Source organism: Streptomyces sp. NPDC057950 (assembly GCF_042887295.1).
Taxonomy (GTDB): domain Bacteria; phylum Actinomycetota; class Actinomycetes; order Streptomycetales; family Streptomycetaceae; genus Streptomyces; species Streptomyces kaempferi.
In genome coordinates this window covers 856,099-909,737 of sequence record NZ_JBHVPP010000001.1, presented here as the reverse complement: position 1 = coordinate 909,737, position 53,639 = coordinate 856,099, and the positions used below count along the sequence as shown (strand labels likewise).

Annotated in this window: 61 protein-coding genes (2 of these 61 only partly in view); 26 read left to right on the top strand and 35 right to left on the bottom strand. The window is 72.4% G+C overall.

Features of this window, described 5'->3' with window-relative positions:
* From ACFVTC_RS04040 to ACFVTC_RS04030, 3 genes are all read right to left on the bottom strand, one after another.
* Positions 1 to 30, bottom strand: partial view of a ribonuclease H gene (locus ACFVTC_RS04040; protein WP_390123633.1) — the start only. 696 nt of this gene lie to the left of the window's left edge; only the first 30 of its 726 coding nucleotides appear in the window; its start codon is at positions 28 to 30; the stop codon falls past the left edge of the window.
* A gap of 19 nt (positions 31 to 49) precedes the next feature.
* Complete coding sequence (locus ACFVTC_RS04035; RefSeq protein WP_390123632.1) at positions 50 to 1,066, bottom strand: helix-turn-helix domain-containing protein; 1,017 nt, start codon at positions 1,064 to 1,066, stop codon at positions 50 to 52.
* A gap of 445 nt (positions 1,067 to 1,511) precedes the next feature.
* The gene (locus tag ACFVTC_RS04030) at positions 1,512 to 2,399 is read right to left on the bottom strand and encodes a glycoside hydrolase family 19 protein (protein ID WP_390123630.1); all 888 of its coding nucleotides are present in this window, start codon (positions 2,397 to 2,399) and stop codon (positions 1,512 to 1,514) included.
* A gap of 477 nt (positions 2,400 to 2,876) precedes the next feature.
* On the opposite strand from ACFVTC_RS04030, the gene ACFVTC_RS04025 reads away from it, so the two are divergent.
* Positions 2,877 to 3,896 carry a hypothetical protein gene (locus ACFVTC_RS04025; protein WP_390123628.1) on the top strand — a complete coding sequence of 340 codons (1,020 nt, stop codon included), beginning with the start codon at positions 2,877 to 2,879 and terminating at the stop codon, positions 3,894 to 3,896.
* A gap of 102 nt (positions 3,897 to 3,998) precedes the next feature.
* Here ACFVTC_RS04025 and ACFVTC_RS04020 read toward each other — a convergent pair whose 3' ends face one another.
* A complete protein-coding gene (locus ACFVTC_RS04020) occupies positions 3,999 to 4,718 on the bottom strand; it encodes an SDR family oxidoreductase (protein ID WP_390123626.1) in 720 nt (239 codons plus the stop codon).
* 147 nt (positions 4,719 to 4,865) lie between these two features.
* On the opposite strand from ACFVTC_RS04020, the gene ACFVTC_RS04015 reads away from it, so the two are divergent.
* The gene (locus ACFVTC_RS04015; RefSeq protein ID WP_390123624.1) at positions 4,866 to 5,690 is read left to right on the top strand and encodes a LysR family transcriptional regulator; all 825 of its coding nucleotides are present in this window, start codon (positions 4,866 to 4,868) and stop codon (positions 5,688 to 5,690) included.
* Between the two features lie 44 nt (positions 5,691 to 5,734).
* Here ACFVTC_RS04015 and ACFVTC_RS04010 read toward each other — a convergent pair whose 3' ends face one another.
* Both ACFVTC_RS04010 and ACFVTC_RS04005 read right to left on the bottom strand, forming a co-directional pair.
* Positions 5,735 to 6,184, bottom strand: coding sequence for a hypothetical protein (locus ACFVTC_RS04010; RefSeq protein ID WP_390123622.1), 450 nt, complete (start codon positions 6,182 to 6,184; stop codon positions 5,735 to 5,737).
* Positions 6,185 to 6,308: 124 nt separating this feature from the next.
* The gene (locus ACFVTC_RS04005; protein ID WP_390123620.1) at positions 6,309 to 7,106 is read right to left on the bottom strand and encodes a VOC family protein; all 798 of its coding nucleotides are present in this window, start codon (positions 7,104 to 7,106) and stop codon (positions 6,309 to 6,311) included.
* Positions 7,107 to 7,272: 166 nt separating this feature from the next.
* Here ACFVTC_RS04005 and ACFVTC_RS04000 point away from each other — a divergent pair, with 166 nt between their 5' ends.
* Positions 7,273 to 8,289, top strand: a complete 1,017-nt coding sequence (locus ACFVTC_RS04000) for a zinc-binding alcohol dehydrogenase family protein (RefSeq protein ID WP_390123777.1) — start codon at positions 7,273 to 7,275, stop codon at positions 8,287 to 8,289.
* 83 nt (positions 8,290 to 8,372) lie between these two features.
* On the opposite strand, the gene ACFVTC_RS03995 is transcribed toward ACFVTC_RS04000, so the two are convergent.
* Positions 8,373 to 8,768, bottom strand: coding sequence for a nitroreductase/quinone reductase family protein (locus ACFVTC_RS03995; RefSeq protein WP_390123618.1), 396 nt, complete (start codon positions 8,766 to 8,768; stop codon positions 8,373 to 8,375).
* Positions 8,769 to 8,928: 160 nt separating this feature from the next.
* Entirely contained in the window at positions 8,929 to 9,411 is a 483-nt protein-coding gene (locus tag ACFVTC_RS03990; protein WP_390123617.1) for a VOC family protein, read from the bottom strand.
* Positions 9,412 to 9,674: 263 nt separating this feature from the next.
* Between ACFVTC_RS03990 and ACFVTC_RS03985 the strand changes: the two genes are divergently transcribed.
* The 3 genes from ACFVTC_RS03985 (at position 9,675) to ACFVTC_RS03975 (ending at position 12,228) form a co-directional block, all read left to right on the top strand.
* Positions 9,675 to 10,901 carry an epoxide hydrolase family protein gene (locus ACFVTC_RS03985; protein WP_390123615.1) on the top strand — a complete coding sequence of 409 codons (1,227 nt, stop codon included), beginning with the start codon at positions 9,675 to 9,677 and terminating at the stop codon, positions 10,899 to 10,901.
* Positions 10,902 to 10,970: 69 nt separating this feature from the next.
* Complete coding sequence (locus ACFVTC_RS03980; protein WP_390123613.1) at positions 10,971 to 11,624, top strand: ATP-dependent Clp protease proteolytic subunit; 654 nt, start codon at positions 10,971 to 10,973, stop codon at positions 11,622 to 11,624.
* Position 11,625: 1 nt separating this feature from the next.
* The gene (locus ACFVTC_RS03975; RefSeq protein WP_390123611.1) at positions 11,626 to 12,228 is read left to right on the top strand and encodes a ClpP family protease; all 603 of its coding nucleotides are present in this window, start codon (positions 11,626 to 11,628) and stop codon (positions 12,226 to 12,228) included.
* 29 nt (positions 12,229 to 12,257) lie between these two features.
* Here ACFVTC_RS03975 and ACFVTC_RS03970 read toward each other — a convergent pair whose 3' ends face one another.
* Positions 12,258 to 12,743, bottom strand: a complete 486-nt coding sequence (locus ACFVTC_RS03970) for a helix-turn-helix domain-containing protein (protein ID WP_390123609.1) — start codon at positions 12,741 to 12,743, stop codon at positions 12,258 to 12,260.
* 262 nt (positions 12,744 to 13,005) lie between these two features.
* On the opposite strand from ACFVTC_RS03970, the gene ACFVTC_RS03965 reads away from it, so the two are divergent.
* Positions 13,006 to 13,785: a class I SAM-dependent methyltransferase gene (locus ACFVTC_RS03965; protein WP_390123607.1), complete on the top strand. Its 780-nt coding sequence runs from the start codon at positions 13,006 to 13,008 to the stop codon at positions 13,783 to 13,785.
* Positions 13,786 to 14,237: 452 nt separating this feature from the next.
* The gene (locus ACFVTC_RS03960) at positions 14,238 to 14,465 is read left to right on the top strand and encodes a DUF5133 domain-containing protein (RefSeq protein ID WP_390123606.1); all 228 of its coding nucleotides are present in this window, start codon (positions 14,238 to 14,240) and stop codon (positions 14,463 to 14,465) included.
* Between the two features lie 119 nt (positions 14,466 to 14,584).
* On the opposite strand, the gene ACFVTC_RS03955 is transcribed toward ACFVTC_RS03960, so the two are convergent.
* From ACFVTC_RS03955 to ACFVTC_RS03935, 5 genes are all read right to left on the bottom strand, one after another.
* A complete protein-coding gene (locus ACFVTC_RS03955; protein WP_390123604.1) occupies positions 14,585 to 16,030 on the bottom strand; it encodes a diacylglycerol/lipid kinase family protein in 1,446 nt (481 codons plus the stop codon).
* A 113-nt stretch (positions 16,031 to 16,143) separates the two neighbouring features.
* Complete coding sequence (locus ACFVTC_RS03950) at positions 16,144 to 16,587, bottom strand: response regulator (RefSeq protein WP_390123602.1); 444 nt, start codon at positions 16,585 to 16,587, stop codon at positions 16,144 to 16,146.
* Complete coding sequence (locus ACFVTC_RS03945) at positions 16,584 to 18,230, bottom strand: CHASE3 domain-containing protein (protein WP_390123600.1); 1,647 nt, start codon at positions 18,228 to 18,230, stop codon at positions 16,584 to 16,586. Before ACFVTC_RS03945 ends, ACFVTC_RS03950 begins: the two co-directional genes overlap by 4 nt.
* Positions 18,227 to 19,498: a PP2C family protein-serine/threonine phosphatase gene (locus tag ACFVTC_RS03940; protein ID WP_390123598.1), complete on the bottom strand. Its 1,272-nt coding sequence runs from the start codon at positions 19,496 to 19,498 to the stop codon at positions 18,227 to 18,229. Before ACFVTC_RS03940 ends, ACFVTC_RS03945 begins: the two co-directional genes overlap by 4 nt.
* A gap of 122 nt (positions 19,499 to 19,620) precedes the next feature.
* Positions 19,621 to 20,073, bottom strand: a complete 453-nt coding sequence (locus ACFVTC_RS03935; RefSeq protein ID WP_390123596.1) for an ATP-binding protein — start codon at positions 20,071 to 20,073, stop codon at positions 19,621 to 19,623.
* A gap of 606 nt (positions 20,074 to 20,679) precedes the next feature.
* On the opposite strand from ACFVTC_RS03935, the gene ACFVTC_RS03930 reads away from it, so the two are divergent.
* Entirely contained in the window at positions 20,680 to 21,108 is a 429-nt protein-coding gene (locus tag ACFVTC_RS03930; RefSeq protein ID WP_390123595.1) for a MarR family winged helix-turn-helix transcriptional regulator, read from the top strand.
* Positions 21,109 to 21,115: 7 nt separating this feature from the next.
* On the opposite strand, the gene ACFVTC_RS03925 is transcribed toward ACFVTC_RS03930, so the two are convergent.
* Complete coding sequence (locus ACFVTC_RS03925; protein ID WP_390123593.1) at positions 21,116 to 21,478, bottom strand: STAS domain-containing protein; 363 nt, start codon at positions 21,476 to 21,478, stop codon at positions 21,116 to 21,118.
* Between the two features lie 239 nt (positions 21,479 to 21,717).
* A complete protein-coding gene (locus ACFVTC_RS03920; RefSeq protein ID WP_390123591.1) occupies positions 21,718 to 22,230 on the bottom strand; it encodes a MarR family winged helix-turn-helix transcriptional regulator in 513 nt (170 codons plus the stop codon).
* Positions 22,231 to 22,369: 139 nt separating this feature from the next.
* Here ACFVTC_RS03920 and ACFVTC_RS03915 point away from each other — a divergent pair, with 139 nt between their 5' ends.
* The 4 genes from ACFVTC_RS03915 to ACFVTC_RS03900 all read left to right on the top strand — a co-directional run bounded on the left by ACFVTC_RS03915 (position 22,370) and on the right by ACFVTC_RS03900 (position 24,852).
* On the top strand, positions 22,370 to 23,563 hold the full coding sequence (locus tag ACFVTC_RS03915) for a PP2C family protein-serine/threonine phosphatase (protein ID WP_390123589.1): 1,194 nt from the start codon (positions 22,370 to 22,372) through the stop codon (positions 23,561 to 23,563).
* A gap of 142 nt (positions 23,564 to 23,705) precedes the next feature.
* Complete coding sequence (locus ACFVTC_RS03910) at positions 23,706 to 23,852, top strand: hypothetical protein (protein WP_356286728.1); 147 nt, start codon at positions 23,706 to 23,708, stop codon at positions 23,850 to 23,852.
* Positions 23,849 to 24,427: a PRC-barrel domain-containing protein gene (locus ACFVTC_RS03905; protein WP_390123587.1), complete on the top strand. Its 579-nt coding sequence runs from the start codon at positions 23,849 to 23,851 to the stop codon at positions 24,425 to 24,427. Before ACFVTC_RS03910 ends, ACFVTC_RS03905 begins: the two co-directional genes overlap by 4 nt.
* On the top strand, positions 24,424 to 24,852 hold the full coding sequence (locus ACFVTC_RS03900; protein WP_390123585.1) for a PRC-barrel domain-containing protein: 429 nt from the start codon (positions 24,424 to 24,426) through the stop codon (positions 24,850 to 24,852). Before ACFVTC_RS03905 ends, ACFVTC_RS03900 begins: the two co-directional genes overlap by 4 nt.
* Before the next feature lie 321 nt (positions 24,853 to 25,173).
* Here the strand turns inward: ACFVTC_RS03900 and ACFVTC_RS03895 are convergent, their stop codons facing one another.
* Positions 25,174 to 25,584 carry a hypothetical protein gene (locus tag ACFVTC_RS03895; RefSeq protein ID WP_168526199.1) on the bottom strand — a complete coding sequence of 137 codons (411 nt, stop codon included), beginning with the start codon at positions 25,582 to 25,584 and terminating at the stop codon, positions 25,174 to 25,176.
* A 395-nt stretch (positions 25,585 to 25,979) separates the two neighbouring features.
* Here ACFVTC_RS03895 and ACFVTC_RS03890 point away from each other — a divergent pair, with 395 nt between their 5' ends.
* The gene (locus ACFVTC_RS03890) at positions 25,980 to 26,357 is read left to right on the top strand and encodes a nuclear transport factor 2 family protein (protein WP_390123583.1); all 378 of its coding nucleotides are present in this window, start codon (positions 25,980 to 25,982) and stop codon (positions 26,355 to 26,357) included.
* A 109-nt stretch (positions 26,358 to 26,466) separates the two neighbouring features.
* On the opposite strand, the gene ACFVTC_RS03885 is transcribed toward ACFVTC_RS03890, so the two are convergent.
* Positions 26,467 to 26,862, bottom strand: coding sequence for a helix-turn-helix transcriptional regulator (locus ACFVTC_RS03885; RefSeq protein ID WP_390123581.1), 396 nt, complete (start codon positions 26,860 to 26,862; stop codon positions 26,467 to 26,469).
* On the opposite strand from ACFVTC_RS03885, the gene ACFVTC_RS03880 reads away from it, so the two are divergent.
* Positions 26,848 to 27,180 (top strand): hypothetical protein, encoded by a 333-nt coding sequence (locus ACFVTC_RS03880; protein WP_390123579.1) that lies wholly within the window; start codon positions 26,848 to 26,850, stop codon positions 27,178 to 27,180. The two genes, ACFVTC_RS03885 and ACFVTC_RS03880, sit on opposite strands and share 15 nt — an antisense overlap.
* On the top strand, positions 27,180 to 27,362 hold the full coding sequence (locus ACFVTC_RS03875) for a hypothetical protein (RefSeq protein ID WP_390123577.1): 183 nt from the start codon (positions 27,180 to 27,182) through the stop codon (positions 27,360 to 27,362). The genes ACFVTC_RS03880 and ACFVTC_RS03875 overlap by 1 nt, the downstream gene beginning before the upstream one ends.
* A gap of 48 nt (positions 27,363 to 27,410) precedes the next feature.
* On the opposite strand, the gene mgrA is transcribed toward ACFVTC_RS03875, so the two are convergent.
* A complete protein-coding gene (gene mgrA / locus ACFVTC_RS03870; RefSeq protein WP_390123576.1) occupies positions 27,411 to 28,400 on the bottom strand; it encodes an L-glyceraldehyde 3-phosphate reductase in 990 nt (329 codons plus the stop codon).
* 127 nt (positions 28,401 to 28,527) lie between these two features.
* On the opposite strand from mgrA, the gene ACFVTC_RS03865 reads away from it, so the two are divergent.
* The 3 genes from ACFVTC_RS03865 (at position 28,528) to ACFVTC_RS03855 (ending at position 31,198) form a co-directional block, all read left to right on the top strand.
* Positions 28,528 to 29,421 (top strand): LysR family transcriptional regulator, encoded by an 894-nt coding sequence (locus tag ACFVTC_RS03865; RefSeq protein ID WP_390123574.1) that lies wholly within the window; start codon positions 28,528 to 28,530, stop codon positions 29,419 to 29,421.
* Positions 29,422 to 29,648: 227 nt separating this feature from the next.
* Positions 29,649 to 30,488 (top strand): DUF1206 domain-containing protein, encoded by an 840-nt coding sequence (locus tag ACFVTC_RS03860; protein WP_390123572.1) that lies wholly within the window; start codon positions 29,649 to 29,651, stop codon positions 30,486 to 30,488.
* Positions 30,489 to 30,682: 194 nt separating this feature from the next.
* Entirely contained in the window at positions 30,683 to 31,198 is a 516-nt protein-coding gene (locus ACFVTC_RS03855) for a DinB family protein (RefSeq protein WP_390123570.1), read from the top strand.
* On the opposite strand, the gene ACFVTC_RS03850 is transcribed toward ACFVTC_RS03855, so the two are convergent.
* Together ACFVTC_RS03850 and ACFVTC_RS03845 are read right to left on the bottom strand one after the other, a co-directional pair.
* The gene (locus ACFVTC_RS03850) at positions 31,180 to 32,250 is read right to left on the bottom strand and encodes an adenosine deaminase (protein WP_390123568.1); all 1,071 of its coding nucleotides are present in this window, start codon (positions 32,248 to 32,250) and stop codon (positions 31,180 to 31,182) included. The genes ACFVTC_RS03855 and ACFVTC_RS03850 overlap by 19 nt on opposite strands.
* Positions 32,251 to 32,309: 59 nt before the next feature.
* Positions 32,310 to 32,702, bottom strand: coding sequence for a VOC family protein (locus ACFVTC_RS03845; RefSeq protein WP_390123566.1), 393 nt, complete (start codon positions 32,700 to 32,702; stop codon positions 32,310 to 32,312).
* 313 nt (positions 32,703 to 33,015) lie between these two features.
* On the opposite strand from ACFVTC_RS03845, the gene ACFVTC_RS03840 reads away from it, so the two are divergent.
* From ACFVTC_RS03840 to ACFVTC_RS03830, 3 genes are all read left to right on the top strand, one after another.
* Positions 33,016 to 33,762, top strand: a complete 747-nt coding sequence (locus tag ACFVTC_RS03840) for a phosphatase PAP2 family protein (protein ID WP_390123564.1) — start codon at positions 33,016 to 33,018, stop codon at positions 33,760 to 33,762.
* Entirely contained in the window at positions 33,716 to 34,768 is a 1,053-nt protein-coding gene (locus ACFVTC_RS03835) for a bile acid:sodium symporter (protein WP_390123562.1), read from the top strand. Before ACFVTC_RS03840 ends, ACFVTC_RS03835 begins: the two co-directional genes overlap by 47 nt.
* Before the next feature lie 73 nt (positions 34,769 to 34,841).
* Positions 34,842 to 35,552, top strand: coding sequence for a dienelactone hydrolase family protein (locus ACFVTC_RS03830; RefSeq protein ID WP_390123560.1), 711 nt, complete (start codon positions 34,842 to 34,844; stop codon positions 35,550 to 35,552).
* A 108-nt stretch (positions 35,553 to 35,660) separates the two neighbouring features.
* On the opposite strand, the gene ACFVTC_RS03825 is transcribed toward ACFVTC_RS03830, so the two are convergent.
* The 8 genes from ACFVTC_RS03825 to ACFVTC_RS03790 all read right to left on the bottom strand — a co-directional run bounded on the left by ACFVTC_RS03825 (position 35,661) and on the right by ACFVTC_RS03790 (position 43,024).
* Positions 35,661 to 36,584, bottom strand: coding sequence for an aldo/keto reductase (locus tag ACFVTC_RS03825; protein WP_390123558.1), 924 nt, complete (start codon positions 36,582 to 36,584; stop codon positions 35,661 to 35,663).
* Positions 36,585 to 36,726: 142 nt separating this feature from the next.
* Positions 36,727 to 37,125: a DUF4440 domain-containing protein gene (locus ACFVTC_RS03820; protein WP_390123556.1), complete on the bottom strand. Its 399-nt coding sequence runs from the start codon at positions 37,123 to 37,125 to the stop codon at positions 36,727 to 36,729.
* 123 nt (positions 37,126 to 37,248) lie between these two features.
* Entirely contained in the window at positions 37,249 to 38,571 is a 1,323-nt protein-coding gene (locus tag ACFVTC_RS03815; protein ID WP_390123554.1) for an aldehyde dehydrogenase family protein, read from the bottom strand.
* A gap of 257 nt (positions 38,572 to 38,828) precedes the next feature.
* Positions 38,829 to 39,968 (bottom strand): Gfo/Idh/MocA family protein, encoded by a 1,140-nt coding sequence (locus tag ACFVTC_RS03810; protein ID WP_390123552.1) that lies wholly within the window; start codon positions 39,966 to 39,968, stop codon positions 38,829 to 38,831.
* Between the two features lie 150 nt (positions 39,969 to 40,118).
* A complete protein-coding gene (locus ACFVTC_RS03805) occupies positions 40,119 to 40,700 on the bottom strand; it encodes a TetR/AcrR family transcriptional regulator (RefSeq protein ID WP_390123550.1) in 582 nt (193 codons plus the stop codon).
* 69 nt (positions 40,701 to 40,769) lie between these two features.
* Complete coding sequence (locus ACFVTC_RS03800; protein ID WP_390123548.1) at positions 40,770 to 41,384, bottom strand: TetR/AcrR family transcriptional regulator; 615 nt, start codon at positions 41,382 to 41,384, stop codon at positions 40,770 to 40,772.
* Positions 41,385 to 41,486: 102 nt separating this feature from the next.
* Complete coding sequence (locus tag ACFVTC_RS03795) at positions 41,487 to 42,677, bottom strand: RNA polymerase sigma factor (protein WP_390123546.1); 1,191 nt, start codon at positions 42,675 to 42,677, stop codon at positions 41,487 to 41,489.
* Positions 42,677 to 43,024: a YciI family protein gene (locus ACFVTC_RS03790; protein WP_168526230.1), complete on the bottom strand. Its 348-nt coding sequence runs from the start codon at positions 43,022 to 43,024 to the stop codon at positions 42,677 to 42,679. Before ACFVTC_RS03790 ends, ACFVTC_RS03795 begins: the two co-directional genes overlap by 1 nt.
* Before the next feature lie 111 nt (positions 43,025 to 43,135).
* On the opposite strand from ACFVTC_RS03790, the gene ACFVTC_RS03785 reads away from it, so the two are divergent.
* Positions 43,136 to 44,212 (top strand): acyl-CoA dehydrogenase family protein, encoded by a 1,077-nt coding sequence (locus ACFVTC_RS03785; protein ID WP_390123544.1) that lies wholly within the window; start codon positions 43,136 to 43,138, stop codon positions 44,210 to 44,212.
* Positions 44,213 to 44,635: 423 nt separating this feature from the next.
* On the opposite strand, the gene ACFVTC_RS03780 is transcribed toward ACFVTC_RS03785, so the two are convergent.
* The 5 genes from ACFVTC_RS03780 to ACFVTC_RS03760 form a co-directional block, all read right to left on the bottom strand.
* Positions 44,636 to 45,778, bottom strand: coding sequence for an LLM class flavin-dependent oxidoreductase (locus ACFVTC_RS03780; protein WP_390123542.1), 1,143 nt, complete (start codon positions 45,776 to 45,778; stop codon positions 44,636 to 44,638).
* 14 nt (positions 45,779 to 45,792) lie between these two features.
* Positions 45,793 to 46,965 carry an SfnB family sulfur acquisition oxidoreductase gene (locus ACFVTC_RS03775; RefSeq protein ID WP_390123540.1) on the bottom strand — a complete coding sequence of 391 codons (1,173 nt, stop codon included), beginning with the start codon at positions 46,963 to 46,965 and terminating at the stop codon, positions 45,793 to 45,795.
* A 70-nt stretch (positions 46,966 to 47,035) separates the two neighbouring features.
* Entirely contained in the window at positions 47,036 to 47,590 is a 555-nt protein-coding gene (gene ssuE, locus ACFVTC_RS03770; RefSeq protein ID WP_390123538.1) for an NADPH-dependent FMN reductase, read from the bottom strand.
* A 35-nt stretch (positions 47,591 to 47,625) separates the two neighbouring features.
* Positions 47,626 to 48,750: a dimethylsulfone monooxygenase SfnG gene (gene sfnG, locus ACFVTC_RS03765; protein ID WP_390123536.1), complete on the bottom strand. Its 1,125-nt coding sequence runs from the start codon at positions 48,748 to 48,750 to the stop codon at positions 47,626 to 47,628.
* Positions 48,751 to 48,924: 174 nt separating this feature from the next.
* Positions 48,925 to 49,008 carry a putative leader peptide gene (locus tag ACFVTC_RS03760; protein WP_351720866.1) on the bottom strand — a complete coding sequence of 28 codons (84 nt, stop codon included), beginning with the start codon at positions 49,006 to 49,008 and terminating at the stop codon, positions 48,925 to 48,927.
* A gap of 137 nt (positions 49,009 to 49,145) precedes the next feature.
* Here ACFVTC_RS03760 and ACFVTC_RS03755 point away from each other — a divergent pair, with 137 nt between their 5' ends.
* Positions 49,146 to 50,072 (top strand): LysR family transcriptional regulator, encoded by a 927-nt coding sequence (locus tag ACFVTC_RS03755; RefSeq protein ID WP_390123535.1) that lies wholly within the window; start codon positions 49,146 to 49,148, stop codon positions 50,070 to 50,072.
* A 123-nt stretch (positions 50,073 to 50,195) separates the two neighbouring features.
* Entirely contained in the window at positions 50,196 to 52,178 is a 1,983-nt protein-coding gene (locus tag ACFVTC_RS03750; RefSeq protein ID WP_390123533.1) for a hypothetical protein, read from the top strand.
* A 59-nt stretch (positions 52,179 to 52,237) separates the two neighbouring features.
* Here the strand turns inward: ACFVTC_RS03750 and ACFVTC_RS03745 are convergent, their stop codons facing one another.
* On the bottom strand, positions 52,238 to 52,405 hold the full coding sequence (locus tag ACFVTC_RS03745) for a hypothetical protein (protein ID WP_168526240.1): 168 nt from the start codon (positions 52,403 to 52,405) through the stop codon (positions 52,238 to 52,240).
* 378 nt (positions 52,406 to 52,783) lie between these two features.
* On the opposite strand from ACFVTC_RS03745, the gene ACFVTC_RS03740 reads away from it, so the two are divergent.
* A protein-coding gene (locus tag ACFVTC_RS03740; protein WP_390123531.1) for an SDR family oxidoreductase crosses the window boundary here: on the top strand, positions 52,784 to 53,639 show its 5' portion. 680 nt of this gene lie beyond the right edge of the window; 856 of the gene's 1,536 nt are visible here — the first part of the coding sequence; it begins with the start codon at positions 52,784 to 52,786; the stop codon falls past the right edge of the window.

Here is a 53,639-nt window from a genome sequence, read left to right as displayed (position 1 = left end):
CACAACGCGTTCAAGCATGGCCCCGATCATGCCACGGCCCGGGGACCGCTCACCGCACGGGGCGCGGCTCCCGGGCCCGGACCCGCGGGCTGGTGCCGAGTACCCGCAGGCCCAGCAGGGTGGCCGTGTGCAGGACGTACTTGCCGTCACGGTGGCTGGCCACGAGGCCCCCGTCGCGCAGTACGCCGATCTGGTAGCTGGCGCTGGGCAGCGCGATGCCCACGGCTTCGGCCACCTCGGAGGTGGTGCGGGCGCTCTGTCCGGCGACCTCGGTCAGGACGGCGGCGCGGGTGCGGCCCAGCAGGCGTTCGACCCCGCCGTCCGTGCCGTCCGCGACGGCGAGGGGTGTCTTCGCCACCGGGTAGACGAGTACGGGATCGAGACCGGGGTCCGCCAGGGCCGTGGGCCGGCGCCAGCAGAAGTAGGAGGGGACGAGAAGCAGTCCGCGGCCGTCCAGATACAGGTCGCGCTCGACGGGGTAGTTCACCTCGAGCACCGGCGCGTTCCAGCGCGCCATGGGGCGCAGACCCTCGAGCAGCGCCTGGGTGCCGCCGTCGAGCAGGGCCCGCGAGCGCACCCCGACATCGTTGCCCACGGCCGAGCGGATGTGCGGCCAGTGCGGTTCCAGCAGGCCGCGGAAGTAGACGGTCAGGGCGTTCGCGAGCGACTTGAGCGCGTCGCCGCCCGGACGGCCCAGTGAGCCGGCCCAGGTCGGGACGGGGCGGGACTCGGCCAGCCGGGACATCTCACGGACCAATTGCGTGCGTGGGGTGCGCAGCAGTTGGTCGAGACCGGCGGTCAGTCCGCCACCGGTGACCGGAGGGGTGAGGAAGTCCGGAATGTAACCGGTCGGGGGAATCAGGGCCCGTAAGGGGCGCAGTGCGCGGACGACGGTCGAGTCGCCCGCGAACCGCTGGGAGACGGAGCGGCGCCAGTGTCCGAATTCGAGTGATCCCTGGCCGGTCTCCAGCCGGCACACACTGCACATCAGTTCCCAGAGGGGATCGGGCTGACGGGCCACTCGGATGTTCTGGAGGTCGTACGACGTGAAGTGAATACGGAGCATGCGGTCTCTCTCGCCTCGCCATGCCTGTGGGGGGTTCGGCCGCCCGGACGTGCCACAGCCACAAGAGGGGACGAATACCGCATGCGCATGGTTGCCCCGGGGCGAAGGGGACCGGCCCCCCGCGGAGAGAACGCGTCATTCTCTCCGCGGCGGGCCGGGGGGCTCGCGACCCCGGCCGTGCGGCGCGCGGATCGCGGCGTGCGGCGTGCGGCGTGCGGCGTGCGGCGTGCGGCGTGCGGCGTGCGGCGTGCGGCGTGCGGCGTGCGGCGTGCGAGCGAGTGTCACGGCCGCGAGGGGCGGGGCGGACCACGAGACCGTTGGGCCGGCGCCGCGCCAGAGGTGACCCCGGTCGCCGACCTGCGGTGTCACCTCGGAATGCCGTGGGCCGGCCGCGCCCGCGACGACGTGGTCAACGAGGGCGGCCGGCCGGTCCCGGGGGTGTCGGTCAGCAGTAGAGGTTGGCGCCCGCCGAGGTGCCCAGGATCTGTACGAACCGCTGGTAGGCGTCCACGCGGCTCTGTACCTGCGCGGGGTTCCTGCCGTCGCACTCCAGGGAACCGTTGATGCTCCGGATGGTCTGGCCGAATCCGGCACTGTTGACCATCGCGTTGTGCGGCGTCATCGTGCCGGGTCCCGACTGCGTGTTCCAGTACCAGAGCCCCGTCTTCCAGGCGACGGAGGAGTCGGTCTGGACGAGGTTGGGGTTGTTGAGCAGATCGATGCCCAACGCGTCGCCCGCCGCCTTGTAGTTGAAGTTCCAGCTGAGCTGGATCGGTCCCCGGCCGTAGTAGGCGGACTGGCCGGCCGGGCAGCCGTAGGGCTGGCTCCAGTCGCAGTAGTGCGGGTAGTTGGCGGTGTTCTGCTCCACCACGTAGACCAGTCCGCCGGTCTCGTGGTTGACGTTGGCGAGGAAGGCCGCGGCCTCCTGCTTCTTGACGGTGTCGCTGCCGGTGTTGGCGAAGCCCGGGTAGGAGCTCAGGGCGGCCTTGAGGCCGTTGTAGCTGTAGAAGGAGTTCCTGTTCGGGAACATCTGGTTGAACTGCGCCTCGCTCACGACGAAGCCGGAGGGGTTCGTGGGGCCGCCGTCACAGGCGTAGGGCTCCCAGTACCAGGTGCTGATGACGGGGTCGTAGCCCGGGTTGTCGTGCTCGGCGATGTAGGCCTTGCCGTCGGTGTAGCGGACGATGTTTCCGGTGACGTACGACTTGCCGGCCACCCAGTTCGGATAGCTCGAACAGGACGCGGCGGAAGCACCTGCTGCCGGCAGCAGTACCGGTGCGGCTGTTCCGACCACGATCGCGGCCAGGAGGGCGGAGAGGCGGCGCTTCGACACAGGATCAGTTCCTTTGCGGTGCCAGGCCGCACCGGAGGCAAGGTCGGAGCCTTGTTCGCACGCGCCGAGGGAGTCGGCCACGGCATCCGGGGCGGCCACAGTGGGGGGTGTGGGGCCACACTCAACCGCTTTGGTCTGTACCAGTCAAGGGTGTAGACCAGTCCGATCTGACAACGTTGACGCCCAAGTGCCTTGATCTGCACGGAGGTTGGCGTCGAGGTCCGCGAAGCGTCACGTGCGGGTCCTTCGGGGAGCGGCGTCACGGTCTTCGGGAACGGCCCGCCGCGGAGCGCCGTCGATCCACGCCCGCGGTCCGCTCAGGCGGCGCCGTCCGGATCCCCGCGCACCCTGCCAACCCCGCCATGCGGAGCAATCGGATCGCCCGGCACCACGTGCCTGGACAGACTGATCACTGGCGAACCGATCCGTGCCCGGCCGGCTCGCACGAACCGCCCCATCGAGCTCCAGGGAGCGCCCATGCGTCTCGCACGTCCGCGAGCCGGCCTCGGCAGGCCGCTGCTCGTCACCCTCGCCGTCTGCGCCCTTGTCCTGGGAAGCGGCTGGAGCGCGTCGTCCCAGCCGCGGCGCACGATGCCGCGCGCACAGGCCGGGTGCCTCTCCACACCAAGTCAGTACAGAGCCGCGTGGAGTGCTCGGCAGGTCCGCTGCGTCTCACCGTCCCTGTTCGGCACGACGCACACCCGAGGCGGCACCTCGCTCTATCCCCCGGGCTTCTGGTACGCGTGGACCGCCTCCAGCACCAACCTGGAGCACTACCTGGAACTGCGCCACCGGTACGGCGCCGGCTCCGCGAAGGTCGGCATCGGCATCCTGTCCTACGTCGGCTACCCGGGCCTGGACACCTGGGACACCCCGACGGATCTGGAGGTCTTCACCCTCCCGGCCGGCGTCCGGGCCCAGGTGCCGGCGTTCGAGACATGGTTCCGGCTGCTCGACGAGAAGTCCGGTGGCACCGGGGCGTACCCGCTCGCGGCCCAGATCGGACTCGTCCACGCGTACTCCCGGCTCGGCCCGCGCCAGGACGTCGTCAGCGCCTTCCAGAAGGTGACGGGCTGCAGCAGGACCGCCCTGCTCGAGGGGAAGGCGCCGACGGCCGCCATCGGCTGCCACCGCGACTTCCTCGGCGCTCTTGCCGCCGCCGGACCGTCCCCCTACGACGGCGGCGGGTCGAAGTCCTGCTTCCGCAAGTTCGCCTCCCGCTACCACGGCCCCAGAACCGCCGGAGCCCTGCGAGGCGTGCTGTACCAGTGCCAGGACGCGGGATTCCTCAACACCGGCGTCGGGCTCGGCTACAACACCTACGCCAACCCCTTCATCTGCAAGCCCGCCGCCGCGCAGTCCGTACGGGAGAGATACACGGGGCGGGAGTTCATCGTCCCGAACATGTCGTTCGACCGTCTTCCCAGTCGTACCGACATCCCGTTGGACCTGGGCCGCCCGTCCCAGCGGGGCTTCCTCCGCACCGGATACTGCTGACGCCCGAGCGCCTCCCCACCCGTCGCCACCCCGGACGAAGCCGCAGCCACACCCGCGGCGCGCACCCGCGGCCCGACCATCCCCGGCCGGGCCGCGCACGGTTCAGACCAGGACGCCGCCCCCGTCCACGACCACGACGGACCCCGTGCTGTAACCGCCTCGCATCAGGTACAGGTACGCCTCCGAGACATCCTCCGCGGTACCCACCCGGCCCACCGGAAGGGACTCGGCGGAGGACCGGAACAGGCCGTCCCGTTCCTCTTCGGCCAGGTCCCGCCAGAGCTCGGTACGGACCACTCCGGGCGAGACCGCGTTCACCCGGACCGGCGCCAGCTCCAGGGCGAGAGCCCGCGTCAACGACTCCATCGCACCGCACAGACTCGCCGCCACGCTCGTGCCAGGCAGGGGGCGCCGACCCGCGGTGCCCGTGGTCAGCACCACCGAACCGCCGGGCCGGACGGAGGCGGCGCCGTACTTCACCGCCGCGTACGCGCCCCACAGACGCGTGTCCAGAAAGCGCCGGGCCCGCCCGAGGTCCGCCTCCGCGAGGCTCCCCATCAGCAGGGACTCGCCGGCCGTGTAGACGAGGTGGTCGAACTCCCCGACCCGCTCGAAGAAGGCGCGCAGCGCTTCCTCGTCGGTGGCGTCGAGGGTGTGCCCCGCGGCGCCGTCCGGCAGCCGCTCCAGTGCCGCGTCCACGCCCTCCTGCCGCCGCGAGGCGACGACCACCGCGGCGCCTTCCCGCGCGCTCGCCGCGGCGACCGCGAACCCGATGCCGGCCGTACCGCCGATGACGACGACGCGCTGTCCTCGCAGGTCCATGACGTTTCCCTTCACGTTGATCCGATGTGATCCAGCGTGCGCCCACCTCCCCGCGGCCGTCCAAGACCTCTTTCGGTGTCGGCGATACCCTGGAGGCATCGCCGTCGGCGGGCTCGTACGACGAAGGGAACGACGGAAGGGACGGCCATGGACCTGGACCTGCGCAAGGTCCGCTACTTCGTGACGGTCGCGGAGCTGCTGCACTTCGGACGGGCCGCTGAGCGGCTGCACATCTCCCAGCCCGTGCTCAGCCGTCAGATCCGGGCGCTGGAGAAGGACTTGGGCGCCGAGTTGTTCGTCCGGGACAGCCACGCGGTGTCGTTGACCCTCGCGGGAACGCAACTCCTCGACGACGCACGCCTGTTGCTCGCATCCGCCGATGCCGCCCGGCAGCTCGCCCGGCAGGCATCCCGCGGCCCGCGCCGTCTGGTCGTCGGTTTCCGCGCCGGGATCGTCGTCACCCGGGCGCTGCGTGCGTTCGGTGCCCGGCACCCGGAGGTGGAGGTCAAGGCACGCCGAGTGGAATGGGACGACCAGGAACAGCTGCTCCTGGACGGTTCGGTCGATCTGGCCTACGTCCGCCGGCCGATCCGGGACGAGGGCCTGACGCTGCTGCCGCTGTACGCCGAACCCAGGGTGGCGATGCTGCCGGAGGGCCACCGGCTCGCCGGCAAGCAGGAACTCGCCCTCGCCGACCTCGACGACGAGACCTGGCTGCGCTACTCCGACCCTCGGCCGGGGGACGTACCGATCCGCACCATCGAGGAGAAGTTCGAGTCCGTCGCCGCGGGGACCGGCATCACGCTGGTCCCGCGCTCGGTCGCCGAGCAGTACTCACGGCCGGACATCACCTACGTACCCGTACCGGACGCCGAGCCCGACGAGGTGCTGCTGGCCTGGAGGTCCGGCCGTCGCTCAGCCCTGATCGCGGCGTTCGCCGAGGTCGCGGCGGGCGCTCCGTTCGGCGACTGAGCGCGCCGATCCCGTACGCCGGGAGGGCCGACGGGCGCGAGGGATCACTTCACCGCGGGAGTGAGGCGCCGACGCACTCCCCCGAGGGTTCCTGCCACGAGGGCGAGCAGTATCAGCGTGAGCCCCAGGAAGATCACGGGGTTCACCCAGCCCGGCACCAGCTCGGTGCCCACGCCGTCCGATGTCACGCAGCGCGCGCTGACCGGCAGCGCTTCCCGCGTCACGACGTGATCGCCCGGTACACCCTTCGCCGCGCACATCTGGTCCGGGTCCAGGATGTAGAAGCCCGACATCACGCCCCACGCGTACGCGCCGCACACCGCCGCGCCGGCCATCACCGCGACCAGCGCGCACGTCGAGGCGCTCGGCAGGTGCCACCCGCTGCCCGGCAGCCGCTGGTGGGCCCGTCGGGCGAGCGCCACGGCGGCGGCCACGAACACGCAGGGCGCCAGCATCGGCGCGAAGGTCAGGAACAGGAATACAAGGCTTGCCATGCCTGCCCAGACATCGCAGGCGGATTTCCGGTTCCGCCCGTCACGTACGAAGGGTGACGTACGAGGATGACGTACGAGGCGCCCCCCTGTGCGGCTCGTCCCCGGTTCGCGCGCCCGTCCGGCCTCAGGTCACCTCGGTCGCCGTCGGCATCGTGCCCCCGGTCGTCTTGACGTCGATCACGGAGAACGCCGCGCCCTGTGGGTCGCTCAGCGCGGCGAACCGGCCGAACGGGCTGGTCATCGGGCCGAAGCGGAGGATCGCGCCGCGCTCGGTCGCCTTCGCGACCGCGGCGTCGCAGTCGTCGACCGTGAAGTAGACGTTGACGTACGACGGAACCTCGGGCGGGAAGTCGTCCGTCATCCGCATCCGGCCCAGGACCGGGTCCTGACCGAGGTCGTAGACTCTGAAGTCGATCGCGGAGTCCTCCAGTTGCTTCGCGTGGTAGCCGAAGACGGCCGGGAAGAAGGCGTCCGTCCTCTCCGGCTCGCGGGTGAAGACCTCTGCCCAGCAGTAGGCGCCGGGTACGGCACGCGCCTCGAAGCCCTCGTGACGGCCGGCCTGCCACACCCCGAAGACCGCGCCGGCCGGGTCACGGGCGATCAGCATCGAACCGAAGTCGCCGACCTTCATCGGGTCCATCAGGACCTCGCCGCCGTGCGAGCGGATCTTCGCGGCGGTGGCGTCCGCGTCCGGTGAGGCGAGGTAGAGGCACCAGGCGGACTGCCCCTCCTGGCCGGGCATCGGAGGGACGACGGCGGCCACCGCCTTGCCGTTCGCGTAGGCCTGCGTGTAGTTGCCGTACTCCGAGGACGACTCGCCGAACGTCCAGCCGAGCACATCACCGTAGAAACTCTTCGCCGCCTCGACATCACTGAACATCGCGTCCGCCCAGCAGGGCGTTCCCTCCGGCTCTACGGCCATGGTGTTCCACTCTCCCTCGCGCGGCGGGTTCCGGGGTCGCGTTTCGCACACTCTGTCGCCCTGCCACGCTAGCCAGGCTCCGGACCCGCCGCGCGCCGGCCGACGCCGGGTGGACCACACTGGAGAGGGCGCTCGGGTGGTCGTCGAGGGGACGGAGCACGGGATGATGCACGCGTGGGAGGTGGCCCGCCCCGGGCCGATCGAGCGGGAACCGCTGCGCTTCGTGGAACGGCCGGTGCCGGTGCCCCGGTCCGACGAGCTCCTCGTGCACGTCCGGGCCTGCGGGGTGTGCCGCACAGACCTGCACGTCAGCGAGGGCGACCTGCCGGTGCGCCGGCCGCACGTGACACCGGGCCACGAGGTCGTGGGCGTGGTCGCGACGACGGGCGAGGACGTACGCGGCTTCACGGCCGGCGACCGGGTGGGCGTCGCCTGGCTGCGCCGTACGGACGGCGTCTGCGCGTACTGCGCGCGAGGGGCCGAGAATCTCTGCCCGGCCTCGGAGTACACCGGCTGGGACGCCGACGGCGGCTACGCGGAGTACACGACCGTGCCGGCGGCCTTCGCGTACCGGCTGCCCGACGGCCTGGACGACGTCGCGTCGGCACCGCTGCTGTGCGCGGGCATCATCGGCCACCGCGCTCTGCTGCGGACGGCGCTGCCGCCGGGCGGGCGGCTCGGCCTCTACGGCTTCGGCGGGAGCGCCCACCTGTGCGCTCAGGTGGCCCTCGCGCAGGGCGCCACCGTGCACGTACTGACCCGTGACCCCGCCGCCCGGCGGCTCGCGCTCGCCCTCGGGGCCGCCTCCGCCCGGGGCGCTTACGACGAGCCGCCCGAGCCGCTGGACGGCGCGATCCTGTTCGCGCCGGTCGGCGGCCTGGTCCCGGTCGCCCTGCGCGCGCTCGACCGGGGCGGGATCCTGGCGGTCGCCGGGATCCATCTGAGCGACACCCCGCCACTGCGCTACGAGAGCGAGCTGTTCTACGAGAAGGAACTGCGCAGCGTCACCTCCAACACGCGCGAGGACGGGCGCGGCTTTCTCGAGCTCGCGGTCCGGCACCGGGTCCGTGCCACGACGCACACCTACCCGCTGTCCGAGGCGCAGCGGGCCCTGCGGGACCTCAAGGCGGGACGTTTCGACGGGGCGGCCGTACTGGTGAACGACCTGCCGCCGCGCCACTGAGCATGCGGGCCGGCCTCATTTCCGCCATCGGACGTGCGGGCCGGCCGCCTATCGGTGCCCTCCTCGGACGTGTCCACCCGGCCTCAGCCGGTGACGTCGACCCGTACCGTCATCAGCCCCGCGCCCATCGCGCGCACCGCCGCACTGTTGAACCGGGGCAGACTCCTGAGGCGCGCACGGGCGTCGTCCTGCGGCATCAGGTGGGCGATGCCGGCGTACCACCGGCCCCTGACCCGGATCCGCACCCGTGGGTCCGCCTTGATGTTCCGCACGTACTGCGACCGCTCGCCGTACTCGCTGACGAACCAGAACTCCCGCCCCGTCAGGCGGCCGCCGACCGGTGTCCGGCGCGGCAGTCCCGAGACACGCCCCGTGGTCTCCAGCAGGGTCTGGACGGGCAGCCGCCGCAGCAGCGGATTGCCGATCCGCCGCTGGAACGTCGTGACCGTCCGGTACTTCAGCTCGGGGCAGCGGGACATGCGAGACCTCTTCCGTTCGGTACCCGTCACTGTTCCGGGTGGTCGCGCAACCGTCTCACGACCGCCCGGCGAGTCCGGTGCCGACCAGGTGGTCGACGAGGCCGCGCGCGCCCTTCGTGCTCAACGGGGGTGCCCGGCACGGTCGTCGGCGCGCGAGGCGCTACTCCCCCGCGTACGCCTTCTCCAGGGCGACGATGTCCAGCTTGGACATCTGTAGCATCGCCCGGGTCGTCCGGGCGGCCTTCTCCGGGTCCGGGTCGCTGATCAGGTCGATGAGCCGGGACGGGACGACCTGCCAGGACAAGCCGTACTTGTCCTTGATCCAGCCACAGGGGCCGGTCTCGCCGCCGTCGTCGGCGAACCTCTTCCAGTAGTGGTCGACCTCTTCCTGGTCGTCGCAGTGGATCTGGAACGAGATCGCCTCGTCGAACGTGAACTGCGGGCCCCCGTTCAGCGCGACGAACCGCTGCCCGTTGGCCACGAACTCGGCCGCCAGCACGGTCCCGGCCGGTCCCGGGCCGGCCTCCGTGCAGCGGCCGATCCTGCCGAGCCGGGAGTTCTTGAAGATCGACACGTAGTAGTGGGCGGCCTCCTCGGCCTGGCCGTCGAACCACAGACAGGTGGTGAAACCCTCGGCGGACATGCGTACCTCCTCGGACGGGGAACATCGGTCACCTGTGCAGACCGATCGTCGCCGCGAAACTCATCGGTGGCACGCACCGACCGGCCGGCGTGCCGAGAACCCGTCGGGCACGCACCGACCGCGTCGCCCGTACGGTGGCGTCGCGGTCGCCGCCGCGATCTCGGCCCCGGTCGCGGCCCCGGTCCCGGTCCCGGTGGCGGTCGCGGCACGCCGGGCGAAATCCAGCGGCGTGGGCGGGCGGCCCGGCGTTAGCATGCGCGGACATGACCTCTTCGGACGCCTCCCGCATCGAACCGTTCACCGTCGACTTCCCGCAGAGCGACCTCGACGACCTGCACCGACGCCTCGACCACATCCGCTGGCCCGACGAACTGCCGGGGGTCGGCTGGGCGTACGGCGTACCCCGGGAGTACCTGCGGGAGCTCGTACGGTACTGGCGGCACACCTACGACTGGCGGGCGGCGCAGGACCGGCTGAACGCGTGGCCGCAGTTCACGACGGAGATCGACGGTGCGCGGGTCCACTTCGCGCACATCCGCTCACCGGAACCCTCGGCGATCCCGCTGGTCATGACGCACGGCTGGCCGGGTTCGATCGTCGAGTTCACCGACGTCGTCGGCCCGTTGACCGATCCGCGCGCGCACGGCGGCGATCCGGCCGACGCGTTCCATCTGGTCGTGCCGAGCATTCCCGGTTTCGGACTCTCCGGGCCGACCCGGGACACCGGCTGGGAGTTCCGGCGCGTGGCCGCCGCGTTCGCCGAGCTGATGACGCGGCTCGGCTACCCGCGCTTCGGTGCCCAGGGCGGGGACTGGGGCGGCGCCATCTCCCGTGAGCTGGGCCGGGCCTTCCCCGAGCGGCTCATCGGCGTCCACCTGAATCTGCTGCCCGGTTCGTCCGCGCAGACCGAACCGAGCGACGGTGAACTGGCCGCGCTGAGCCCCGAGGAGCGCGAGCGCGCCCTGACCTCGTGGCGCAGGACCCAGGAGTGGCGGCGGGACGAAGCCGGGTACGCCGAGCTCCAGTCGACGCGGCCGCAGACCCTCGGCTACGCGCTCACGGACTCCCCGGTCGGCCAACTCGCTTGGATCATCGAGAAGTTCAGGCAGTGGACGGATGCCGAGGACCGTCCGGAGGAAGCCGTCGACCGGGATCTGATGCTGACGAACGTGATGCTGTACTGGCTCACCGGCACGGCCGGGTCCTCGGCCCGCATCTACTACGAGCGGGCGCACGCGGACCACCAGGGCGCCCTGCCCGGCGTCTCGACCGCGCCGACCGCGCTGGCGGTCTTCCCGCACGAACCCTTGGTACCACTGCGACACATCGCGGACCGCACGGACAACATCGTGCGGTGGACGGAGTTCGACCGGGGCGGCCATTTCGCCGCGGCCGAGCAGCCGGGGCTCCTGACCGACGACGTACGGGCCTTCTTCAGGTCGCTGCGCGCCTCTGCCCACAGCGAATCTGCCAGGGGCCGAGAAAGCTGACCCGGGCGGGACTTCGGTCCGATGGTGGAGATCGCGGCACTGCCCGCCGCGCCACCACGAGGAGGACCGATGACCGTATTCGTCAACGGCTGGGGACCGTCGCACGGGCCGCGCGCCGAGGAGGGCGAGACCCCGCCGACACGCTTCGACGACCATCTGGCCGCGCAACTTCTCGCCCAGCGCATCGTCCTCCTCGGCACCCAGGTCGACGAGGTCTCCGCGAACCGGGTCTGCGCCCAGCTGCTCGTGCTGTCCGCGGAGGACCCGCGCACCGACATCAGCCTGTACATCAACAGTCCGGGCGGTTCGGTGACCGCGGGCCTCGCGATCTACGACACCATGCGGCTGATCCCGAACGACGTGTCGACGCTCGCCATGGGGTTCGCCGCGAGCATGGGGCAGTTCCTGCTCAGTGTGGGCACGCACGGCAAGCGTTACGCGCTCCCCAACGCGCGGATCATGATGCACCAGCCCTCGGCGGGCATCGGGGGCAGCACCGCCGACATCGAGATCCAGGCACAGAACCTGGAGTTCACGAAGAGCGCGATCGAGCGGATCACCGCGGAACACACCGGCCAGAGCGAGGAGACGATCTCCCGGGACGGTGACCGCGACCGCTGGTTCACGGCCGAACAGGCCCGGGATTACGGCATGGTGGACCGGGTCGTGGAGTCGCTCGACGACGTCCGCCCGGCCGCGTCGCGACGGCGGATGGGGCTCTGACATGGGTACGTACACGATTCCGAACGTCGTCGAGCGCACCCCGCAGGGCGAGCGGTCCTACGACGTCTTCAGCCGGCTGCTCTCGGAGCGGATCATCTTCCTCGGCACCGAGATCGACGACGGGGTCGCCAATGTCGTCATCGCCCAGCTCCTCCATCTGGAGTCGTCGAGCCCGGGGAGCGAGATCGCCCTCTACATCAACTCGCCGGGTGGTTCGTTCACTTCGCTCATGGCGATCTACGACACGATGACGTTCGTCCAGGCGCCCATCTCGACCTTCTGCGTCGGGCAGGCGGCGTCGACGGCGGCGGTGCTGCTGGCCGGAGGCGATCCGGGGCGGCGGTTCGTGCTGGAGCACGCGCGGGTGCTGCTCGGCCAGCCGGCCAGCGGTGGCCGCCAGGGCACCGTCTCCGATCTCGCGCTCCAGGCCAAGGAGATGCTCCGGATCCGCTCCCAGGTCGAGGAGGTCCTCTCCCGGCACACGCACCACGACGTCTCGGTGCTGCGCGCGGACATGGACCGCGACAAGGTCTTCACGGCGCGGGAAGCGGTGGCGTACGGAATGGCCGACGAGGTGCTGAGCCGACGGCTCGCGACGGTCTGAACCGGCCCGCCGCGAGCGCCCGTCGCGCGTCAGGCGGCCAGGCACATGCCGTCGTGACGCGGGGAGGACGGGGCGCGGTGGCGGGCCGGGCGCACCTGGGCGAGACGGGTCAGCTCGTCCTGCGCCAGCGCGAGCAGGTCGGTGAGACCGAGGCCGAGGGCGCGCGCCGCGGCCGCGAGGACTTCCGACGAAGCCTCCTTGCGGCCGCGCTCCAGCTCGGAGAGGTACGGCATCGAGATCCGGGCCGCGTCGGCCACGTCCTTGAGCGTGCGCTCCTGGGCCAGCCGCTCCCGGCGCAGGACGTCGCCCACGAGGTCGCGCCAGAGCGGCTCCCCGCGCCCGGCGGCGGGTGGCGTCCGCCGGGGCGCGAGGTCCGGAGGGGTCCGTCGCGGCGTGTACCCCCCGGGGACCGCGGTCCCCGGCGGCCGACCGGTGGCCGGATCCGGCGCGGCGGCCGGGCGCAGCGGGATGACACGGGCGTCGTTCGGCGCGTGGTTCGGCGCGTGGTTGCTCACCCTTTCAGCCTAGGAGCAGCGGGCCGCGGCGGAAGGGAACGGCATTCCGCTCTCGGGGGAATCGGACCCTGTGGTCGAGGGCGGTCCCGCGGTCCGGGGCGGATCAGCGCGCGGCGTCCGGTGCGCCCGGTCCGCGGACGCGGCGTACGGGGTCCCCATGCTCGAAGAACTCGGGGGCGTGCCGTGGTCGTCGTCGTGCGCCCGCCGGGGATGACGGGGACGCCCCTTAGGCTGGACGCCGGACCGGTGGAGGTGGGCGACGGTGCTGCGGGACACGTTCGACGAGGCGGCGGAGCTGTACGACCGGGCCCGCCCCCGCTATCCCACGGCACTGGTGGACGAACTGGCCGGGCGGGTGGGCCTCGGGCCGGGTGTCCGCGTCCTGGAGATCGGGCCGGGAACGGGGCAGCTCACCGTTCCGCTGGCGCGCCTGGGTTGCGATGTGACGGCCGTGGAGCTCGGGCCCTCGCTGGCGGCGGTGGCCCGGCGCAACCTGCGCGACTTCCCCCGGGCGCGGGTGGAGGTGGCGGAGTTCGAGCGGTGGCCGCTGCCGCGGGATCCGTTCGACGTCGTGGTGTGTGCCACCGCGTTCCACTGGATCGACCCGGCGGTGCGGGTGGTCAAGGCGGCGCGGGCGCTCGGCCCGGACGGAGTCCTCGCGCTGGTCACCACGCACCATGTCGCGGGCGGCAGCACCGACTTCTTCGCCCGGGTCCAGGCGTGCTACGAGCGCTGGGACCCGGCCACCCCGCCCGGACTGCGGGCGTCGCACGAGGCGGACGTCGCCACGGACACCGATGAGCTGGAGCGGTGGGGCCGGGTCACCTCGTACCGCTTCGCACAGGAGATCACCTACTCGACGCGGGAGTACATCGACGTCCTGCTGACCTACTCCGGGCACCGCGCGCTGGACGCGCCCGCGCGCCGGGGTCTGCTGGAGTGTGTGGAGGAGCTGATCGAGACGCGCCACGCCGGGTCGGTCACCAAGCGCTATCTGCACGAACTCCTGCTGACGCGGCGGGCGTCGGACGGCGGCCGCTGACCGGGGACACTCACCGGCCGGCCTTTCGTCGATCCGCTCGCGCGGGGTCCGCGTGGCCGTCGTGCCGGGCGTACTCCCCGGTCATGTGCGCCGGCACCTCGCGGAGCGAGATCGGTTCGTCGCCGTTCGCCCCGGTACGTCGAAGTCGCGGGCCCGGTCGACGAACCGTTCGGCGAACGACCTCGCGGCGCCGGGTGGCCAAGCCCTCGGCGGCCAGGTCGGCGTTCGGCGGGGCGCCGTCGACAACCCGTCCCACCAGCCGAAGTTCCGGCCGGGCCGGTCCCGGACCGTACGGAGGCGGTGCCTGCCGTCCCCGGGAGCATCGCCCCGCCGGCCAGGCGTCCGCCACCGGGTTCCCGCCCCTCGGAGACCGGGGTCGACTACACCCGGGAGGGCGGGGTAACCGAGGGCGGAAACTCACCGATTTCGGCCCCACCCGTCCGGAGGACACCGTGCTGATGGCCCACCCCGTGGTTCTGCGCAATCTCGTCGAGCAGTACGTCACCCTGCGCGCGCTCCACGCCGAGAACGGCAGCGCGCAGGCCCGTCGGCGCATGGCCGACCTGGCGTACACGCTCTGTGTCTCGACCGGTACGAGCGATGTGGACACCGCACTGGTCGCGGCCCGCCACCGGCTGCCCGGTGCCCGGCCGGCCGACGACTCCGTACTGGCCGGCTGACCGGCGCTCACTCCGCAACGCGAGTACGGCAGACAGGAGTTGACGCCCTCCGTCCCGAGGGCGTCGGCTCCCACCCGTCCCGGTCCCTCACCCGGCGGTCCTCATACCCTGGGCGCGCCTCAGCGCAGCCACTGGTCCTTCTCCGCGGGCCGGTACAGCGTCACGGCCCGGGTCAGCTTGTCCAGCACCAGCCGCCCGGACGCGACCCGGGTGACCTCACCGTCGTACGAGAACTGCGGGTCGCCGTGCAGTGCTTCGAGACGCAGGCTGCGTACCTGTGCGGTGGTGAGGACCCGGCTGTTGTGCAGGGTGCCGGTCAGCACCGCCAGCAGCAGTCGTGTCCTGGCCAGCGGGGTCCCCGCGTCGACGGCGCGGACGTCCAGCAGGCCGTCGTCCAGCTGGGTCCGGTAGGTGGGCGCGAACCCGGCGGGGTGGTAGATGCCGTTGCCCGCGAAGAGCAGCCACAGACGCTTGGGGCGGCCGTTGACGGAGACGTTCACGGGGCTGCCCTTGGCGAGGACACCGGCCAGGCCGACCACGAGCGCCGGCCACTTCCCGATCCGTTCCTCCAGCTTCTCGCGGGCGCCGACCAGCTCCGAGTAGACACCGAGGCTGAAGGTGTTGAGGAACACCTGCTCGGGTCCGCCCGGCACGCGGGCCCGCCCGAGGTCCGCGACGACCGCCTCGCCGGCCTGCACGGCTCCCACGACGTCCTCCAGGGACTGGTTGCCCAGGTCCACGGCGAAGTGGTTGAAGGTGCCGCCGGGGAACACCGCGAGCGGCACGCCGAGCCGGGCGGCGACCTCGGTCGCGGCGTTGATCGTCCCGTCGCCGCCGCAGGCGCCGAGCGCGCCGCCCTGCTCCTTCGCGCGACGGGCGGCCTCCTCCAGGAGTTCCGTGAGGCCCTGTCCCTGCTGGGCCACGGTGATGTCGGCCTTGGGCAGCGCCACGCGCAGGTACTCGCTCGCGTCGGGGCCGTCGGCGCTCCACGACAGGCCCGAGGACGAGTTGACCACGATGTGCAGGCCGGCGCCGCCGGGCAGTGCGGGCGCTGGGCGGCGCGGCGGCGCCGCGGCCGCGGCGGCCTCCGGTTTGACCGGCCACCAGCGGGCGGTCAGCGCGGCGGCGCCCGCTCCTATCGCGACGCCCACGGCCACGTCGCCCGGGTGACGGACCTCGGAGCGCATCCGGGCCGCGGTCAGCGCGGCGGCGCCGGGCACCACGAAGAGGCCGTACCGGGGTGCTTCGAGGAGCACACCCGCCGCGAAGGCGGCCGCGGAGGCGATCCGGCCGGCCGCGTCCAGCGGCTGCGCCCTGCGCACCGCGGGCCGGGCGACGGCGCGGGTCACGGCCGAGGCGATCGCGACGGTGCCGATGCCCCGCAGGGCCGCCCGCCGCGCGGTCCGGTCCCCGGACGCGCCGAGGGCCGCGGCAGCGCCGCCCCACAGAAGACCGCCCGCCACGGTCCGCCGCCACCCGGAGGGGCCGGCCCGCAGCACGGACTCGAGGTTCGGCAGCCGGGCCGTACCGGCGCCCGTTCGTCGCCCTGTCCTGCGCCTTCTCATGGGAAGCCCACCCTCGCGTCTCGACAACTGATCTGCTGGTCGGCAAGGTCGGTGCCGCCCCTGTCCCTGTTCCCCGACTTCGCCCGTTCATGGACGGGCGCGTGCGGAGGTGGTCAGGAGCTCTTCGGCAGCTTCACCACGGACACGAAGAAGTCGTCGATCTGCCGGACGGCCGCGATGAACTGGTCGAGGTCGACGGGCTTGGTGACATAGGCGTTGGCGTGCAGCTTGTAGCTGCGCAGGATGTCCTCCTCGGCGGAGGAGGTGGTGAGGACGACGACCGGGATGTGCGCCAGTTCGCTGTCCGACTTGATGCGCTCCAGCACCTGACGCCCGTCGTACTTGGGCAGGTTGAGGTCGAGCAGGATCAGGTCGGGCCGCGGCGCGTCCACGTACTGGTTGACGCGGTACAGGAAGTCGAGGGCCTCCTCGCCGTCCCGTACGACGTGCAGGGCGTTGCGGATCTTGTTGTCCTCGAACGCCTCACGGGTCATGAGCTCGTCGCCGGGATCGTCCTCGACGAGCAGGACCTGGATGGGTTCGACGCGGGTGCTCACGTACGTGCTCCTTCGGGTGGGCGCGCTGTTTCGTCGACCCGGGGATCGGGTTCGGGGCGCGCCATGGGCAGGATGAACGACACGTCCGTGCCCTCGCCCGCGGCGCCGTCCAGGGTGATGGTGCCACCGTGATGCTCGACGATCTTCCGGCAGACGGCAAGCCCGATCCCGGTACCGTCGTACTCGTCACGGCCGTGCAGCCGCTGGAAGATGACGAAGACCTTCTCCCTGAACTCGGAGTCGATGCCTATCCCGTTGTCACGCACCCCCAGCCGCCACTCCCCCTCAGCCGCCTCGCAGTGGACGACGATCTCGGGTGCCCGCCCGGGGTCGCGGAACTTCACGGCGTTGCCGATCAGGTTCTGCCAGAGCATCGTCAGGGTGGTCGCGTCGCCCGTCACGGTGGGCAGCGGCCCCTCGCGCACCACGCGGGCGTCGGTCTCGTCCAGGGCCACGCTGAGATTGCCCAGCGCCCTGTCCAGTACGTCGTCGAGCGCGACCGGCACCAGCTTCTCGCCCACGCGGCCGACCCGGGAGAAGGTCAGCAGGTCGTTGATGAGGGTCTGCATGCGCTTGGCCCCGTCGACGGCGAAGTCGATGTACTGCTTGGCCCGGTCGTCCAGTTGGTCGCCGTAGCGTTTCTCCAGCAGCTGGCAGAAGGACGCGACCTTGCGCAGGGGTTCCTGCAGGTCGTGGGAGGCGACGTAGGCGAACTGCTCCAGTTCCGCGTTGGAGCGCTTCAGCTCCAGCGCCTGGACGTCGAGTTCCGCGGTCCGCTCCTCCAGGAGCGTCTCGCGCGCCATGGAGGCGGAGAGCTCCTCGACGATGCGGCGCCGCATCTCCTCGACGGCCCGTGCCACCGCCTCCAGGTCCCGTGGCCCGTCGAGCCGGATCGTACGCTCGAACGCTCCGCCACTGACGTCGACCGAGGCCGCTTCCAGGGTCCGCAGCGGCCGCCCGACGATGCGGTGCAGCAACAGGGCCAGTGCCAGTCCGGCCGCGAGGAAGGCGGCGAGCGTGCCGGCGAAGAAGAGGTTGCGGGACTCCCGGCTGTCCTCCGCCGACGCCCGGGTGCGGTCGCGCAACTGCCCGAGGTGCGTCTCCATGGTGGACAGCAGCTTCCGGGTCTCGTCGAACTGGGCCTTGCTCGCCTCCAGGCCCGGCGTGCCCCGGCCGCCCGTACGGACCGATTCGATCAGGGGCCTCGCGTAGTCCCGGCGCCAGGCGTCGCCGGACCGCCGCACCTCGGTCAGGTCGGCCGCGACCCGGGGCTGGCCGGCGAGCAGCGTGCTCAGACGTACGCGCAGTGCCGCCTCGTCCCGCACCCCTGACTCGTAGGGCTCCAGGAAGCTGGTGTCCTTGCTCAGTACGTAGCCCCGTACGCCCGTCTCCTGGTCGACCAGCGAGGTCTCCAGTTGGAAGGCGGCGGAACGGGCCGGCTGGATGAGGTCGGTGAGCAGGTCGGTGCGGTTGTCGGCCCGGGACTGGAGGACTCCGCCGGACACCGCGAAGACGATCACCAGCAGCACGTTGACGGCCAGGACCAGGTGGATCCAGCCCTGCACGGTCAGCCGGGCGACTCTGCTGGGCCTGCGCGCCACCGCGTCGTCGGCGGGCTCCGCGGTCCCTGGGGTAGGGGTCACGACCTGCCGTCCATCGCCAGGTGGAGGACCGCCACGTCGTCGGCGAGCCCTCCGTGGAACGTGCTCTGTGCCGCCACGTCCTCGACCACCGCGTCGACGAACGGACGGCCGTGCAGGTCCATGTGTTTCCTCGCCACGGCGAGCAGTCCTTCCTCGCCCAGCCGCCGGTCCGGGCCCACGACGCCCTCGAAGAGACCGTCGGTGAACAGCGTCACCGCGCCGATGTCGTGCGCGGGCAGCTCGGTCTCGGGCCAGTGCGCCCCGCCCGGGACCAGTCCCAGCGCGGGTCCCACCGGCGGTTCGAACAGTTCGATGCCCTGGGAGGTGCGGACGAGCAGCCCCGGGTGACCGGCGCGGATCACGGTCAGCCGGCTGTGGTCCTTGGACAGTCGCAGGATGGTGAGGGTGGCGAAGATGTAGTCCTCGGCGCGCTCGGCCTCGAGGATCTCCTCCAGGAGACGGACCTGCGCCGGGCCGACGCAGCCGGAGAGGACCGCGGCCCGCCAGGCCACCCGCAGACACACGCCGAGGGCCGCCTCGGCGGCGCCGTGTCCGGAGACGTCCCCGATCACCGCGTGCACCGTGCCGTCCTCGCTCTCGACGACGTCGAAGAAGTCGCCGCCCAGGAGCGCGTGGTCGCGTCCCGGGCTGTAGCGGGAGGCGACCTGGCACCGGTCGCCGCGCAGCAGGGGCGTGGGCAGCAGCCCGCGCTCCAGCCGGGCGTTCTCCTGGGCCAGCAGCCTGCTCGCCTGGAGTTCGGCGCTCGACCGCTCCACCTGCTTGCGCTGGAGGGCGTACCGGACCGCCCGGCTCAGCTCCTCCGCGTTCAGGCCGTCCTTGGAGAGGAAGTCCTGGGCGCCCTCCGCCACCGCGGCGAGACCGGCCTCGTTCTCGGCGAGTCCGGTGAGTACCACCACGGCCGCGTCCGGCGAGGCGTCGCGCACCAGCCGCACGGCGCTCAGTCCGTGGGTGTCGGGCAGATGCAGGTCCAGCAGCACGCACACCGCGTTCTTCGAAGCCCGCAGGAACGCCCGCGCCTCGGCCAGGGACTTGCACCAGGTGACATCCATCGGCAGACCGCTGTCGGCCAGTACCTCGCGCACCAGCAGCGCGTCACCGGCATCGTCCTCGACTAGCAGCAGCGCCGCGGTGGCGTCCAGGCCCCAGCGGGGGTCGGAACTCACCTGGCGCGGTACCGCGGTACGTTCACCGGTCCGCGGCAGGCCCTCCGCCACGCTCGCCCCCCTTGAGTGACCGACGCCGACCATGGACTGGGGCGAGCCTACTGGTATTCCGCCCCGGTCCATGCCCAGGGTGGTCGGCTCGACGGCCCCGCCGCCCCCTGCCGTGCCTTCGTGCCCGGTCCGTCCCCGCCGCGCGGGCGGCCGGGTCAACGGCGCAGGTCGAGCTGTGCCTTGACGCACTTGCCGACCGGAACGCGCCCGACGGTCACCTCCGTCGCCAGCGCGTGGACGATCTCCAGTCCGTGCCGCCCGATGCGCTGCGGATCCCGCGGGTAGCGCCGGGGCAGGGTGGCGCTGCTGTCGTAGACCGCGACGGTCACGAAGTCGTCGGTCCCCTCCAGCTCCAGGATGTAGGGCCCGTGGCTGTGCCGGTCCGCGTTGGTGACCAGTTCGCTCACGACCAGCAGCAGGTCGCCATCGGCCCGCGCGTCGATCTCCGCACACCATTCCGACCGGAGCTGTTCGAGGAACAGTTCCGCGAAGGCGCGTGCGTCGGCGATGCACCCCGGCTCGCCGGTGTAGTGCGCCGCCCGCCGAAGCGGGTCCACGGGCACGTCGAAGCCAGGCGGTATCACTGCTCCGTCCAAGTGCTCGATCATGTGGTTCTCTCTCGGATGCCGATACGTCCGCAGGCCGCGCGTCCGGACGCCGCTGCTCAGGAGCGCATACCCAGTGACGCCCTCCACATTCACCCCGATGCCCACTCGACTCGCACCGGATTTGTGGCCGGCGCCGCGAGCCGCCCTCACCCCCTTCGGCACACGATCCCCACACCGTACCGGTGTCATCCCGTCGCGGAGGGGCAGGGCCACCAGTCGGAGGGCCTGACGGGCCACCGAATCCCCGGTACGAGCAAAGGGTGCGGACGGATGGATGGACAGATCCCCGAAGGACGGGACGGCGCACCGCCCGGAGGGCCGGACGCCGTTCCCCTCCTGGAGGCGCACGAGGACGGGGGTCGTCACAGCGGACCGGACGGGGATGTTCACCGCGGACCGGAGAGGGATGCTCACCGCGTACCGGACAAGGACGGGGGTTCCGTCGGGCGATCCGAGGTGGACGACGACGGGGCGACTCTCCGGGGACCGGACGAGGGCCTCCTCCCTGGATCGGACGACCGGCCCCCGGGAGTGCCGGCGGCGGACGTCGCGCTTCCTCTGGTACGGGACGACGTCCTGCTCCGCGCGGCCGACCAGCTTGCGTCCGTGGCCGAGATCCTGGTCTCCGTGTCGGCCCGCACGGCGGTCGCCGTCGACAGCCGACTGTCGCCGCCGCTGCTGCGTGCGCTGACCCTGGTCGGTAATGCGCCCGGTCTGAGCCTCGCCGCGCTCGCCGCTCGGGCGCGGATCAGCCGCTCCCGGGCGAGCCGGGTGTGCGACACCCTGGAGGGGGCGGGGCTGCTGGCCCGAGCGCCGCTCGCCGCGGACCGCAGGGGCGTCGGGCTGAGCCTGACGCGGCACGGCCGTTCCGTGCTCGACCGCGTACGCGCGCAACGCGATGGCTGGATCAGGGACGCCCTGCTGCGGATGCCGGACGCCGACCTGAACGGTCTGCTGACCGCGTTGCGCTCGCTCGGTCCGTCGCTCGCCCAGGCACCCCGGGTTCTCCGGCCGCCGCCCGACCGGTCCCCGTGACCCGCTCTCAGACCGCATCGTTCCCCAGCGCCTCAGCCACGGTACGGAAGACCGGCACGACCTCCGAGACTCCGGTCACGCCCAGCACCCGTTCCAGGAACGGGGTGAGCGCGGCGAGCCTGAGCCGGGGACCGAGGACGCCGTAGGCCCGCAGGAGGACGTTGATCGTCGTCGAGTCCGCGAAGGTCAACTCGGCCAGGTCCAGGACGACCGGCCCCTCGGTGGACCGTGCCGCCGCGTCGAGGGCGGCGCCGAGGCCTCCCACGTTGTCGAGATCGGCTTCACCGCCGACGGCGATCACGGTCGCCGGACCGGCCTCGCGCGTGGACAGCGAAAGGGCCGCCTGACCTGGACTCCGGCCTGAATGCACAGCGATCCTTCGGGATGTCGTCGAAACGTGAGGGTATAGAGGGATACGCGCACGGGGCGGTACACCGCGGCGCCGCGAGGGAGCCGCGCCAGGTCCCACCGTATCCGATCGTTGTCATTTGACAACAATTGCTGTCAGGCAACAATCTGGTCCCCTTGTGACCCCTAGTCAGGCGTCCCTGGAGGCTGGTTGTCGCGGTGGAGGGACCTCTCATGGAGCTAACCGGTACGCAATGGCACCTAACCGGTACCGGTCGCGCGCCCCGGCTCCCGGCCGGAGCCGCCCGCCCGCTCGTCGAGCTGGTCCAGCGCGGTCGCCCGGAACGCTTCGAGCCCCTCGGTGAGCCGGGCGACGTCCGCCGACGACATCTGCTCCAGGACGGCCCGCACCTCACGCGCGCGGTGCTCACGGAGTTCGCGCAGCACCTGTTCCCCGAGCGGGCTCAGCACGACCTCGACCTCGCGTCGGCTCGTCGTGCTCGGTGCCCTGCGGATCAGCCCGACGGCCTCCATCCGGTCGCACAGACGGCTGACCGAGGAGGGACGCGAGGCCAGGGCCTCGCCGAGCGAGCGAAGATTCATCGAACCGCCCTGCTCGATCACGATCAGGGCCCTTAGCTGTGAGGGCGGCACCGGGCCGGACGGCGCGGCCTCCTGCCCTCGGCCCCACAGAAGTTCGAGAAGTTCCGCGACGGCGTCCAGCGTTTGCGCGGCATCGTCTCGGGACACGGGTGGACGGATCGAGCGCGGCACCGAACCACCTTGTCATCTCCTGAAGGGCTTCGCCAGCCATGACGGCCCGCCCGGCCGGTCTCCGCACCCGGCCCACCCGACCGACCACACCACCCGCACGAGAACCGCACGCGAACCGCACGAGAAAGCCACCACGACCGTGACCTCTGTGAACGACGTCGACCGAGCCCTGCGCGCGACGCCTCCGCACGCGCTGCTCGACACCCTGCGCACTCTCCTGACGGACATCTGGGGAGCGACCGGCGCCGATCTGCTCATGGCGGACTACGGACTGACCGTGCTCCAGCCGGTCGAGGCACCCGGGGACCCCTCGCGTTCCGTCTCCCTGCACAACAGCGCCGAGGGCCGGGCGTTCGGCAGCCAGGAACCGCACGAGGAGCACCCCCGGCACGGAGAGTACGTGCGTCTCCACCTGCCGGTCACCGCCCGCGGCGAGCGCCTCGGCGTCCTCACGGTGCGGCTGCCGCCCGGGTCCCCGGGCGTCGAGGTGACCGACGGGCTCGCCCAGGTGGCCGAACTCCTCGGCCACGAGATCGTCGTGGCCGAACGCGACACCGACGTCTACCGGTTGGCGCGCCGGGTCGGCCGGCTGACCCTGGCCGCCGAGATGCAGTGGGAGCTCCTCCCCGGTCGTGCCTGCGCCCGCGAGGAGTTCTCGATCGGCGCGCAGCTGGAGCCCGCGTACGCGGTGCGCGGGGACAACTTCGACTGGTCCTCGGACGCGGACCGGCTCTCGCTGTCGATCCTCAACGGCATGGGGGACGGCATCAACGCCTCCCTGCTGACCCAGCTGGCCGTCGGCGCCCTGCGCAACGCCCGCCGCGCCGACCTCCCGGTCGCCGACCAGGCCAGGCTCGCCGACCAGGCGATCTACGCCCAGCACCACGGCGACCAGCACGTCTCGGCGCTGCTCCTGTCGTTCGACCTGGCCACCGGCAGGGTGCTCGCCGTGGACGCCGGCTCGCCCCGGCTGTGGCGCAGACGGGGGACGGCCGTAGAACGGATCGAACTCGAGGCACAGCTGCCGCTCGGCATGTTCGAGGAGTCCGACTACCTGCCGCAGGAGTTCGCCGTCCTGCCCGGCGACCGGCTCCTGGTGGTCAGTGACGGTGTCTACGACGCCCTGTCCCCCCTCGGAGAGGCGTTCGGGGAACGGGCGCTGGCCCGAGCGGTGGCCGCCACGGCCCTGCTGCCCGCGGCGGACGTGCCGCGTGCCGTCCTCGACGAGCTGGCCGGCTACCGCGTCACCGAGTCGCTCGACGACGCGTTGATCGTCTGCCTGGACTGGACCGGCAGGCGGCGCCGCGAAGGGAGCGGGCCGCGGACCGACTGAGCCGGTCGTCCCGCGCGGCCCGCGGTGCGCAGGTCGTCCGGGACGGCATCCCCCGACGGGGCATTGTCCGGTGCTCCCGGGGAACCCGGACGGAGCCGAATCCGGTCGACCGTGGCCGGGCCTGGATGTCCGGAGGTGGACGATGGTCTGGTGGATGTGGCCGGTCGTCGTGGTCGCGGCCCTGGCGCTGCTGGGCGCGACGATGGTCTGGGTGCAGACGAGCAGGCGGTCGGGGACCGTCATCGCCGTCCAGCGCGGGCGCCGGTTCGGGAAGCGGGACGTGCGATGAGCGAGCTGACCGCCGCGCGCGGACTGGCCGGGCGGCCGGTGGTCACCCTCGGGGGTGACGCGGTCGCGCAGATCAAGGACACCGTCTTCGACGGACCGGCTGGACGCGTCACCGGTTTCACGCTCAGTGGCCGGGGGCTGCTCGCGGGACCGCTGAAGCAGAGCCTGCCCTGGAGCGCGGTGCACTCGGTCGGCCGCGACGCCGTCATGATCCGGAGCCGCGAGGTCCTCGCCGAACCGGCCGCGGTGGTCGCACGGGGCGAGGCCGCGCACGGCCGGGTGGTGGGGGCCAAGGTGCTCACGGACGCGGGCACGGAGGTCGGCACCGTATTGGACCTCGTCGTGGAGGCGGGCACCAGCGGACGTGTGGTGGGGTTCCGGATCGCCGCCCGCGAGACGCCGGGGTCCGGTCGGGCACGCCGTCGCCGCAAGGTGTTCGTCCCCCGGGGCGAGACCCTGGCCGTGTCCGGGCAGGCGCTCGTCATTCCCGCGGACGCGACCCGGTTCGTCGCTGACGACCTGGCGGGTTTCGCCGCGCAGGTCGACGCGTTCCACGCGACGGGGGAGACGCCGTGACGCTGTTCTCCCTGATCAACGGTCTGCCGGTGGTCACCCTCGGGGAGGCGACCGAGATCGGTGTGGTCAAGTCGCTCACGATCGACGTCGAGGCCGGGCTGGTCGGCCGGCTGCGCATCGCGCGGGCGCGCGGCCGCAAGGAGACCTCGCTCCCCTGGGACGTGTTGCACGCGGTGGGTCCCGACGCCGTACTGGTCCGTTCGGACACCGTCCTGGACACCCTCCCGCCCCCGGTTCCGCCGCACCACGAAGCCCTCGGCGCGCGGGTCCTGACCGAGAGGGGGGACGAACGCGGGACCGTACGGGACATCGCCTTCGACCCCGCCACCGGCCGGATCGAGGAGATCCGCACGACGTCCGGAGAGTTTCCCGGCGAGCTGCTGATCGGGCTCGGGGACTACGCACTCGTGGTACGGACGGGCTGAGGCGCCGCCCCGGGACCCAGCGGCCCCATAGCTGCCGAGCGCCGGGGCCCGGGGCTCGGGGCTCGGGGCTCGGGGCTCGGGGCTCGGGGCTCGGGGCTCGGGGCTCGGGGCTCGGGGCTCGGGGCTCGGCAGAACCGCATACGCGGCCGAGGCGTCCCGCCGATCGGACGGCCGAGCTTCCGCACACGGATTTCCGAGGCCGCCGATGACCGACCTGGCACCCGGACCCCATGGGCACCGGCGTCGTGCCGGGTGGCGGACCGACCTGTCCCGGCGTGACGTGTCCGTCCCCTGTGCGCCGTGGACGGCGAGCCGGAGCGGTCAGGCGGCGGAGGTGCCGAGTACGGCGGCGGTCCGCTGCATGCGCAGCGCGTCCACGGATTCGGCGAGCAGTTCGTACTCGGTGGTGTCGTCGCTCGTGGCGATGCGGACGAGCTTCCCGGCGGCCAGCTCCTCGGCGACGAGCTCCTGCTGACCGCTGTCCCCGCACCATGCGCGCAGCATGCTGGGCACGTCAGGGACGGTGTCCGAGACCGGGGCGATCGAGTTCGGCGGGAAGGTGGGGTCCTCGGGCTGCGGGTCGAGCCGTTCGGCCATCCACGAAGCACGGTCCCGCATCCACCACAGGGCAAGCGCCAGGGTGGGAGCGCGGTACGTTCCCAGGGGGACGCCGACGCGTCTCCCTCCGCACACTCCGTACGCGGTGACGTGGCACAGGAATTCGTCGTGCACGATCGCTCCCCCATTGCAACGCTCGCTGCCGGGCCGGCCTCACTTTCCTTGCGGCTCGTTCACTGCACGCGGCTCGTCCGCGGTCGACGGTCGTACCGGGCGTCCGTGGTACACAGTGGTGCTGCGCTCGGACGTGGCTGAATCGCCCTGCTTATCGAGTATCGCCACTCCTGACACTCTGTCACCATGCCATTCCAGCCAGTCTCTTGGCATATTCACGTACCCCTATGGCCGAAACGCGACCGGCCGCCCTTACCCGGGAGGTAATCGACGCCCTCGGGCGCCGCCGGGCATCGTTGCGGTACCGGATGACGACACGCGCCACCGCACCTCCGCATCCGGCCCACGACCAGTCCGAATCGCTCTTCCTTCCTTTCGCCGGAGGCTGATCACCCATGTCCGAGAACACCGTCCGTTACGAGTCCGCCGTCGCCCGCTACCTGGAGGCGTGGAACGCGCGTGAGCCGGACGCGCTCGCCAAGGCGGTCGCCGCCGCCTGGAGCGCCGACGGCGGCTACACCGACCCGCTGGCCGACGTGCGCGGGCACGACGGGATCGCCGCCGTGATCTCGGCGGCGCACGAGCAGTTCCCGGGGTTCTCCTTCCGGCTCACGGGGACGGTCGACGGGCACCACGACATCGCCCGGTTCGGCTGGGAACTGGTCGACGGGGCGGACGGCTCGGCTCCCGTCGCCGGATTCGACGTGATCACCCTGGACGACGACGACCGGATCCGCGGCGTGCACGGCTTCCTGGACCGTGTGCCGACGTAGGCCGAGGGCTCCCTCCGCGGGCCTCACGGGCCGACGACGGATTCCTCCGCTTCCGGTGGCCCCTGAACAGGACCCCCACCGGAAGCGGAGGATCACATGGACGAGCGGCTCAGCCCGTGAGGGTGGCCCGTGCGACATTCCGGTAACGCTCGGGGCCCACGCCGGTCGTCCGCTCGAAGGCGTTGCTGAACGCGCTCTCGGAGGTGTGGCCCACCTTCTGCACGAGGGCCGACACGGAAGTCTCCCCGTCCCGCAGCGCACGCCTGGCCAGGCTCATGCGCCAGTCCGGCGGACAGGTCAGGGGCCGTACGCCGGCCACCGCCCGGAAACGCTGGGCGAAGCTGGTGCGGGACATGGCCGCCGCCCTGGCCGCCTCCTCCAGCTGCCAGGGGCGGCCAGGATCGGTGTGCATGAGGCGCGGCGCCGGGGAGATGCGCTCGTCGGCGAGGGCCCGCGGCCTTCCGGCGGGCAGGGCGTCGGCGTCCGCGAGATGGGCACGCGGCACCTGCACGAACATCAGCCGGGCAAGCCGGCCGGCCGCGAAATCGGCGCCCGCGCGGCCGGCCGTGAGTTCACGCAGCGACTGGACACCCTCTTCGCTGCCGGGCTCGACGAGCGGGGCGGGGCGGGGCGGGGCGGAGGGGATCCGCGCCTACTCCCTGCCCCCGGGCACCCGGGCACCATCGTCGACAACGACCTGAAGAAGTACCTCGCCGAGGAGGACCTGAAGGCGGCCCGTGTCCTCGACACGGACGGCCGGGCGGTCCTGGATCCGGAGCGGCAGCTCAAGACCGTCGAGCAGGGGGCGCCCACCGGCGTGTGATGCGCGACCAGCCCCCGGCGGCGGAGACGGGCGGTGTCTCCTGCGAGAACCGCGACACCGCGCCCCCGATGTCGGCGCAGGAGGGCCGTGAATGGTCGCTCACCAGCAGGACGCCGAAGCCCGGCGTGCCGGCTTACGCCGTCGACCCGGTGGCGGCCGACCGCCTCCGGGAAGTCAGCTAACGCCTCACGGCCTGACCGGCGGGGCCCGAAAGGCCCCGCCGGCGCGCGTCACTGCTTGATGATCGCGTCGATCCGGGCCAGCTCCTCCTCGTCGAAGTCCAGCGCGCGGGTGGCCGTCACGCTGTCCTCCAGCTGCTGGGTGCTGCTCGCGCCGATGAGCGCGGAGGTCACCCGGCCGCCGCGCAGGACCCATGCCAGGGCCATCTGCGCCAGGGACTGACCACGTGCCTCGGCGATCTCGGCGAGGGCGCGCAGCTGCCCCACCAGGTCCTCGGTGACCTTGTCGGCGCTGAGGAAGGGGCTGTCGCTCGCGGCGCGCGACCCCTCCGGGATGCCGTCCAGGTAACGGCTGGTGAGCAGTCCCTGCTCCAGCGGGGAGTAGGCGATGGAGCCGACCCTCAGCTCGTCCAGCGTGTCCAGGAGTCCGTCCTCGGGCCGGCGGTCGAGCATCGAGTAGCGCGGCTGGTGGATGAGGAGCGGGGTGCCCAGCTCTCCGAGGATGCGGGCGGCCTCCCTGGTCTCCTCCGGCGAGTAGTTGGACACGCCGACGTAGAGGGCCTTGCCCTGCTGGACCGCCGAGTGCAGGGCCCCCATCGTCTCCTCGAGGGGGGTCTCGGGGTCGGGGCGGTGCGAGTAGAAGATGTCCACGTAGTCCAGGCCCATCCGGGCCAGGCTCTGGTCGAGCGAGGACAGCACGTACTTGCGCGAGCCCCATTCGCCGTACGGGCCCGGCCACATCAGGTATCCGGCCTTGGTCGAGATGACCAGTTCGTCGCGGTAGGGCGCGAAGTCGGCCTTCAGCGCGTCACCGAGGGCCGACTCGGCGGCACCGGGCGGCGGACCGTAGTTGTTGGCCAGGTCGAAGTGGGTGACACCGAGGTCGAACGCGCGGCGCAGGATCGCGCGCTGGGTCTCCACCGGCCGGTCGGGGCCGAAGTTGTGCCACAGACCGAGGGACAGCGCGGGAAGTTTCAGGCCGCTGCGTCCGGTGCGCCGGTAGGGCATGTCCGCGTAGCGGTCGGGGTGTGCGGTGTACAACGCGTGCTCCTGGAAGGCCGGGAAAACAGGTCACCACTCTCGCGCGCGCACGGTGCAGAGGTCCAACGGGAGAATCGGATCGGATTCAGCGACAGGGACTCTCAATCGGCCAGTACGCTTGTGCCCCATGGAACTGCGCCACCTCCAGCACTTCGTCGCCGTCGCGGAGGACCAGCACTTCACCCGGGCGGCCGAACGTCTGATGGTGTCGCAGTCGGGTCTGTCGTCCTCGATCCGTGCCCTGGAGCGGGAGCTCCAGGCCCCGCTGTTCGTACGCACCACCCGGCGGGTCACGCTCACGGAAGCGGGCCGTGCCCTGCTCGGCGAGGCGGAGCGGGTGCTTGCGCAGGTCCGCGCGGCCCACGACGCCGTGGCCGCCGTGCAGGGCCTGCTGCGCGGCACGCTCTCGCTCGGCACCGAGCAGTGCATCGCCGGAGTGCGCGTGGCCAAGCTCCTCACCGCGTTCCGGCGGCGTCATCCCGATGTCGAGATCCGGTTGCGGCAGGCGGGCTCCGGCGCGCTCGCCGAGGAGGTCGCGGCCGGGCGGCTCGACCTGGCCTTCGCGGTGAAGACGCAGCCGGACAGCGACCAGTTGCGGTCCGTCCCGCTGACGAGCGAGCCGATGACGGTGCTCTGCCATCCGACGCACCACCTCGCGACCTCCGCCGTGGTCACGCCGGAGGAACTGGGCGGCGAGGCCTTCGTCGACTTCCACCCCGATTGGGGGCCGCGCCGCATCACGGACGCGGCCTTCGCCGCGGCGGGTGTCCGGCGGACCGTGACTCTCGAGGTCAGCGACGTGCACAGTCTCCTGGAGCTGGTCGACGAGGGCCTCGGCATCGCCGTGGTGCCGCGCCACTTCGGCCTCAAGCGCGAGGCAGGCGGCCTGACCTCGCTGACGTTGAAGGGAGCGGGCGACGCGCCGTACGAGACCGTCGCCATGCTTCCGCCGCCGGATGCCACCAGCCCGGCGGCCCGCGCCCTGATGGTCCTGCTCGACACGTCCGAGGACGAACACTGACGAATACCGGCGGGCGCCGACGAACGCCGGCGGACATCGACGGGCCCCGACGGGCGCCGACGGATCAGCGCTGAAGGACGAACGCTGACAGACTGGCGCCGACCGGGCACGGGCTCAGACAGGCGCCGCTCTGTCGAGCGTCGCGGCGCCCGCCTTTCGGCCTCCGGCACGCGGTCGGCCGCGTGTGGCATCCCGGAGCGGGGGCAACCGGACTCCGGGAGGTCTACATGAACGCGAGTACGACGACACGGACCGGACGGATCGGGGCCCGGCGCGCGGCGCGGGGCCCGGTGACGGAGTACGCGGCCAGGGCCGGTCTGACCGCGCGGGGCGTGATCTACCTGCTGGTCGGTGTACTGGCGCTGCAGATCGCCTTCGGCGACAGCGGCAAACAGGCGGACCGCGGCGGCGCGCTCGCGGAGATCGCGCAGAAGCCCTTCGGTGCCGTGCTGTTGTGGGCGCTGGGCCTCGGACTGGTGGGCATGGCGCTGTGGCGGCTGTCCGAGGCGGTCTTCGGTTCCGCGGGGCAGGACGGCGGCAAGGCCAAGAAGCGGCTGCTTTCGGCCGGCCGGTGCGTCTTCTACTCCTTCACCGCCTACTCCGTGCTGTCGTTCGCGGCGGGCTCGCGGGGCAGCGGGAGCGGATCCAGCGACCGGCAGTCCCAGGACGTGACGGCGAAGGTGCTCGGCCTGCCCGCGGGGCAGTGGCTCGTGGGAGCGGCCGGGGCCGGCATCGTGGTGGCGGGCGTGTGGATCGGCACCCGGGCCGTCCTGCGCAAGTTCCACAAGAAACTGAAGCTCGGCGAGATGTCGGCGCGGACCCGGAAGCTGGTGGACGTCACCGGAGTGGGCGGCGGCGCGGCGCGCGGGCTGGTGTTCGCCGTGGCGGGTGGCTTCGCCATCCGCGCGGCGGTCGAGTTCGAACCCGACAAGGCCAAGGGTCTTGACAACACGATCCGGTCGTTCGCCGAAACCCCGGCGGGACCGTGGCTGCTCGTGTGCGTCGCGGCCGGACTCGTCCTCTTCGGCCTGTTCTCCTTCGCCATGGCCCGCTGGCGCAGGGTCTGAGCGCGGCGTCCTGACGGTACGGGCAGGTGCGCGGGTCCCGCGCACCTGCCTTCGCGCGTCACGGGCCCGGGGCATGCCTTCCCGCGTCACGGGCCCGGGGTGTGCCTTCCCGCGTCACGGGCCCGGGGATCGTAGGACCGCGCGGGAACCGGTTTCCGGGCGCAGGGGACGGCCGGATGCGCCAAGGTGGACGCATGCATGCAAAGGACATCCTCATCGACGCGTTCGGCCGTATCCAGGAAGACGTCCATGCCGCCGTCGAGGGACTCCCCCCGGAGACCCTCAACGCGCGTCCCGCGCAGGGCACCAACTCGCTGTCATGGCTGGTATGGCATCTCACCCGTGTCCAGGACGACCACATCGCCGCGGCCGCCGGCCTCGACCAGGTCTGGCTGACGCAGGGCTGGGAGAAGCGGTTCGGCCTCGACCTGCCCCGCCAGGACACGGGTTACGGTCACAGCCCCCGCAAGGTGGCCGAGGTCCGGGTGGAGTCGGACGAGTTGCTGCTCGGGTACTACGACGCCGTGCACGATCAGACCCTGGCCTTCCTGCACGGGCTGACCGCCGCGGATCTCGACCGTGTCGTGGACGAACGCTGGACCCCGGCGGTCACCCTCGGCGTGCGGCTGGTGAGCGTCCTGGCCGACGATCTGCAGCACGTCGGCCAGGCAGCCTACGTCCGCGGGCTCCTTCAGAGCGCGGCTTCGTAACCGGGCAGGACGACGTCCCGGATGAGCGCCGCGCGCTCGTCGAACGGGATGAACGCGCTCTTGAGGGCGTTCACCGTGACGGTGCGCAGATCCTCGACGGTCCAGCCCGCCTCCTCGACCAGCAGCGACATCTCGCGGGTCATCGTCGTGCCCGAGACCAGCCGGTTGTCGGTGTTGAGGGTGACCCGGAAACCGAGGTCCCGCAGGGCGGTGATCGGGTGGTCGGCGATCGAAATGGCCGCACCCGTCTGGAGGTTGGAGGTGGGGCACATCTCCAGGGCGATGCGGCGGTCGCGCACCCAGCCCGCGAGACGGCCGAGCTTGCCGTCGACGATGTCCTCGGTGATGCGGACGCCGTGGCCGATGCGCTGGGCACCGCAGACCTGGAGAGCCTGGTGGATGCTGGGCAGCCCGTGGGCCTCGCCGGCGTGGATGGTGAAGGGCACGCTCTCGCGCCGCAGGTGCTCGAACGCGGCGAGGTGGTCGGCGGGCGGGAAGCCGTCCTCGGCGCCGGCGATGTCGAAGCCGACGACCCCGGCGTCCCGGAACGCCACCGCGAGGTCGGCGATTTCCCGGGTGCGGTCGAACATGCGCATTCCGCACAGCAGCGTGCCGACCCGGACCGGCGTGCCCGCGGCGGCGGCCTTGGCCATACCGGCCGCCAGGCCCTCCTGCACGGTCTCGACGACCTCGGGGAGGGTCAGCCCGCCGTTCACCATCAGCTCGGGCGCGTACCGGACCTCGCCGTAGACGACGCCGTCCTCGGCCAGGTCGAGCACGTACTCCTCGGCGGTGCGCAGCAGGCCCTCGCGGGTCTGCATCACGGCGAGGGTGTGCTCGAAGGTGGCTATGTAGCGCACCAGGTCACCGGAGTTGGCGGCCTCGTAGTACCAGGCGGCGAGCGCGCGCGGGTCGGTGGTGGGCAGCGTGTGGCCGACGGTCGCGGCGAGTTCCACCAGGGTGTCCGGGCGCAGACCGCCGTCGAGGTGGTCGTGCAGTACGGCCTTGGGGAGACGGCGGATGGTGTCGGTGTCGATGCGGGGCGCGGTCATGCGTGTCTGTTTCCTCGGCAGGTGGGTTCTGGGGGTGGGGCGGTGCGAAGGCTGTGGGGCTACGCGGCGGGCTGGAGAAGGTCCCAGCGGTTTCCGTACAGGTCCTCGAAGACGGCGACCGAGCCGTACGGCTCGTGGCGGGGCTCCTCCAGGAAGGTCACGCCGGCGGCGCGCATGCGCGCGTGGTCGCGGGCGAAGTCGTCGGTGTGGAGGAAGAAGCCCACGCGCCCGCCGGTCTGGTCGCCGACCCGGGCGCGCTGTGACTCGTTCTTGCCCTGGGCCAGGAGCAGTCCGCTGCCGGCGCCCTCCGCGCCCGGCTCGACCACGACCCAGCGGGAACCGTCGGGCCGGGGCTCGTCCTCGGCCAGCCGGAACCCGAGTGCCTCGGTGTAGAAGCGGATCGCCTCGTCGTAGTCGTCGACGACGAGGGTGACCAGGGCGATGCGTCTCATCAGGGCCTCTCCGGGAAGTGCGTGGGTTATACGTAACACGTAGGGTACGACATCCCGTCCCGTCCTCGGCCCCCGCGAGCGGCGGACCGTCGGCGGCGCCGGGCGGGGAGGGCACCCTCGCCCTTTCGGCCCCCTCGGGAACGATCCCCGCCGCACTTACGTCTACAGTTATGTAGACCATCCATGGGCGTGCGGTCGGCGCGGACGGCGTGTTCCCGCGTGCCCGCGCCCCGCCAGGGAAGGGACCTTCCGCGATGTCCGCAGCGCTGCGCACCGTGTCCACGTGGGCGGTCGACGCTCCCGGGGAGCCGTCGTGAAGCGCGCGGACACGGCCGACCTCGCGGGATCGACCGCCTTGGGGAGCCTCGTCGCCTTCGCGCTGCTCACCCTGGTCGTGACCGGCCGGGACGGCGCCACGCTCTTCGGCGACGACGCCCTCGGCACCTGGTCGGCCGGCCACCGCCCGACCGTGGCCCTGGCCCTGGCCCGCGCGGTCACGTACACCGGGACGGGCGTCGTGCCGTACGCCCTGGTCGCGCTGGCCGGTGTCGTCGTGGGGCGCACGGCGCGGGAGCGGATCGTCCGCGCCCTCGGCTGCCTCGGGTGCCTCGCCGTCGCCCAGACCGTGCGGTACGCCGTGATGACCCTGGTCGCCCGCCCCCGGCCCGCGGTCGCGGAGTGGGCCACCCACGCGTCCGGCTGGTCCTTCCCCTCGGGTCACACCACCACGTCCGCCGTCAGCGGTGGGCTGCTGGTCCTCGCGCTGCTCGCGCGGGCCCCGCGCGGCGGCCGGCCCCTCGCCCTGCTCGTCGGCTGCTGGTCCGTCCTCGTCGGGCTGAGCCGGGTCTATCTGGGCGTCCACTGGTTCTCCGACGTCCTCGGCGGCTGGCTGTTCAGCCTGTGCTGGCTGAGCCTGACCGTCTACGCCCTCGCCCGCTTCCTTCCACCCTCGTGGTCCTCCATATCGGCGCTCCGTCCCCGCCCCGATGCCCTGACGACGGAAGAGCGCCGCGATGATCCCCACTCCCGCCGGGAAATCCCCCCTCAGTCTCCTCCGTGACCACCTCGGCTGGGCCGTCGGCGCGGCCTATGTCGCCGCCGCGACGGTCTCGGCGCCGGGTCTGTGGCTGCGCCGCCCGCACACGATCGGCGACGGCGGATTCCTCGACATCGCCTTACGGACCCCGCACTTCCTGCTGTCCCTGGTGCTGTTCACGGCCGGCCTCCAGGTGCCGGTCCACGAACTGCGGGCTCTGCTCACCCGGCCCACCGCGCTGCTGACCGGCTTCGTCCTCCACCTGGTCGCACCCCTGCTGATCATCCCGGGCGTGGCCTTCGCCCTGCACCGGACCCCGGACAGCGACGGCGGCAGCGGACTGATCGCGGCGATGATCCTGATCGTCGCGATGCCCGTGGCGGCCGGCGCCACCGTGTGGACGAGCAGAGGCGAGGGCGACCAGCCGACCACCGTCGGCCTCGTGCTGGCGTCCACGATCGCCGGCCCGCTCACCATCCCGGTCACCATGACGGCCCTGTGCCCCCTGCTGCACGGTGGCTACGCGGAAGCGCTGTCGGGGGCCGCCCGGACCGCCGGGCACGACTTCGCGCTGACCGGAGTCCTGCTGCCGTGCGGTGCCGGAATCCTGGCCCGGCTCGTTCTGCCCGCCCGCCCCCTGCGCCTGCTGCTCGGCGCCGCGCCCCCCGCCTCCCTGCTCGGCTCGCTGCTGCTGACGTACATCAACGCCAGCGGAGTCCTCGGTCCCTTCCTCGCCCGTCCCGAGCCGGTGCTGATGGCGGCCGCGCTGGCCGTCGCCGCCCTGGTGTGCGGGCTGTCGTTCGGCCTGGGCCGGATCACCGCCCGGGTGCTGCGCCTGGACCGTCCCTCGGGCGCCTCGGTGACGCTGGCCTGCGGGATGAACAACAGCAGCGCGAGCGCGGTCCTCATCAGCACGGCCCTGCCCGACCGGCCCCACGTCCTGCTGCCGGTACTGGCGTACAGCCTGCTGCAGAAGGTGGCCGCGAGCCACGTCGTGCGGGCCGGGGCCGGGAAGCGCGCCCGCGCATGACATCGTTGGCAGTGATCCGGGACCGGTACCGCCGGCCCCCTGACAAGCGCTGTCCCCACAGGAGTTGAGTGCCATGTCCGAGCAGCCGAAGCCGACCGGAGCCCCGGCCCGTCAGAACGTGACCTTCCCCAGTGCCGGAACCACCGCCCACGGCTACCTGGCGTTGCCGCCGTCCGGTCGGGGGCCGGGTGTGATCGTCATCCAGGAGTGGTGGGGCCTGACCGATCACATCGCGCAGGTCGCCGACCGGCTGGCCGCGGAGGGCTTCGTGGCCCTCGCGCCCGACCTGTACGGCGGCAACGTCGCCCATGACAGCGCGGAAGCCTTCCGGATGATGCAGGAACTGCCGGTCGCGCGAGGGGTCGAACTGCTCTCCGGCGCGGTCGACCACCTGCTCGGCCTGCCCGAGGTCACCTCGGACACGGTGGGCGCGGTCGGCTTCTGCATGGGCGGCGGCTTCGTCCTCTACCTGGCCGCGGCGGACCCGCGGGTCAGCGCGGCGGTGCCGTTCTACGGCGTCATCCAGGGCGAGATGCCCGACTTCTCCGGCCTGAAGGCGGAGATCCTCGGCCACTACGGCGAGCTCGACACGAGCATCCCCAAGGAGAGCCTGGAGCAGCTGAGCGAGGCGGTCCACGGGCAGTCCGGCGTCACCCCGGACCTCCGTCTCTACCCGGCCGATCACGCCTTCTTCAACGACGGCCGCCCCGAGACGTACGACGCCGATTCGGCCGAGCGCGCGTGGGAGAGCACGGTGCCCTTCCTGCGCGCGCGGCTGGGCTGAGCCCTCCGGTCGCGACGCCACGGGCCGGGGACGGGGAAGACCCGGTCCGGTTCCGGCCGGCCCGCCGTCGTGCCGCGTCACACCCGGCACGACGGCGGGCCGCCGGTCTCACTCCCCGGGCCGGTGGACCGCGTCCAGCCGGGCCACCTCGTCGTCGGTGAGCCGGAGCGCGCCCGCGGCCACGTTCTCGGTGAGGTGGTCCGGGTTTCCGGTGCCGGGGATGGCCAGTACGTGCGGCCCCTGCCGCAGCGTCCACGCCAGACGGATCTGCGCGGGGGTGGCGCCATGGGCGCGCGCGACGGCGAGCACCTCGTTGTCCGCGGCACCTGCCGAACCGTCCGTCCCGCCGGGGCCCCGCGCACCGCCCGTGCCCGCGATCGCGAAGAACGGCACGAACGCGATGCCCAGGTCCCCGCAGATCCGCAGCAGCTCGTCCGTCCCGGGATCCGTGGAGCCGAGGCCGTACCGGTTCTGCACGCACACGACGGGCGCGATGGCCCGTGCCTCGGCCAGGTGCCGGGGTTCGACGCCGGAGACTCCGAGGTGCCGGATCAGCCCCGCGTCGCGCAGTTCGGCGAGCGCGCCGAAGTGCTCGGCGATCGAATCCTGCCCGATCCGCCGCAGGTTCACCACGTCGAGGTGGTCGCGCCCGAGCTGGCGCAGGTTCTCCTCGACGTGGGAACGCAGTTGGTCCGGCCGGGCGGGGGTGCCCCACTCCCCCGCGTAGTCGCGGTACGGGCCCACCTTCGTGACGATCACCAACTCGTCGGCGTACGGGGCCAACGCGCTGTTGATCAGCTCGTTCGCCGAGCGCAGCGACGAGAAGTAGAAGGCCGCGGTGTCGATGTGGTCGACACCGAGCTCGATCGCGCGCCGCAGCACGGCGATCGACCGGTCGCGGTCGCTCGGCGTACCCAGGTGGAAGGCCGCGCTGCCCGTGAGCCGCATGGCACCGAACCCGATGCGGTTGACGTCGAGATCTCCGAGTCTCCAGGCACCCGCGGCCGCCGCGGTGATCATCTCTGAGGTCATCGTGGCAGTTTCGCACACGGACGTACGAGGCCACGTCGGCGTTCGACGAGGCGGCCGGGCCCGCGAGGACGCCCCGTGGCCAGAACCCGGACCGGCGCCCGGTCGGCCGTGGGGTCCGCCCCAAATCCCCGCGCCACGGCGGTCAGTCGTGGTCGTACCAGGCGAAGGCCGAGATCCGCCAGCCCTCGGCGGTGCGGACGAACTGGATGGTCTTGACCCCGCCGCCCTCGAACGGTTCACCGTCCAGGATCCCGGACTTGCGGTACTCGCCGAACCGCGAGGCGACATCGCCGGCGATGTCGGTCCGTTCGGAGGTCTCCCACTCGGAGAACTCGACCAGCCGGCCGTCGCCCAGCAGCGTCCGGCGGGGCGCGATGAACTCCTCCACCGTGTAGACGGTGAAGTCCGGGCCCGTCTTGACGATCACACCACCGGGTACGACCAGTCGACGAAGACGTTCCAGGTCGGCTGTCCTGCCGCCCCGGTTGTCGAAGGCGCCGAAGAACTCGGCGGTCACCAAGTCGATCTCGCTCCGGGACACCGCGCGACCGTAACACGGGCCCGCGCGACTCCGCAGGGTCGCGCGGAGGCCTCCTTCCCGGGCCCGGAGCCGACTCGGTCCGCCGGGACCACCGCGGCCGCCGTTCGCACGCAACCGTGCCCGTCACCTCAGCGGCTTCTCCAGCACCGCCTTGCGGTGGCTGAACGTCTCGATGGAGTAGCGGCCGTGGTAACTGCCCATGCCGCTCTCGCCGACCCCGCCGAACGGCAGGTCGGAGACGGTCAGATGGGCGAGCGGCAGTCCGAGGCCGAGCCCTCCGGACGAGGTCTCGGCGGCCAGCCGCTCCCGGGTGGTGTCCGACTCGGTGAAGGCGTACAGGGCCAGCGGCTTGTCCCGGTCGTTGATGAACCCGACGGCCTCGTCCAGTCCGGACACCGTCACGATCGGCAGGATCGGGCCGAAGATCTCCTCGCGCATGACGGGCGCCTCGGGGTCGACGTCCGCCAGGACGGTCGGCGCGAGGTACTTGTCGGCACGGTCGCCGGTGCCGCCCGTGACGGTGCGGCCGGAATCGAGCAGGGCGCTGAGCCGGTCGTAGTGGCGCTCGTTGACGATCCGCCCGTACTCGGTGGACCGCCGCGGTTCGGTGCCGAAGAGCTCCTCGACGGCGCGGACGAGTTCGGGCTCCAGGGCCCGAGCGGTCTCCGGGTCGGTGAGGACGTAGTCGGGGGCGACGCAGGTCTGACCGGCGTTGAGGAACTTGCCGCGGGCGAGCCGGTCGGCGACGACGGTCAGATCGGTGCCGCGGTCGACGAACGCCGGGGATTTACCGCCCAGTTCGAGCGCGACCGGGGTGAGGTGCTCGGCGGCGGCCCGCATCACGATGCGGCCGACAGTGCCGTTGCCGGTGTAGAAGATGTGGTCGAAGCGCTCTGCCAGCAGCGCGGTGGTCTCCTCCACGGCGCCCTCGACGACCGCGACGGCGTCGGTGTCGAGGTACCGGGGCAGCAGTCGCGCGATGGCGGCCGAGGTGGCGGGGGCGAGCTCGCTGGGCTTGACGACGACCGTGTTGCCGGCGGCCAGCGCGCCGAGCATCGGCGTCAGCAGGAGCTGGACGGGGTAGTTCCAGGGAGCGATGACCAGGACGACGCCCAGCGGGTCGAACCGCGTCCACGCGGTCGCGTCCGCACCGAGGTGTGCCGGGACCGGAGCGGCCTGGGGGCGCAGCCACTCGTCGAGGTGGTCCAGCGTGTGGTCGATCTCCCGGACCGTGAAGTCGATCTCGGTGCGGTGGGCCTCGGTGGAGCTCTTGCCGAGGTCGGCGTGGAGTGCTTCCGCGAGGTCGTCGCCGTGCGCGGTGAGCATCTCGCGCAGTCCGCGCAGCTGGGCCGTGCGCCACTCGACGGGCTTGGTACGGCCGGAGCGGAACGTGGCGCGCAGCCGGGTCACGAGGTCGGTGGGCTGCTCGGGGGTGGGGTGGGTCACGGTGCCCTCGCTGGTCGAAGCTGATCGGAACGGACCGGATGATCCGCCGCGCTGGGGTCGCGCGGCCTGCTGGCGCGCGCACTGGCCTTCATCGAGACTACGGGCTCGATGTAATTGCCAACCTTTCAGGTACCCAAGTACATTCCGACTACACGAAGGTCACCGTGTGTCACCTCTCGCGCACGGTCCCGCGAGGGGCGCCGGAGCAGGGAAAGCCACAGCGTCCGCGGGGCCCGAGCGGCTTGCGCGACCTACGGTCAGCGGCCGTCCGTCGGCGACACGGACCCGGCGGGGCCCGTCGCGGGTGTCCGGGTCGTGCCGGTGGCCGCGGCCTGTTCGATGGCGTCGATCAGTCGGTGGCGCGCGAGGGCGTGGGTGAAGTCGGGCACGGTGTGCGTCCCTTCGGCCAGATCGCGTGCGAGGCGCTCGTACAGCCGTGCCACGTTGGCGGCCGGCGAGGTGGCGAGCTCCGCGGGCAGTTCGCCCGTGTACGACGCGGGTACCGGGAGGGGGGCGGTGGCCGTGTCGGCGCCCCGCCCACCCGCCAGGGCGAGCGCCGCGACCTGCATGTTGCCCCAGTCGGCGGTGAGCACGAGATCCCCCTCGGTGCCGTTGATCTCCCAGCGGAAGTTCCCGGCCCGCGAGGTGCCGCCGCGATAGAAGACCGACGCGGAGGCACCGCCGGCGAGCGTACCGATCACGGCGACCTGGTCGGCGGCCGTGACGGGAACGCTTCGGCCGTCCTCGGCGACCGTCGCGCGGGTGCGGCCCACCACCAGGTTCGCGGCCACGGACTCGAACTCGCCGAGCACGTGGTGCAGCGGGTCGAGGGCGTGCAGGGTGGGCGAGGTCAGGGGCGTCGCGCCGTTCGCCTTGTCGTACCAGTACGCCTGGCCGTGGGTGGCGACCTCGGGGCCCCAGACCATGCCGGAGCCGGAGAGCGTGGTGCTCAGCACCCTGCCGACGTATCCGTCGCGGATCAGGTCACGGGCGTAGCGGACCTCGGGGGCGTAGCGCCCCTGGAGTCCCACCACGGTGCGGACTCCCGCCGCCCCGGCCCGCAGGGACAGCCGCTCCGCCTCGGCCAGGCCGTTGCCCAGCGGCCATTCGCTGTAGACCATCTTGCCCGCGTCGAGGGCCGCCGAGACCAGTTCGAGGTGCTCGGTGACCTTCACCGCGACGACGACCAGATCGACGCCCGGGTGCGCGATGAGTTCCTGATGGTTGTCGTAGGCCGACACCCCGTACGCGGCCGCCGCGGCCTGGGCCGAACTGTGCCGGGAGGTGCTGACGGCGCGCAGCTCGAAGGCCGTCGATGCCTGGATCGCGGGGATGTGCGAGAGGGAGGCCCACCCGCCGGCGCTGCCCCCGATGACGCCCACGCCTGTCGGTTCCATGTTCTTGATCCTTTCGATGATCATATCTTGAGCAACTGTTCCATAATTTGGGTACACGGGTACACACGGGTACACACGGGTACACGGGTACACGGAGGGAGGTGGCCGAGGACTCCTCGCACGCCAGATGTCCGCGTCAGCGGAATCCGCTCAGTCCAGGCAGCTCAACGCGACCTCCGCGGACCGCATCAGAGCGGCACGGTCGGGGTCGATCGCACCCATGACACGCAGCCCCTGGAGGCTCGTCACCAGGAAGGCGGCGAGGTCGGCGGCGGCGCGCCCCGACGGGATCCGGCCGCGCAACTGCCCCTCGGCGATCACGTCGAACAGCGCGAGCTCCAGCGACCGGGTGGTCGAGCGCAGCCGCTGCCCGACCTGTACGTCGTCACGGGCCCGCTCCATCGCCCCGGCGACGATCAGACAGGCGAGCCGGCTGCCGTCGCGGGCGATCTCGTCGACCGCGCCCACGAAGACCTCGCGGATCACCTCACGGGCGTCGCCGCCGGAGCGGAGCAGATCCGTGAGCGGCACCGCGTAGCTCTGGCGATAGAGATCGAGGGCGGCCAGATAGAGCCCTTCCTTGCTGCCGAACGCCGCGTAGATGGAGCCACTGCCCAGACCCGTGGCCTCGGCCAGGTCCCGCATCGAGGTGCCCTCGTAACCCGTACGCCGGAACGCCTCCATCGCCGACGCCACCACGGCGTCCGTGTCGAACTCTCGGGTACGTGCCATACGAGCACCGTACAGCTATCTGGAACGAGCAGCAAAGAATTTATCGCCCCATCCCCTGTCGCATCCGTCTCACCCGTGCCGCGTCGGGCTGCCCGTCGCGCTGTCGCGCAACTGCTGGATGCCCAGATCGAGTGCGGCTTCCAGATGGGTCGTGCGCCCGGTGGAGAGCAGCACCACGACACCGCCCTGAATGCCGGCCAGCAGCGCGGCCGCCGAACGATCAGGGTCGACGCCCGGACCGATCTCCCCCTGCCGCTGCATCGCCCGGACTCCTTCGGCGATCTCGCCCTGCCACTTTCCCAGCAGCTCGGCGACGACCGCCTGGGCACCCGGGGTGCTGCGCCCCAGCTGGGACATCAGCATGTTCAGCGGACACTGCGGCCCCTGCCCCCGATAGCGGGCGACCACGGTGTCGCGCCAGGCCAGCCAGGCGTCCCACGACGTGAGGTCGCCCAGTTCGGGCCGCTGGTCGGCCAGCACCTGGTCGGCCTCGAAGCGGGCCACCGCCAGCAGCAGTTCCTCCTTGCCGCCGGGGAAGTAGTGGAACAGCTGGCTCTTGCTCGTGCCGGTCCGCGCCCGCACGTCGTCCAGTGTCGTGACGGCGACACCCCGCTCCCGCATCTCGGCGGCCGCTCCCTCGATGATCCGCCCGCGCGTGGCCGCACCCTTCGCGGTGAGCTTCACGATCTCTCCCTCGTCCGCACCTGCCGGTCTCTGGACCCGCCGGTTCTCCGAGCCCGCCGGTCCATTTCCACCGCGCCAGCTTCGCACCCGTACCGCCGCCGGTCACTCGCTCACGAGCACCGCCCGGCTCCGTTCCAGGCGGGCGCGCTCCGCCGGGCTCACGGTCAGCGCGATGGCCGCCTCGTACGCCCGTGCCGCCTCGGCGGTCCGGCCGAGGCGGCGCAGCAGATCGGCCCGTACGGCGTGGAAGGCGTGATAGCCGTCGAGCTCGAGGGCGTCGACCAGGGCGAGCGCCTGCTCGGGGCCTTCGACCTCGCCGACGGCGACGGCGCGGTTGAGGGCGACCACCGGACTCGGGGTGAGCGCCGTCAACTGGTCGTAGAGCCGGAGGATCTGGCCCCAGTCGGTGTCGGCCGCGGTCGGGGCGTCGCTGTGCACGGCGTTGACGGCTGCCTGGATCTGGTACGGGCCAGGCCGGCCGCGGCGCAGGCAGCGGCGCACCAGGTCCTGCCCCTGCGCGATCAGGTCACGGTCCCACAGGGAGCGGTCCTGGTCCGGGAGCAGGACGAGGGCGCCGTCCGGTGCGGTGCGGGCGGGCCGGCGCGACTCGACGAGGAGCATCAGCGCCAGCAGCCCGAGGGTCTCGGGTTCGTCCGGCATCAGTTCGGCGAGCAGACGGCCGAGGCGGACGCCCTCGGCGCAGAGGTCCTCCCGGCCGCCGTACCCCTCGTTGAAGATGAGGTACACGACGGCCAGCACGCCCCTGACACGGTCCGGGAGGTCCGCGTCGCGCGGGATGCGGTACGGGATACGGGCGTCGCGGATCTTGGCCTTGGCGCGGACGATCCGCTGGGCCATGGTCGGCTCGGGGACGAGGAAGGCACGGGCGATCTGCGGAGTGGTCAGACCCCCGAGGAGACGCAGGGTCAGGGCGACCTGGGCCTGGGTGGCGAGCGCCGGGTGACAACAGGTGAAGATCAGACGGAGCCGGTCGTCGCGCACGGGGCCCTCCTCGTCCGGTTCGACCCGCGCGTGGAGCCGTTCGGCCTCGGCGTGCCGGGCCTCGCGCGTCGATTCGCGCCGCAGTCGGTCGATGGCACGGTTGCGGGCGGTGGTGATGATCCAGCCGGCCGGGCTCGGCGGTGTGCCGGACCGCGGCCACGTCCGCAGCGCGGTCGTGAAGGCGTCCTGGACCGCCTCCTCGGCAAGGTCGATGTCGCCGAGGAGGCGGACGAGGACGGCGACCGCGCGGCCGTATTCGGCGCGGAAGACTCCCTCGACATCGAGGGGCATCAGGCCTCGCCCATGAAGGGCCGCACCTCGATGGGGAGCGTCGTCGCGAGCGTCGCCTTGCGGCCCCAGTCCAGCGCCGCGTCCAGGTCGGGGGCCTTGATCAGGCAGATGCCGCCCAGGTACTCCTTGCTCTCGGTGTACGGGCCGTCCGTGACCAGGACGTCTCCGGCCTCGGCCCGCACCACCGTGGCCGTCTCGGGCCCGTGCAGTCCCCCGGCGAACACCCAGGCCCCGGCCTCCCGCAGTTCCGCGTGGAAGACGTCGAGACTGTGCATGATCTCTTCGAGCACCTCGGGCGCGGGCGGCTCTCCCTGCGGCTGCATCACGCTCAGCAGGTAGTACTTCATGGTGTGCTCCTTGCTCCTCGGAGGTCTCTCGCTCCTGGTGGTTTCACTGACTACACGAACGGGAGAGCCCCGGATCGACACACGCCACGACGACCGAGGGAGATTCCTTCGATGACCGCCCCACCGCACCCGCTCGTCTCCCGGGCCGGACGGCTGGCCGCCGAGGTACTCGCCCCGCAGGCGGAGCGTGTCGATCAGGAGGGTGTGCCGGCCGGCAGCATCGAGGCGCTCAAGCGCTCGGGGCTGCTCGGGGTGAGCGCGCCGGTCGCGTACGGCGGATCGGCCGCGCCCGCCGCGGTCGTCCGCGAGACGGCCGAGATCCTCGCCGGGGCCTGCTGCTCGACCTGGTTCGTGCAGACCCAGCACCACACTCCGGTCCTGACCCTGGCCCGTGCCGAGGCCGGGCTCCCGGTGCGGGAGCGCCTGTTGGGTCCGCTGGCGCGCGGTGAGCTGTTGTCCGGGGTCGCCTACGCCCAGCTGCGCGCGTATCCGCGCGTCCCCGTGCGGGTCTCGCGCGAGCGGGGCGGCTGGCGCTTCGACGGGACGGTGCCCTGGTACACCGGCTGGGGACTCAACGACGTGATGCTGCTGGCGGGGGTGACGGACGACGCGGAGGCGCTGTTCGTCTTCACGGAGGCGCGTGAGCAGCCCGGTCTGCGACCGTCGCCCCCGATGCGACTGGCCGCGCTGACGGCCTCCCGGACGGTCTCGCTGGAACTCGACGGTCTGTGGCTGCCCGACGACGCGGTGGCCCTGCGCACACCGTACGAGACCTGGGCGGCGACCGACCGTCCCAAGAACGCCAACGCCTCCCCCGCGGTCTTCGGGGTCACGGCGGCGGCCCTCGACCTGCTGGACACCGACCCGCCGGCGCGGGAGACCTCGCGGGTGCTGCGCGCCCGCCTCGACGAGGTGCGGCGACGGGTGTACGAGCTGGCCGACCATCCTGCGCCGAGCGAACGGATCGGGGAGCGGCTGACGGCCAAGACGCTGGCCTACGACCTGATGCGGGCGGCCACGACCGCGGCGGTCGTGGCCGGTGGCGGCCGGGCCATGGACCTGGGCAGTCCGGCGCAGCGGCTGGCCCGGGAGGGGATGTTCCTGCTGATCCAGGGGCAGACGGCGGCGGTGCGCGCGGCGCACCTCGGTGCGCTGGGTGCGCCGGGTCCGGCCGGTGCAAGGGGGTGACCCGGGTCCCCGGGGCGGGGCGGTGCACCGGGTCTGGTGCGACGGGTCCGGCCACTGCTGGGGCGCGCCGGGGCCGCCCCGTGCCCCCGGGTCCGGCCGGTGTCACTGGTCCACCCGGCGCGACGGGTGGACCACCGCTGAGGCGTCGCGGGTCCGGCCGGTGCCACCGCGTCCGGCCGGACCCACCTGTGCGCCGTGTCCGGCCGGAGGACCGGGTCCGGCCGGAGCGCGGCGCGACGGATGCCACGGGCGCCCGGGGCGTCGCCGGTGCGCCGGCGGCACCCGCTTTGTCGGGTACACCGCGACACGACGGGCTGCCCGTTCCGTCCGGCCGGCCGGCCGGCCAGGCGTCATGCCCGCCGGAACGACGCGGCCCACCAGGACCGCCAGGCGCTCCCGAGAGGTCCCGGCGGCCCGGTCCGGTCAGCTCGTGAACGGCACCCGCGCCGCGGGCACCGGAGCCGTCGCGAACGGGTGTCGCCACAGGCCCCGCGCGGCGAGGCGCGGCAGGACGCCTTCGCCGAACCAGTAGGCCTCCTCGAGATGGGGATAGCCGGAGAGGACGAACTCGTCGATGCCGAGGGCGTGGTACTCGGCGACACGCTCGGCGACCTCGTCGTGGCTGCCGACCAGGGCGGTGCCCGCGCCGCCACGGACCAGGCCGATCCCGGCCCACAGGTTGGGGTGGATCTCCAGGCTCTCCCGGCTGCCGCCGTGCAGTGCGCGCATGCGCCGCTGCCCCTCCGACTCGCTGCGGGCGAGACCGGCCTGCACGGACCTCACGGTCTCCGGGTCGAAGCCGTCGAGGAGCCGGTGGGCCTCGGCCCAGGCCTGCTCGGCGGTGTCACGGGTGATGACGTGCAGCCGGATGCCGAAACGCAGAGCGCGTCCTTCGCGCTCCGCGAGCCGGCGTGCCCACGCGATCTTCTCGGCCACCTGGGCCGGCGGTTCCCCCCAGGTCAGGTACACGTCCGCGTGCCGGGCGGCGACCTCGCCCGCGATCGGTGAGGAACCGCCGAAGTAGATCTCGGGCACCGGGTCGGGGAGGTGGGCCAGCGTGGCCTCCTCGACCCGCAGGTGCTCGCCCGCCAGGTCGACGGTCTTGCCGTCCCACAGGTCCCGGACGATCTGGAGGAACTCACCGGTGCGGCGGTAGCGGGCGTCCTTGTCGAGGAAGTCACCGTAGGCGCGCTGCTCGTGGCTCTCGCCGCCGGTGACCACGTTGAGCAGGAGCCGGCCCCCGGTCTGCCGCTGATAGGTGGACGCCATCTGCGCGGCGAGCGTCGGCGAGACGAAGCCGGGCCGGAAGGCGACCAGGAACTTCAGGCGCTCGGTGTTCTGGCTGACCATCGCGGTGGTCAGCCAGGCGTCCTCGCACCAGGCGCCCGTGGGGGTGAGCGCGCCGACGAAGCCCAGGTCCTCGGCGGCGCGGGCGATCTGGCTCAGATACCCGACCGTCGGCGGCCGGTCGCGGCCGGACCCGGTGGCCGGGGTGCCGTGACCGCCGCCGACGACGTGCCGGCTGTCTCCGTTGGTGGGCAGGAACCAGTGGAAGGTGAGGGACACGTGGCGGTCTCCGTTCAGAGCAGGCCGTGGCGGGGTGGCTCGGTGCCGTTGAGCGCGTGGCGGCCGATGTGCTGGATCTTCCAGCGGGCCGGGTCGTGGAGGGTGTGGGTGCGGGCGTCCCGCCAATGGCGGTGCAGATTGAGGGAGTCGAGTGCCGAGCGGGTACCGGCCAGCTCGAAGAGGGCACCCGCCACCTCCACGGCGGTGGCGGAGGTGTGCACCTTCGCGGCGGCCACGGCGATCGACGCCTCGGCCGCCGAGTCCTCGGTGAGGTGGTCGCGGGCCGCGTCGACCGCGCGTGCCGCGGCGCCGAGCAATGCCTCGGACGCCCGTACCTGGACGGCGAGTTCACCGAAGCGCTGGATGAGGAGCGGATCCTCGGCCGCGGTGTCCACGCCGCTCTCGAACCACGGCCGGCTCTTGGTGCGGACGAACTCGGCGGCCTCGGCGAACGCGCCGGCCGCGATCCCCGCGTCGATGGCGGCGTGCAGCAACTGGGCCACGGCCCCGTGGAGCTGGGGTCCGCGGAAGGTGAGGTGGTGCGGTACGACCCGGTCGGCGGGGACGGGGACGGCGTCCAGGCGGACGGTGCCGCTCGCCGTCGTGCGCTGTCCCATGCCGTCCCAGTCGTCGACGACCGTCACCCCGTCCGCGTCCCGGGGAACGTACGCGACGTGCAGGTTGTCGTCCTCGGTGCGGGCCAGAACGGGGATCCAGTCGGCGAAGAGCGCGCCCGTGGAGTAGTGCTTGACGCCGGTCAGGAGGTACGAGCCGTCGGGCCGCGGGTCCAGACGGGTGCGGATGTCCTGGACGTGCCGGGTGCCCGCCTCCGACTGGGCGTTGCCGAAACGTCGTCCCGCCAGCACCTCGGCGAAGAAGAACGCCCGCTGTTCGGCGGTTCCCTGACGGCGTATCACGTTCACGTACACGAAATGGTTCTGCGGGATCTGGGCCAGGCTGGCGTCGGCGGAGGCCAGCAGCCGGAAGATCTCCGCGAGGGTCTCCTGGCGGACATCCGCCCCGCCGTACTCCGCGGGCACGGTGACGGCGAGCAGCCCGGAGGCCGAGAGGCGCTCCAACTCGGCGCGGGGCAAACGCCGTTCGGAGTCCCGCGCGGAGGCTCCGGTGCGGAACTCCGCGGCGAGCGCGGCGGCGACGGCCAGTGCCTCGGCGTCGTCGGCGATCACTTCGGCGAATGTGTGGTCGGCCGCCGTCCGGGCCGACACGTCTTCAGGCGTCGTGTGCGCGGTCACGGGGTCAGCCCGCCGCGGCCAGCAGCGGTGTGCGGCCCAGGGCCGCCGAGAACTGGTCGACCACCTGGGCCAGGGCCTCGGCCGTGCCCGGTGCCAGGGTGACGCCACCGTCCTCCCCGGTGGTGATGTCCCTGTCGAGGGTGAACCAGCCCTGGACGATGTGCGCGGCGCCCATGGAGTTGAGCACCGGCCGCAGGGCGTAGTCGAGGGCGAGGACATGCGCGGTGCTGCCGCCGGTGACGAGCGGCAGGACGGTCTTCCCGGTGAGCGCGTACTGCGGGAGCAGGTCGAGCAGCGCCTTGAGGACACCGGAGTAGGCCGCCTTGTAGACGGGGGTGCCGATGACCACACCGTCGGCGCGGGCGAAGAGTTCGGTCGCCTCGACGATGGCGGGATGCTCGAAGTCCGCGCCGAGCAGCGCCTCCGCGGGGATCGTACGGACGTCGAGCGGGACGACCCGGTGCCCCTGCGCGATCAGCCGGCCGTCCAGATGGCGCAGGAGTTTCGCGGTACGGGAGGAGACGGAGGGACTGCCGGAGACGGACAGGACGGTGGCCATGGGCCCTCTTTCGTGAGCGGCGTACGGGACGGACGTCAGACGTGCGCGGGGACGGAATCGGGCTCGGTGTCGGGCAGCCCGGCCTCCAGCTCGCGTACCAGGGGCAGCACACGGCGGCCGAAGTACTCGACCTCCTCGTGGTAGTGCAGGAAGCCGAGCAGGAGGAGATCGACGCCGAGGCCCTTGTAGGCGACGATCCGTTCGGCGATCTGCTCCGGCGTGCCGATCAGCCCCGTCCGGAAGCCGTCGTTGTACTGGACCAGGTCCTCGAAGCGGGAGTCCTGCCACATGCCCTTGCCGTCGGCGGTGGACTGTCCGGCCTGCTTCACCGCGGCACCGAAGCCCTCGACGGCCTCGGTGTCGGCCCGAGCGACGATCTCGCGCAGGGTGTCGCGTGCCTCGGCCTCGGTGTCCCGGGCGATCAGGAATCCGTTGAGACCGAACCGGGGCGGCCTGCGGCCGGCCCGCTCCGCCGACACCCGCACGTCCGCGATCTGTTCGACGACTCCGTCGAAGTCCTTTCCGTTGGAGAAGTACCAGTCGGAGACCCGGCCCGCCATGGCGCGGGCGGCGGTGGAGTTGCCGCCCTGGAAGATCTCCGGGTGCGGACGCCCGGGGACGCCGAGGGGCTTGGGCTTCAGGGTGAAGTCACGCAACCGGTAGAAGTCACCGGCGAGTTCGGCGTGGTCCTCGGTCCAGATCAGGCGCAGGGCGCGGATGAACTCCTCGGAGCGGCGGTAGCGCTCGTCGTGCTCCAGCCACGGTTCGCCGAGCGCGGTGAACTCACCCTTGAACCAGCCGCTGACCACGTTGACGGCGAAGCGGCCGTTCGACAGATGGTCGGCGGTGGCGCCGAACTTGGCCAGGACACCCGGGTGCCACAGGCCCGGGTGGACGGCGGCGATGACCTTCAGCCGCTCGGTGGCCAGCAGCAGGGCGAGGCTGAAGCCGGTCGACTCGTGCTGGAACTCGGCACCGTAGCCGGCCATGTAGCGGACCTGGCTGAGCGCGTAGTCGAAGCCGTTGTTCTCGGCGAGGACGGCCAGTTCGCGGTTGTAGTCGTAACCCCAGTCGGTGCGCTGCTCGATCGTGCTGGTGACCAGGCCGCCACTGACGTTGGGGACCCAGTAGGCGAAGCGGACGGGTTCGGTTGCGGACACGGAGAACTCCCGGTGTGCGGAGAGGGCATGACGAGCGGGGGCCCGGCGTGTCACGGGGACAGCGGGCGGACAACGGCATGCGGCAGGGAGCGCGGAAGGCGGCGAGGTGCCCCGCGGGGAGAATTCACCTGCGGGCGGGCGGCCTGTGCGAAGGGGACCCTACCGTCGGGATCGTCAGGCTTCGCGACAACAGAAGGCGCTGGAGACACGCGCGAGGTCGACATGGCGTCGTCGCGTGAGGTCCGGCTGCTTCTTCATGTGGCCGATCGTGGCAGCCGCCGGTCCGGGCCGTCAAGGAACGCCGGGTCGGTCTCGCATCCCGGACCGGCGAATTTCACGAAGGCGTGACAGGGCAGCCCTTGAACCGCCCGTGGTCGCGGCCGCATCCTGCTGCGGTGCGCACAGAGCAGCTGGAATACATCGCGGCGGTCACCCGGCTCGGCTCGTTGCGCCGGGCCGCCGAGGAACTCCACCTCTCGCAGCCCGCGCTGAGCGAGACCGTACGGAACCTGGAGCGGGAACTCGGTGTCGACCTGCTGGAGCGCAAGCGGTCCGGCGCCCGGATGAGCGCCGAGGGACGCGAACTGCTGCCGCACATCATCAACGTGCTCGACGCGGTCGACCGGCTGCGCGGCGCGGCCGGCGAGCAGCACCGCATCAGCCGGATGGTCCGGGTCGGCACGGTGAACGCGGCGACGGTGCCGCTGCTCATCCCGGTCGTCCGGGGCTTTCGCGCGACGCACCCGCAGACACAGGTCGAAGTGGTCGGCGCCCAGCAGCCGGAGATCCACCGGGGCCTGTCGGAGGGCGGTTTCGATCTGGGGCTGGTGAACCACCTGGACGGCGACGACATGCCCGCCGACTTCGAGTCCACCGAACTGCTGCGCGGACGGCCGGTGGTGTGCGTCCGCCCGGACAGTCCACTGGCGGCGTCGTCCGCCGTGTCGCCGTCCGACCTCCTCGACGGACACGAGCCCCTGATCGCGATGCGCTCCGGCTATGTCATGCACCGCTACCTGCACCGGTTCCTGGAGGGCCGGGGGCCTTCCCTGTCGTACTCGACCGACGGCGCCGAGATGGGAAAGCTCATGGTCGCCGAGGGCCTGGGCGCCACCGTACTGCCCGACTTCAGCGTCATCGGCGATCCGCTGGAGCGGTGCGGCGCCCTCACCTACCGGCCGCTCACCGACGCCGCGACACGGGTCCTGCTGATGCTCCGGCGCCGCCGGACGGACTCCGTGCCGCGCGCCGCGGGCGACCTGCACGACGCGTTCGTGCGCAGGTCCGCGGAGCTCGGCGGCAGCCTGGCGACGAGGGCCTGAGCCGACCGCGCCCGCTCGAACGCCCGGGGCCCTCGGGGGCGCCGCGCTGTGACCATCCGAAGAGTCACTCGTTTGACGGATCGGCGTGACAGGACGCCAACTCCTTCGGAAGGCGTTCGTTCCATGCCCCTCCCACCGTTCGCCCGCGCCGTCCGCCGCGGCAGGACCGGACTCGACCGGGCCGAGGCAGCCCTGGTCGAGGAGTACAGCGACCTGGTGCGGCTGGCGTATCTGACGCTGCCGTCGTCGCTGAGCAGGCACCGACGCATTCTCGTGGCGCACTCCCTGGTGCAGCGGTCGCTGCCGGGCACCCGGAGCGGACGGCCGGACCCCCTGGTGCCCGCCCCGCGTGGGACCGAGCGCCGGCCCGTCGCGGAGAAGGACCGCCTGCGCGGTCAGGTCGTGCGCTCCGCCCTGGCGCACGGCCGGTCCCCGCGCGGCTGGCCCCGCGGGCTGCCGCCGCCCCGTACGGTGCTGCCCACGCTGCCCGTCGTCTGGGGGCTGCGGCTGTTCCCGCGCGCGGGCGGGGCCGAGGAGATCGCGCTGGGCCAGGCCCTGGCGGGTACGACGGCCGCGGGGCGCGCGGCGTTCGTACTGCGCCGGGTGGACGGACTCGCCGACGCGGTCGTCGAGGCCCTGCTGCGCGCGGCGGGCGTCCCCGACCCCGAGGGCGCCCTCCGGTCGGCGAACCGTCTCGACGAGTCGGCGGGGACAGCGGCGCGGGCCCTGCTCACGTCGAGGGAGTTCGACGCCTGCTCCGTGCAGACCCGTCCCACCGATCTGCTGCGCCGCAGACGCCGTGTGCGGTTCCTGTGGGCCGCGCTGACCGCCGCCGTGATCACCGGGTTGGTGCTTTCGGTCGCCGGCCAGGGGTCCGCGCCGTCCCGGCCGGCGCCCGGCTCCCGTACGGGCGTGGGACTTCCCCGACCCGACGACCTGGTACGCACCGCCGGGGACCTCTGGGCCGACACCTCCCGGGTCGACCTCACCGCGTGGCCCGCGCGGGGCGCCCGCGTGAACGACCGGTCCTTGCTGGCCAGGGCCCTGTCCACCTGGGACCGGCCCGCGGGTGCGCTGCGGGTCACCACGACGCCCGGCACCCCGACGGACCCTCCGCCGCGCTCGCCCCAGCTGCTCTACGCCGGGAACGTCGACGGCGATGCCGTGGTGCTCCTGCACGACGGCCGGCGGGTGGTGCGTTACAGCGAGCCCCTCGATGCCCCCGGGCGCGGTGCCCTCGCCCTGGCGCGTGCCGACGACGCGGACGTGACGACCGCCGCCGCGCTGGTCGTCCACCGCGGTGCCCGTGGCGCGCGGTATCTCCTCGCCCCCTGGATCGCGGAGGCGCGCAGCCGCGACCTGTTGCGCCCCGACTCCCCCGCGCGGCCGGTCGGCGTCGCCGGGGACGGGGTCACCGTGCCCGTTCCCGCCCCCACCAGGAAAGCGGCCTGCGACAGCCGGCCCGTGCTGCAACTGCGTTCCTCCGCGCGCATCGTGGAGAAGCACGCGTTCCTGCTGACCGACCTGGGCGAGCTGTCCCCGGTGCACCTCACCTACACCCCGCCGCCGGGACACGGGAGCCCTCCGGCGCGCCAGCCCCGTGAGGCGACGGGCGGTCCTGCCCTGCTCGCCTGGGCGCACCTGGCGTGCGGGCTCGAGGAGTTGCGGGGCACGGGCGTCCGGGCGGTCAACGCCTGGGACTTCGCCGAGCAGGAACTGCCGGAGCGGGGCGGGCACGCGGTGTGGACCTGCGCGCGGGCCTCGACCTGGCGCGGGCCCGGTGACGTGGAGCTGATGCTGCGTGCCCCCGTCGCCTCGGCGTCCGCTCCGGCCGAGGTGGTCGGCCGGGCCCGGTCCACCGCGGCCTGCAGCAGATTCGGCCAGCACGTGGTGGCCGACGTCCACTGGCGGGCGCGCTCCGGTCACTGGTATCTGCTGGCGGCCGGCAGCCGGGCGGTCACCCGGATCGACGTGACGGGTGAGGTGACGGCCCGGCAGCTGGGGCGGACGCTCGCGGTCCGCGCGCCGAGGTACTCCCGCGTCCGGGTGTCGGCCCGTCTGGGCAACGGCACTTCGCTGGCCCCGGTCGGTGACCCCGGTCGGTGACGGGGCTGACACCGCGCGCGCGACGCGGCCCGCGGACCGAGCGTGCCGCGTCGCGTCGCTCAGTCCTCGTCCCCGGTCGGGACGACCACGAGGAAGGCATCCGACTTGAGATCCATCACCACGGTGGCCGGCTGACCCTCGGTACGGCGTCGGGCGGCGTACTCCTCCGCCGTCCACGATCCGCGCGGGGACCCTGCGGGAAATCGTTCCAGCACCTTCGCGCTCATGACGACGGGCACCTCCAGCTCCGGCTTCCGACCCGGACCGCCGAGTCGCCTGGAATTCACTTGCCCGTGTTTTCCGTGGACATGCCCAGGCGGTCCGGGCTCCCCGTACATGCGGCACAGCTGCACCGCGAAGGCCCGGAGACCGGTCGCCTCGGCACGCTCGCGCCCGCACCGCCCTCGGGGGCCGGGTCACCCGCTCGGTCCTCACCGTCGTCCCGCCCGCCACGCGATCAGCCCAGGGGAGTCCGCCGTCCGCGCCCTCGGGTGTCCCCGGTCGCCGGAAAGGCCCCTTCCGCGCATCCGCCGTCACCGCCCGCGTGGAAGGCATGACGAGGGGAGTACGGAAAGGGGGCGACGCGGCGAACGACGGAGGGACCCATGAGCGAGAACGACACCGGCCTGAGATGTCTGGTGACCGGTGCCACGGGCTACATCGGCGGGCGGCTGGTCCCCGAGCTGCTGGCGGAGGGACACCAGGTGCGCTGCCTCGCCCGCTCCCCCGCCAAGCTGCGCGACTACCCGTGGGCGGGCGAGGCGGAGGTCGTACGGGGCGATGTCCTGGACGCCGACTCGGTGGCCGAGGCGATGCGGGACACGGATGTCGCGTACTACCTCGTCCACGCCCTCGGCACGGGCCACGACTTCGAGGCGACCGACCGTGAGGCGGCGCGGATCTTCGGTGAGCGGGCCCGCGCCGCGGGCGTCCGGCGGATCGTGTACCTGGGCGGGCTCACCCCGCAGGGCGTACCGGAGACGGAACTCTCGCCGCACCTCAGGTCCCGCACCGAGGTCGGCCGCATCCTGCTGCACTCCGGCGTGCCGACCACGGTGCTCCGGGCCGCCGTGATCATCGGCTCCGGCTCGGCGTCCTTCGAGATGCTGCGCTATCTGACGGAGCGGCTGCCCGTGATGGTGACACCGAGCTGGGTGCACACCCGCATCCAGCCGATGGGGGTGCGGGACGTGTTGCGCACCCTCGTCGGCAGCGCCCGGATGCCCGCGGACGTCAACCGCACCTTCGACATCGGCGGCCCCGAGATCCTGACGTACCTGGAGATGATGCGGCGGTACGCGGCCATCGCCGGGCTGCCCCGCAGGCTCATCTTCCCCGTCCCGGTCCTCACCCCCCGGCTGTCCAGTCACTGGGTCGGCCTGGTCACCCCGGTGCCCGCGTCCATCGCGCGCCCGCTCACCGAGTCGCTGCGGCACGAGGTCGTGTGCCACGAGCACGACA

What these genes read in the sequence shown, in the direction of transcription:
- ACFVTC_RS03890 (WP_390123583.1), top strand. Translation starts at nt 25,980, where the DNA reads ATGTCCGAGAACACCGTCCGTTACGAGTCCGCCGTCGCCCGCTACCTG.
- ACFVTC_RS04020 (WP_390123626.1), bottom strand. Translation starts at nt 4,718, where the DNA reads ATGGACCTGCGAGGACAGCGCGTCGTCGTCATCGGCGGTACGGCCGGC.
- ACFVTC_RS04010 (WP_390123622.1), bottom strand. Translation starts at nt 6,184, where the DNA reads ATGGCAAGCCTTGTATTCCTGTTCCTGACCTTCGCGCCGATGCTGGCG.
- ACFVTC_RS03745 (WP_168526240.1), bottom strand. Translation starts at nt 52,405, where the DNA reads ATGAGCGCGAAGGTGCTGGAACGATTTCCCGCAGGGTCCCCGCGCGGA.
- ACFVTC_RS03955 (WP_390123604.1), bottom strand. Translation starts at nt 16,030, where the DNA reads ATGAGAAGGCGCAGGACAGGGCGACGAACGGGCGCCGGTACGGCCCGG.
- ACFVTC_RS03785 (WP_390123544.1), top strand. Translation starts at nt 43,136, where the DNA reads ATGACCGCCCCACCGCACCCGCTCGTCTCCCGGGCCGGACGGCTGGCC.
- ACFVTC_RS04015 (WP_390123624.1), top strand. Translation starts at nt 4,866, where the DNA reads ATGGACCTGGACCTGCGCAAGGTCCGCTACTTCGTGACGGTCGCGGAG.
- ACFVTC_RS03995 (WP_390123618.1), bottom strand. Translation starts at nt 8,768, where the DNA reads ATGTCCCGCTGCCCCGAGCTGAAGTACCGGACGGTCACGACGTTCCAG.
- ACFVTC_RS03880 (WP_390123579.1), top strand. Translation starts at nt 26,848, where the DNA reads ATGGGCACGCGGCACCTGCACGAACATCAGCCGGGCAAGCCGGCCGGC.
- ACFVTC_RS03910 (WP_356286728.1), top strand. Translation starts at nt 23,706, where the DNA reads ATGGTCTGGTGGATGTGGCCGGTCGTCGTGGTCGCGGCCCTGGCGCTG.
- ACFVTC_RS03805 (WP_390123550.1), bottom strand. Translation starts at nt 40,700, where the DNA reads ATGGCACGTACCCGAGAGTTCGACACGGACGCCGTGGTGGCGTCGGCG.
- ACFVTC_RS03860 (WP_390123572.1), top strand. Translation starts at nt 29,649, where the DNA reads ATGAACGCGAGTACGACGACACGGACCGGACGGATCGGGGCCCGGCGC.
- ACFVTC_RS03875 (WP_390123577.1), top strand. Translation starts at nt 27,180, where the DNA reads ATGCGCGACCAGCCCCCGGCGGCGGAGACGGGCGGTGTCTCCTGCGAG.
- ACFVTC_RS03760 (WP_351720866.1), bottom strand. Translation starts at nt 49,008, where the DNA reads ATGAAGAAGCAGCCGGACCTCACGCGACGACGCCATGTCGACCTCGCG.
- ACFVTC_RS04000 (WP_390123777.1), top strand. Translation starts at nt 7,273, where the DNA reads ATGCACGCGTGGGAGGTGGCCCGCCCCGGGCCGATCGAGCGGGAACCG.
- ACFVTC_RS03975 (WP_390123611.1), top strand. Translation starts at nt 11,626, where the DNA reads ATGGGTACGTACACGATTCCGAACGTCGTCGAGCGCACCCCGCAGGGC.
- ssuE (WP_390123538.1), bottom strand. Translation starts at nt 47,590, where the DNA reads ATGGCCACCGTCCTGTCCGTCTCCGGCAGTCCCTCCGTCTCCTCCCGT.
- ACFVTC_RS03845 (WP_390123566.1), bottom strand. Translation starts at nt 32,702, where the DNA reads ATGAGACGCATCGCCCTGGTCACCCTCGTCGTCGACGACTACGACGAG.
- ACFVTC_RS03830 (WP_390123560.1), top strand. Translation starts at nt 34,842, where the DNA reads ATGTCCGAGCAGCCGAAGCCGACCGGAGCCCCGGCCCGTCAGAACGTG.
- ACFVTC_RS03935 (WP_390123596.1), bottom strand. Translation starts at nt 20,073, where the DNA reads ATGATCGAGCACTTGGACGGAGCAGTGATACCGCCTGGCTTCGACGTG.
- ACFVTC_RS03750 (WP_390123533.1), top strand. Translation starts at nt 50,196, where the DNA reads ATGCCCCTCCCACCGTTCGCCCGCGCCGTCCGCCGCGGCAGGACCGGA.
- ACFVTC_RS03835 (WP_390123562.1), top strand. Translation starts at nt 33,716, where the DNA reads ATGATCCCCACTCCCGCCGGGAAATCCCCCCTCAGTCTCCTCCGTGAC.
- ACFVTC_RS03790 (WP_168526230.1), bottom strand. Translation starts at nt 43,024, where the DNA reads ATGAAGTACTACCTGCTGAGCGTGATGCAGCCGCAGGGAGAGCCGCCC.
- ACFVTC_RS03985 (WP_390123615.1), top strand. Translation starts at nt 9,675, where the DNA reads ATGACCTCTTCGGACGCCTCCCGCATCGAACCGTTCACCGTCGACTTC.
- ACFVTC_RS03980 (WP_390123613.1), top strand. Translation starts at nt 10,971, where the DNA reads ATGACCGTATTCGTCAACGGCTGGGGACCGTCGCACGGGCCGCGCGCC.
- ACFVTC_RS03810 (WP_390123552.1), bottom strand. Translation starts at nt 39,968, where the DNA reads ATGGAACCGACAGGCGTGGGCGTCATCGGGGGCAGCGCCGGCGGGTGG.
- ACFVTC_RS03850 (WP_390123568.1), bottom strand. Translation starts at nt 32,250, where the DNA reads ATGACCGCGCCCCGCATCGACACCGACACCATCCGCCGTCTCCCCAAG.
- ACFVTC_RS03855 (WP_390123570.1), top strand. Translation starts at nt 30,683, where the DNA reads ATGCATGCAAAGGACATCCTCATCGACGCGTTCGGCCGTATCCAGGAA.
- ACFVTC_RS03825 (WP_390123558.1), bottom strand. Translation starts at nt 36,584, where the DNA reads ATGACCTCAGAGATGATCACCGCGGCGGCCGCGGGTGCCTGGAGACTC.
- ACFVTC_RS04035 (WP_390123632.1), bottom strand. Translation starts at nt 1,066, where the DNA reads ATGCTCCGTATTCACTTCACGTCGTACGACCTCCAGAACATCCGAGTG.
- ACFVTC_RS03865 (WP_390123574.1), top strand. Translation starts at nt 28,528, where the DNA reads ATGGAACTGCGCCACCTCCAGCACTTCGTCGCCGTCGCGGAGGACCAG.
- ACFVTC_RS03905 (WP_390123587.1), top strand. Translation starts at nt 23,849, where the DNA reads ATGAGCGAGCTGACCGCCGCGCGCGGACTGGCCGGGCGGCCGGTGGTC.
- ACFVTC_RS03940 (WP_390123598.1), bottom strand. Translation starts at nt 19,498, where the DNA reads ATGGTCGGCGTCGGTCACTCAAGGGGGGCGAGCGTGGCGGAGGGCCTG.
- ACFVTC_RS03795 (WP_390123546.1), bottom strand. Translation starts at nt 42,677, where the DNA reads ATGCCCCTCGATGTCGAGGGAGTCTTCCGCGCCGAATACGGCCGCGCG.
- ACFVTC_RS03990 (WP_390123617.1), bottom strand. Translation starts at nt 9,411, where the DNA reads ATGTCCGCCGAGGGTTTCACCACCTGTCTGTGGTTCGACGGCCAGGCC.
- ACFVTC_RS04005 (WP_390123620.1), bottom strand. Translation starts at nt 7,106, where the DNA reads ATGGCCGTAGAGCCGGAGGGAACGCCCTGCTGGGCGGACGCGATGTTC.
- ACFVTC_RS04025 (WP_390123628.1), top strand. Translation starts at nt 2,877, where the DNA reads ATGCGTCTCGCACGTCCGCGAGCCGGCCTCGGCAGGCCGCTGCTCGTC.